Annotated in this window: 47 protein-coding genes and 13 pseudogenes; 41 read left to right on the top strand and 19 right to left on the bottom strand. The window is 51.4% G+C overall.

Annotation, left to right across the window (positions count from 1 at the left end; genetic code table 11):
* Positions 1–371 precede the first annotated feature (371 nt).
* Positions 372–947, top strand: a complete 576-nt coding sequence (locus tag WFK85_RS20850; RefSeq protein WP_284963605.1) for a hypothetical protein — start codon at positions 372–374, stop codon at positions 945–947.
* Positions 948–1,067: 120 nt separating this feature from the next.
* Here the strand turns inward: WFK85_RS20850 and WFK85_RS20845 are convergent.
* Positions 1,068–1,472 (bottom strand): annotated as a pseudogene (locus tag WFK85_RS20845) (restriction endonuclease); the annotation flags it as partial.
* A gap of 911 nt (positions 1,473–2,383) precedes the next feature.
* On the opposite strand from WFK85_RS20845, the gene WFK85_RS20840 reads away from it, so the two are divergent.
* Both WFK85_RS20840 and WFK85_RS20835 read left to right on the top strand, forming a co-directional pair.
* A complete protein-coding gene (locus tag WFK85_RS20840) occupies positions 2,384–2,902 on the top strand; it encodes a helix-turn-helix domain-containing protein (RefSeq protein WP_336709106.1) in 519 nt (172 codons plus the stop codon).
* A 51-nt stretch (positions 2,903–2,953) separates the two neighbouring features.
* A complete protein-coding gene (locus WFK85_RS20835) occupies positions 2,954–10,231 on the top strand; it encodes an Ig-like domain-containing protein (protein ID WP_336709107.1) in 7,278 nt (2,425 codons plus the stop codon).
* Positions 10,232–10,784: 553 nt separating this feature from the next.
* On the opposite strand, the gene WFK85_RS20830 is transcribed toward WFK85_RS20835, so the two are convergent.
* Positions 10,785–11,905 (bottom strand): IS3 family transposase gene (locus tag WFK85_RS20830; RefSeq protein WP_336709109.1). Its coding sequence is split into 2 segments (ribosomal slippage): positions 10,785–11,647 and positions 11,647–11,905, totalling 1,122 coding nucleotides; the frame shifts between segments, so codons are not numbered across the junction.
* Between the two features lie 137 nt (positions 11,906–12,042).
* On the opposite strand from WFK85_RS20830, the pseudogene istA reads away from it, so the two are divergent.
* Positions 12,043–13,579: pseudogene (gene istA / locus WFK85_RS20825) on the top strand (IS21 family transposase).
* 21 nt (positions 13,580–13,600) lie between these two features.
* Positions 13,601–14,349, top strand: a pseudogene (istB, locus tag WFK85_RS20820) (IS21-like element helper ATPase IstB).
* Positions 14,350–14,546: 197 nt separating this feature from the next.
* Here istB and WFK85_RS20815 read toward each other — a convergent pair.
* On the bottom strand, positions 14,547–15,467 hold the full coding sequence (locus WFK85_RS20815) for a LysR substrate-binding domain-containing protein (protein ID WP_336709111.1): 921 nt from the start codon (positions 15,465–15,467) through the stop codon (positions 14,547–14,549).
* A 162-nt stretch (positions 15,468–15,629) separates the two neighbouring features.
* Here WFK85_RS20815 and WFK85_RS20810 point away from each other — a divergent pair, with 162 nt between their 5' ends.
* The 3 genes from WFK85_RS20810 to WFK85_RS20800 are packed head-to-tail and all read left to right on the top strand — an operon-like array spanning position 15,630 to position 17,363.
* On the top strand, positions 15,630–16,154 hold the full coding sequence (locus WFK85_RS20810; RefSeq protein ID WP_336709112.1) for a sugar ABC transporter: 525 nt from the start codon (positions 15,630–15,632) through the stop codon (positions 16,152–16,154).
* A gap of 26 nt (positions 16,155–16,180) precedes the next feature.
* Entirely contained in the window at positions 16,181–16,507 is a 327-nt protein-coding gene (locus WFK85_RS20805) for a hypothetical protein (protein ID WP_336709113.1), read from the top strand.
* Between the two features lie 13 nt (positions 16,508–16,520).
* Positions 16,521–17,363, top strand: coding sequence for an MBL fold metallo-hydrolase (locus WFK85_RS20800; RefSeq protein ID WP_336709115.1), 843 nt, complete (start codon positions 16,521–16,523; stop codon positions 17,361–17,363).
* 8 nt (positions 17,364–17,371) lie between these two features.
* On the opposite strand, the gene WFK85_RS20795 is transcribed toward WFK85_RS20800, so the two are convergent.
* The gene (locus tag WFK85_RS20795) at positions 17,372–17,926 is read right to left on the bottom strand and encodes a recombinase family protein (RefSeq protein ID WP_442892338.1); all 555 of its coding nucleotides are present in this window, start codon (positions 17,924–17,926) and stop codon (positions 17,372–17,374) included.
* 18 nt (positions 17,927–17,944) lie between these two features.
* On the opposite strand from WFK85_RS20795, the pseudogene WFK85_RS20790 reads away from it, so the two are divergent.
* Positions 17,945–20,839, top strand: a pseudogene (locus WFK85_RS20790) (Tn3 family transposase); the annotation flags it as partial.
* Positions 20,840–21,068: 229 nt separating this feature from the next.
* A complete protein-coding gene (locus tag WFK85_RS20785) occupies positions 21,069–21,557 on the top strand; it encodes a hypothetical protein (RefSeq protein ID WP_336709117.1) in 489 nt (162 codons plus the stop codon).
* 948 nt (positions 21,558–22,505) lie between these two features.
* On the opposite strand, the gene WFK85_RS20780 is transcribed toward WFK85_RS20785, so the two are convergent.
* The 4 genes from WFK85_RS20780 to WFK85_RS20765 all read right to left on the bottom strand — a co-directional run bounded on the left by WFK85_RS20780 (position 22,506) and on the right by WFK85_RS20765 (position 24,698).
* Positions 22,506–22,763, bottom strand: coding sequence for a hypothetical protein (locus tag WFK85_RS20780; RefSeq protein WP_336709119.1), 258 nt, complete (start codon positions 22,761–22,763; stop codon positions 22,506–22,508).
* A gap of 59 nt (positions 22,764–22,822) precedes the next feature.
* Positions 22,823–23,125, bottom strand: a complete 303-nt coding sequence (locus WFK85_RS20775) for a hypothetical protein (protein ID WP_336709120.1) — start codon at positions 23,123–23,125, stop codon at positions 22,823–22,825.
* A gap of 134 nt (positions 23,126–23,259) precedes the next feature.
* Positions 23,260–24,066 carry a hypothetical protein gene (locus WFK85_RS20770; protein ID WP_336821304.1) on the bottom strand — a complete coding sequence of 269 codons (807 nt, stop codon included), beginning with the start codon at positions 24,064–24,066 and terminating at the stop codon, positions 23,260–23,262.
* Entirely contained in the window at positions 24,063–24,698 is a 636-nt protein-coding gene (locus WFK85_RS20765) for a hypothetical protein (protein WP_336709123.1), read from the bottom strand. Before WFK85_RS20765 ends, WFK85_RS20770 begins: the two co-directional genes overlap by 4 nt.
* Positions 24,699–25,247: 549 nt before the next feature.
* Here WFK85_RS20765 and WFK85_RS20760 point away from each other — a divergent pair.
* The 4 genes and pseudogenes from WFK85_RS20760 to WFK85_RS20745 form a co-directional block, all read left to right on the top strand.
* The gene (locus tag WFK85_RS20760) at positions 25,248–25,598 is read left to right on the top strand and encodes a hypothetical protein (RefSeq protein WP_336709125.1); all 351 of its coding nucleotides are present in this window, start codon (positions 25,248–25,250) and stop codon (positions 25,596–25,598) included.
* A gap of 385 nt (positions 25,599–25,983) precedes the next feature.
* A complete protein-coding gene (locus tag WFK85_RS20755; RefSeq protein ID WP_336709127.1) occupies positions 25,984–26,466 on the top strand; it encodes a hypothetical protein in 483 nt (160 codons plus the stop codon).
* Positions 26,467–26,797: 331 nt separating this feature from the next.
* Positions 26,798–27,577 carry a site-specific integrase gene (locus WFK85_RS20750; RefSeq protein WP_336709129.1) on the top strand — a complete coding sequence of 260 codons (780 nt, stop codon included), beginning with the start codon at positions 26,798–26,800 and terminating at the stop codon, positions 27,575–27,577.
* 43 nt (positions 27,578–27,620) lie between these two features.
* Positions 27,621–27,968: pseudogene (locus WFK85_RS20745) on the top strand (site-specific integrase); the annotation flags it as partial.
* A gap of 294 nt (positions 27,969–28,262) precedes the next feature.
* On the opposite strand, the gene WFK85_RS20740 reads toward WFK85_RS20745, so the two are convergent.
* Positions 28,263–29,252, bottom strand: a complete 990-nt coding sequence (locus tag WFK85_RS20740; protein WP_336709193.1) for a RepB family plasmid replication initiator protein — start codon at positions 29,250–29,252, stop codon at positions 28,263–28,265.
* 605 nt (positions 29,253–29,857) lie between these two features.
* Between WFK85_RS20740 and WFK85_RS20735 the strand changes: the two are divergent.
* Positions 29,858–30,047: pseudogene (locus WFK85_RS20735) on the top strand (DUF2913 family protein); the annotation flags it as partial.
* Here WFK85_RS20735 and WFK85_RS20730 read toward each other — a convergent pair.
* Positions 30,044–30,973 (bottom strand): Rpn family recombination-promoting nuclease/putative transposase, encoded by a 930-nt coding sequence (locus WFK85_RS20730; RefSeq protein ID WP_336709130.1) that lies wholly within the window; start codon positions 30,971–30,973, stop codon positions 30,044–30,046. The pseudogene WFK85_RS20735 and the gene WFK85_RS20730 overlap by 4 nt on opposite strands.
* 406 nt (positions 30,974–31,379) lie before the next feature.
* Between WFK85_RS20730 and WFK85_RS20725 the strand changes: the two genes are divergently transcribed.
* Together WFK85_RS20725 and WFK85_RS20720 are read left to right on the top strand one after the other, a co-directional pair.
* Positions 31,380–32,585 (top strand): AAA family ATPase, encoded by a 1,206-nt coding sequence (locus WFK85_RS20725; RefSeq protein ID WP_336709131.1) that lies wholly within the window; start codon positions 31,380–31,382, stop codon positions 32,583–32,585.
* The gene (locus WFK85_RS20720) at positions 32,585–33,559 is read left to right on the top strand and encodes a ParB family protein (protein ID WP_336709133.1); all 975 of its coding nucleotides are present in this window, start codon (positions 32,585–32,587) and stop codon (positions 33,557–33,559) included. Before WFK85_RS20725 ends, WFK85_RS20720 begins: the two co-directional genes overlap by 1 nt.
* 81 nt (positions 33,560–33,640) lie before the next feature.
* Here WFK85_RS20720 and WFK85_RS20715 read toward each other — a convergent pair whose 3' ends face one another.
* From WFK85_RS20715 to WFK85_RS20705, 3 genes are all read right to left on the bottom strand, one after another.
* Positions 33,641–34,915: a Y-family DNA polymerase gene (locus tag WFK85_RS20715; RefSeq protein ID WP_336709134.1), complete on the bottom strand. Its 1,275-nt coding sequence runs from the start codon at positions 34,913–34,915 to the stop codon at positions 33,641–33,643.
* Positions 34,915–35,337 carry a translesion error-prone DNA polymerase V autoproteolytic subunit gene (gene umuD / locus WFK85_RS20710; RefSeq protein ID WP_336709136.1) on the bottom strand — a complete coding sequence of 141 codons (423 nt, stop codon included), beginning with the start codon at positions 35,335–35,337 and terminating at the stop codon, positions 34,915–34,917. Before umuD ends, WFK85_RS20715 begins: the two co-directional genes overlap by 1 nt.
* 179 nt (positions 35,338–35,516) lie before the next feature.
* On the bottom strand, positions 35,517–36,059 hold the full coding sequence (locus WFK85_RS20705; RefSeq protein WP_336709138.1) for an SOS response-associated peptidase family protein: 543 nt from the start codon (positions 36,057–36,059) through the stop codon (positions 35,517–35,519).
* Positions 36,060–36,417: 358 nt separating this feature from the next.
* On the opposite strand from WFK85_RS20705, the gene WFK85_RS20700 reads away from it, so the two are divergent.
* The 8 genes and pseudogenes from WFK85_RS20700 to WFK85_RS20665 all read left to right on the top strand — a co-directional run bounded on the left by WFK85_RS20700 (position 36,418) and on the right by WFK85_RS20665 (position 40,527).
* Positions 36,418–37,095, top strand: coding sequence for a DNA methylase (locus WFK85_RS20700; protein WP_336709139.1), 678 nt, complete (start codon positions 36,418–36,420; stop codon positions 37,093–37,095).
* Positions 37,095–37,316, top strand: a complete 222-nt coding sequence (locus tag WFK85_RS20695) for a hypothetical protein (RefSeq protein WP_023972437.1) — start codon at positions 37,095–37,097, stop codon at positions 37,314–37,316. Before WFK85_RS20700 ends, WFK85_RS20695 begins: the two co-directional genes overlap by 1 nt.
* Positions 37,317–37,326: 10 nt before the next feature.
* The gene (locus tag WFK85_RS20690; RefSeq protein WP_336709140.1) at positions 37,327–37,746 is read left to right on the top strand and encodes a DUF1380 family protein; all 420 of its coding nucleotides are present in this window, start codon (positions 37,327–37,329) and stop codon (positions 37,744–37,746) included.
* A gap of 53 nt (positions 37,747–37,799) precedes the next feature.
* Positions 37,800–38,582 carry a hypothetical protein gene (locus tag WFK85_RS20685; RefSeq protein ID WP_336709141.1) on the top strand — a complete coding sequence of 261 codons (783 nt, stop codon included), beginning with the start codon at positions 37,800–37,802 and terminating at the stop codon, positions 38,580–38,582.
* A 404-nt stretch (positions 38,583–38,986) separates the two neighbouring features.
* Complete coding sequence (locus WFK85_RS20680; RefSeq protein ID WP_336709142.1) at positions 38,987–39,493, top strand: antirestriction protein ArdA; 507 nt, start codon at positions 38,987–38,989, stop codon at positions 39,491–39,493.
* A 42-nt stretch (positions 39,494–39,535) separates the two neighbouring features.
* The gene (locus WFK85_RS20675) at positions 39,536–39,727 is read left to right on the top strand and encodes a hypothetical protein (RefSeq protein ID WP_336709144.1); all 192 of its coding nucleotides are present in this window, start codon (positions 39,536–39,538) and stop codon (positions 39,725–39,727) included.
* Positions 39,728–39,919: 192 nt separating this feature from the next.
* Positions 39,920–40,174, top strand: a complete 255-nt coding sequence (locus WFK85_RS20670; protein ID WP_336709146.1) for a DNA polymerase III subunit theta — start codon at positions 39,920–39,922, stop codon at positions 40,172–40,174.
* A 34-nt stretch (positions 40,175–40,208) separates the two neighbouring features.
* Positions 40,209–40,527 (top strand): annotated as a pseudogene (locus tag WFK85_RS20665) (hypothetical protein).
* Positions 40,528–40,679: 152 nt separating this feature from the next.
* On the opposite strand, the pseudogene WFK85_RS20660 reads toward WFK85_RS20665, so the two are convergent.
* Positions 40,680–40,902, bottom strand: a pseudogene (locus tag WFK85_RS20660) (hypothetical protein); the annotation flags it as partial.
* 283 nt (positions 40,903–41,185) lie between these two features.
* Here WFK85_RS20660 and WFK85_RS20655 point away from each other — a divergent pair.
* From WFK85_RS20655 to WFK85_RS20630, 6 genes and pseudogenes are all read left to right on the top strand, one after another.
* Entirely contained in the window at positions 41,186–41,416 is a 231-nt protein-coding gene (locus tag WFK85_RS20655) for a DUF905 domain-containing protein (RefSeq protein WP_336709148.1), read from the top strand.
* A gap of 67 nt (positions 41,417–41,483) precedes the next feature.
* Positions 41,484–43,493 (top strand): ParB/RepB/Spo0J family partition protein, encoded by a 2,010-nt coding sequence (locus WFK85_RS20650; RefSeq protein WP_336709149.1) that lies wholly within the window; start codon positions 41,484–41,486, stop codon positions 43,491–43,493.
* 42 nt (positions 43,494–43,535) lie between these two features.
* Positions 43,536–43,967, top strand: coding sequence for a conjugation system SOS inhibitor PsiB (gene psiB / locus WFK85_RS20645; RefSeq protein WP_336709150.1), 432 nt, complete (start codon positions 43,536–43,538; stop codon positions 43,965–43,967).
* Positions 43,964–44,692, top strand: coding sequence for a plasmid SOS inhibition protein A (locus WFK85_RS20640; protein ID WP_336709151.1), 729 nt, complete (start codon positions 43,964–43,966; stop codon positions 44,690–44,692). The genes psiB and WFK85_RS20640 overlap by 4 nt, the downstream gene beginning before the upstream one ends.
* Positions 44,689–45,012, top strand: a complete 324-nt coding sequence (locus tag WFK85_RS20635; protein ID WP_336709152.1) for a theronine dehydrogenase — start codon at positions 44,689–44,691, stop codon at positions 45,010–45,012. Before WFK85_RS20640 ends, WFK85_RS20635 begins: the two co-directional genes overlap by 4 nt.
* Positions 45,013–45,073: 61 nt before the next feature.
* Positions 45,074–45,447: pseudogene (locus WFK85_RS20630) on the top strand (hypothetical protein).
* Positions 45,448–45,531: 84 nt separating this feature from the next.
* Here WFK85_RS20630 and WFK85_RS20625 read toward each other — a convergent pair.
* Positions 45,532–46,227: pseudogene (locus WFK85_RS20625) on the bottom strand (IS1 family transposase).
* 104 nt (positions 46,228–46,331) lie between these two features.
* On the opposite strand from WFK85_RS20625, the pseudogene WFK85_RS23670 reads away from it, so the two are divergent.
* Both WFK85_RS23670 and WFK85_RS20620 read left to right on the top strand, forming a co-directional pair.
* Positions 46,332–47,561 (top strand): annotated as a pseudogene (locus tag WFK85_RS23670) (autotransporter-associated beta strand repeat-containing protein); the annotation flags it as partial.
* A gap of 222 nt (positions 47,562–47,783) precedes the next feature.
* Entirely contained in the window at positions 47,784–49,433 is a 1,650-nt protein-coding gene (locus tag WFK85_RS20620; protein WP_336709153.1) for an autotransporter outer membrane beta-barrel domain-containing protein, read from the top strand.
* A 130-nt stretch (positions 49,434–49,563) separates the two neighbouring features.
* Here the strand turns inward: WFK85_RS20620 and WFK85_RS20615 are convergent.
* The 3 genes and pseudogenes from WFK85_RS20615 to WFK85_RS20605 form a co-directional block, all read right to left on the bottom strand.
* A pseudogene (locus WFK85_RS20615) lies at positions 49,564–49,704 on the bottom strand (IS1 family transposase); the annotation flags it as partial.
* A 15-nt stretch (positions 49,705–49,719) separates the two neighbouring features.
* Positions 49,720–50,414, bottom strand: a protein-coding gene (locus WFK85_RS20610; protein ID WP_336709154.1) for an IS1 family transposase whose coding sequence is annotated in 2 segments (ribosomal slippage) — positions 49,720–50,171 and positions 50,171–50,414 — 696 coding nt in all. Because the reading frame shifts where the segments join, the coding sequence is not laid out codon by codon here.
* A 217-nt stretch (positions 50,415–50,631) separates the two neighbouring features.
* Positions 50,632–51,731 (bottom strand): IS3 family transposase gene (locus WFK85_RS20605; RefSeq protein WP_336709156.1). Its coding sequence is split into 2 segments (ribosomal slippage): positions 50,632–51,470 and positions 51,470–51,731, totalling 1,101 coding nucleotides; the frame shifts between segments, so codons are not numbered across the junction.
* Between the two features lie 84 nt (positions 51,732–51,815).
* On the opposite strand from WFK85_RS20605, the pseudogene WFK85_RS20600 reads away from it, so the two are divergent.
* Both WFK85_RS20600 and WFK85_RS20595 read left to right on the top strand, forming a co-directional pair.
* A pseudogene (locus WFK85_RS20600) lies at positions 51,816–52,208 on the top strand (N-6 DNA methylase); the annotation flags it as partial.
* Positions 52,209–52,834: 626 nt separating this feature from the next.
* The gene (locus tag WFK85_RS20595; protein ID WP_336709157.1) at positions 52,835–53,365 is read left to right on the top strand and encodes an antirestriction protein; all 531 of its coding nucleotides are present in this window, start codon (positions 52,835–52,837) and stop codon (positions 53,363–53,365) included.
* A 46-nt stretch (positions 53,366–53,411) separates the two neighbouring features.
* On the opposite strand, the gene WFK85_RS20590 is transcribed toward WFK85_RS20595, so the two are convergent.
* A complete protein-coding gene (locus tag WFK85_RS20590; RefSeq protein ID WP_336709159.1) occupies positions 53,412–53,888 on the bottom strand; it encodes a transglycosylase SLT domain-containing protein in 477 nt (158 codons plus the stop codon).
* A gap of 431 nt (positions 53,889–54,319) precedes the next feature.
* Here WFK85_RS20590 and traM point away from each other — a divergent pair, with 431 nt between their 5' ends.
* From traM to traE, 6 genes are all read left to right on the top strand, one after another.
* A complete protein-coding gene (traM, locus tag WFK85_RS20585) occupies positions 54,320–54,712 on the top strand; it encodes a conjugal transfer relaxosome DNA-binding protein TraM (RefSeq protein ID WP_336709160.1) in 393 nt (130 codons plus the stop codon).
* 188 nt (positions 54,713–54,900) lie between these two features.
* Positions 54,901–55,599 (top strand): PAS fold family protein, encoded by a 699-nt coding sequence (locus WFK85_RS20580; RefSeq protein ID WP_336709161.1) that lies wholly within the window; start codon positions 54,901–54,903, stop codon positions 55,597–55,599.
* Between the two features lie 77 nt (positions 55,600–55,676).
* Positions 55,677–55,901, top strand: coding sequence for a TraY domain-containing protein (locus WFK85_RS20575; protein ID WP_008324165.1), 225 nt, complete (start codon positions 55,677–55,679; stop codon positions 55,899–55,901).
* A gap of 56 nt (positions 55,902–55,957) precedes the next feature.
* Positions 55,958–56,308: a type IV conjugative transfer system pilin TraA gene (gene traA, locus WFK85_RS20570; protein ID WP_058610053.1), complete on the top strand. Its 351-nt coding sequence runs from the start codon at positions 55,958–55,960 to the stop codon at positions 56,306–56,308.
* A 150-nt stretch (positions 56,309–56,458) separates the two neighbouring features.
* Positions 56,459–56,764, top strand: coding sequence for a type IV conjugative transfer system protein TraL (traL, locus tag WFK85_RS20565; protein WP_045911931.1), 306 nt, complete (start codon positions 56,459–56,461; stop codon positions 56,762–56,764).
* 14 nt (positions 56,765–56,778) lie between these two features.
* Complete coding sequence (traE, locus tag WFK85_RS20560; RefSeq protein ID WP_011201806.1) at positions 56,779–57,345, top strand: type IV conjugative transfer system protein TraE; 567 nt, start codon at positions 56,779–56,781, stop codon at positions 57,343–57,345.
* Positions 57,346–57,396: the final 51 nt, after the last annotated feature.

Here is a 57,396-nt window from a genome sequence, read left to right as displayed (position 1 = left end):
CGGCTCCGCTATTTTGCTCCATCTTATTACGGTTGACGTATACGTCAAATTAGCATACTATTTTTCCATCAAGGCTCAGATTTCTTCGGACCTGAGCGCCAAAGTTAGTACCGGAAAAGCCATCCTATGGGTGGCTTTTCTCTTTCTGCATTCTGCATTCTGCAAAAATATTGTCTGGTTTGACTTAACAAGACGATTTTGCCATCATAGCGGCAGGTGGTGATGGTCACCTGGCGCCTGTCTCGCAAAGCAATAGCCCATCAGTTTTAGGTTCTACCCACACAATACCTGGCTCGCCCACATTTGTGACGCGCGGAGTCCGGTTAGCAGGCTATCGGTTTCCAAAAGCGTCTAAAATTTGGAGAACGGCCATGTCACATTATTCTTGTCTCAAAATCATCAGCACTAAAGCCAAAAAGATGGCGCGTGCCAGTTCTGTACTCACGCACAGTCAGGCATTAGAAATCATCGCTAGGCAGTCAAAATTTTCAAACTATCATGAACTTAACAGGGTAGCAAAATACGCACCGCTGGAACCTCGTTTGTTGATGGCTGCATTTGGTGATTCTGATTTCGCGGATGTAATCCATAACTACTACGATACTTATACTGATGGTCCTTATGCTGCATTTGAAATGGCAGTAGAGCACGAACTTTCAGGCGAGATCGCCTCCACAAATGCAGAGGGCTTCACTGTGGAAGACCTGACTGTGACAGAAACGCATTATGATGAAAATAAAGGAATTTTAAACTTGAAGGTCTCTTTCCTCTATCAAGGGGATCAGTTGCCAGATCATGCCTACTCAGGTTCTGAATTTGAAGTCGATGCCAACATAGGTTTGTTATGGCGTGATGAAAAATGGATCTTCATTGATGAGGATTTTGAAATTACCAATGTAGTATCTGATACTGAACAGGCTGAATACTACGACGCTGAAGATATCTAAAAGTAAGTGGTAAGCTTGTTTACGGCACAGGCTTACCTCATCATTGCTTCATATCTTAAGGGGTGATGTTAGTCGAGTGAAATCTCACGATAGAAATCGTTACGCTGAGCATCAAACCCCTTATTTAATGATATTCGGATAAATTTCGTCGATCTTAACGTATAAACTTCCGGTTTCAGCCGCTCGGCGAATTTTTTCTTCCATTAGCATCCTGAAACTAATGTTATTTTTCAGCATTAGAACAAGGTCATAGCCGCTAACGCAGATAACCCGCTTTCCCTTCCCCCATGCTTCCAGACCGTCCCGTGTAAAACCTGCCCAACTGATGAACACGCCACGTGCCCAGGCAACTTTCTGTTCCAGCTTACCCTGAAAGACGTGAAGATCGGCATTACCGGTTTTGGCGCTGTGCCATTTTGCTTCGACCAGATACGTCTCGTTATTCAGCATAAAGCTGCCATCTATCTGTTCGCCCTTTAGCCTGAATGCTCCTTTAGGGGAGAGCCAGAAGGCTGCGAATAGTTCATGGGGTCTGATGCTCAGTCGAACGAAAACTCACGTTAGGCGAGAATGGTCGTCTGAAAACTCGACTAATGGACAGTGGTGTCCGTTAAATGCCATTTGCCTATTAAAAATACACCGTTTTAGGCACGTTTTTCACTGTCCATAATGTTATGATTTATCGGACAAAAAGACCTTAACGTGTGAAACTGTTCCGTTGAGCGTCAAACCCCTTATTTGTTCGTACGTAAAAATAAGGGGTGCCTGCGTAGAACCCCATAAAGTTGAATAAACCAACATAGCCAAATATCTAAAGAAGCTCAAAGTCCTCGTTCGTGCTAATACCTAATTTTACAGTATTAAAGTCAGTCAAGGGTAGTCTCTTTCATCATCTTTCTCCACTACTACGATGAACCTGTTTTTATATTTAAATTAATCTGGGGTTTCTGTGGCGGTATCTTCTTGGGGTTAAAATTGAAGAAGCTATTTCTATATTTTTCTTTAGATCTAAAAATATTAAACGTCTGTTTTTTGAGTTGTTTGCTTTACATTAAAGATGTGTTGATTATCATTTAATATAAAAAGAAAAATATAGAGCGCTAGCAGTAAATTTTAAAATAATATTACCTATGCATTATCTTTAAATACTCCCTGCTGGCTTTTTGGTTTTGTCATTATGGATATAGCATTACTACCTGAAAGCCCTGCATAAATAGATCGTTCAAACCGATCATTACAGCCATTTTTGATAGGTTGTGACTATATCTTTTTGTATATTGATCGCTTTTGACGATCTCTTCGTTTTGTGTATAATGCAATCCCGTTAGAATTGATACCGTAAGGTGATTGTAATGCTGCGTGAGTCTTTCTGCTTTCACGCACATAATATTCAATTAATTCATATCGTTAAGTGATGCTGCATCAGGAGAGTTGCAATGGCTGAAGGGACCTGCTGGCCAACCACAGACTATTTGTTCGAGTTAGGAGTAAAAGAACTAACTGCCCGACTGGGTAGAGATGATTTTTACTTTATCAACCTTCATGAGCTTTTACTTTATCCATTTGTTATTGAAATGCCTGTTTCAAATGAAAGGGAAAACATAGTAATATGTAGCAATAATCTTATCCCTTTAGCCAACCACCTCTATAATAACCACAGTTGTATCTCTGCGGTATTTCAATCAAATATAAGCATTGAATGTATTGCCCGTGAGCTTAAAGTTTTTAATCCCTGTAAAAGACGCCTAAGTACATATTCATCACAGCCAGTACTGAGTAAAAATGAGTTCAAAATCCTTCAGCTCATGGCGAATGGTATGGATGTCAAAACTATTGCTTTAGAGAAGGGACTAAAAGCATCTACGGTGTATACATACAGGAAAAGACTTTACGATAAACTTAATTTTTGCCGTGCAGGCCAGCCCTCTTTTAAAAAAACGCAATTCAAATATTAATGGAGTAAATCGGCTTTCAATTGCCGTATCTTGCTATGGAGTTTTTCCGTGATGAACAGATATACCCCCTCTCGTGAACTTTCTTTGCATCTTAAAATATTGGCCTGGATAAATATCGGAGTTCAGATAGCTTTCCCACTGGCCGGGGCCTTTACCCCCGCTGTCGCCAGCGCGGGCAGTGATGGCCGTTTTCTGCAGTCTCAGGCGCAGACAGACTGGCAGACCCGGGTGTACATCCTGGGGGAAGGGGAGAGCGTTTCGTCAGTGGCCAAAAAGTACAATATGCCACTGGACTCACTGCGCACCCTGAACCAGTTCCGTACTTTCGCGCGTGGCTTTGACCACCTGCAGGCAGGTGACGAGCTGGATGTTCCTGTGGCCCCACTCCCGGAAGTGCGCTGGGACGATGTCCCGGCCGCATCCGTATCAGGTCATAATAGTGAAGACATGCAGGCGAACAAAGTTGCAGGCTACGCCTCACAAGCTGGTAGTTTTCTCTCCGGTAGCGCAAAAAGTGACGCGGCTGCGTCCATGGCCCGGGGTATGGCGGGCGGTGCGGCTGGCGCCGAAATCCAGCAATGGCTGAGCCGCTTCGGAACTGCCCGCGTACAGCTGGATGCGGATAAAAACTTCTCCCTCAAAAACTCGCAGCTTGACCTGCTTGTCCCTTTGTACGAACAAAAGGACAGGCTTGTCTTCACCCAGGGCAGTATTCACCGGACCGATGACCGCACCCAGTCTAATCTGGGGTTAGGGTACCGCTGGTTCGCCGGTGACTGGATGCTGGGTGCTAACAGCTTTCTTGATTACGACCTGTCCCGGGGGCATGCCCGGCTGGGACTGGGCGGAGAGTACTGGCGTGACTTCCTGAAGCTGGGTGTCAACAGCTACCACCGCCTGACGGGCTGGAAAAACGCGCCTGACCTTGAGGACTACGAGGCTCGTCCGGCTAACGGCTGGGATGTCCGGGCGCAGTACTGGCTGCCGTCCCTGCCGCAGCTGGGTGGTAAGCTGACTTATGAGCAGTACTACGGTGATGAGGTGGCTCTGTTTGGCAGGGACAACCGTCAGCGAAATCCGCACGCCGTCACGGCAGGCGTGAATTACACGCCGGTGCCGCTGCTGACGTTCAGTGCAGAGCAGAGGCAGGGGCAGTCAGGCAAAAGCGATACCCGTTTCAGCGTCGATATGAACTACCAGCTGGGCATGCCATGGCAGCACCAGATTAATCCTGACGTGGTGGCCGCCATGCGCAGTCTTGCCGGCAGCCGGTATGACCTGGTGGAGCGCAACAACAACATCGTGCTGGAGTACCGCAAGAAAGAAGTTATCCGCCTTAAGACGGCAGACCTGGTGACGGGCTATGCCGGTGAGCAGAAATCTCTGGGGGTATCCGTCAACAGCAAGTACGGGCTGGAGCGCATTGACTGGTCGGCTTCGCAGCTCATTGCCGCCGGAGGTATAATAGCTCAGAACGGGAGTGACTGGATGGTGGTGATGCCGGTTTACCGTTCAGGCGTCGAGGCATCTAACACCTACACCGTCAGCGGTGTTGCCGTAGATAAAAAAGGGAACGTATCCGGACGTGCGGATACCCAGATTACCGTTACACAGGCGGCGATTGATACTACTACAAGTTCACTAACCCCGACTGCAGCGACACTGCCAGCAGATGGTACCTCAACGCAGGAATTTGTCCTGAAGGTAAATGATAAAGAAGGGCACCCGGTCGATATTGCTGAAAATGAAATCAGTCTGGATAAAACATCCAGGCTTCGCGGGAGCAGCAGCGCCACCGTTTCATCGTTTACCCGACGCGCGGCCGGAGAATATGTGATGACAGTCACCTCCGGGACGATGCCTGAAGCATTCACGGTTACACCCTCAGCCCGTAATACGAAATTTGCGTCTGCAGATGTCCAGTTGACAGCAGACAATGCCACGGCAATGGTAAGCGATCTGGATGTGGTTGAAGACAATGCCCTTGCTGATGGTAAGTCACAAAACAGATTTCGCGTGACCGTTGTCGATGCGCAGAGTAATCCTGTCCCCGGTCAGTCAGTCAGCCTTCAGGCAGATAACAGTGCCAGTGTTGCAGAGTCAGCCATCACAGAAGCAGATGGTACAGTCATTGTTCCCGTTAGTTCATCGCTTGCAGGCGAAAAAACCGTTACAGCCAGTATCAACAATAAGGCAAGTAAGACGCTGAAGCTCTCTTTCCGTCCTGACCAGAACACGGCGCGGATTGAGCAAAAAGATTTTAGCATTCTTCCTGAGGTCTCCCTGGCTGACGGAAAGACAGAAAAAACCGTCTCAGCCCGGGTGACTGATGCGAAGGGCAATACCGTACCGGACGTCCTGGTGACATTCAGTGCAGATAATGGCGCAGTGCTCGCTGAGGAGAAAGCCAAATCGGATAACCGGGGTATGGTCACCACCACGATGACCAGTACTGTTGCAGGTATTGCGCACGTGGCTGCCAGCGTGAACAGCCAGTCAGTCTCAAAGGAGACTACCTTTACCGGCAATAATGCAACGGCCATTGTGACCTCTGTTGATACAGCTGCTGCGTCCGGTGTGGCTGACGGTGTAACGGCTGTGACATTCAGAGCACTCATTAAGGACCAGAATGGAAACCCACTTTCCGGTATTCCTGTTGACTGGAAATCCAGTAAGGACAGCAGCATCGTCGTCTTTAATAATGCGCAAACCGTCACGTCAGAAAAGGGGATTGCTGAAGTACGGGTTACCAGTACGCGGGTGTACAGTGACGTGGTAGTGACTGCGTCCACGAATGCATCGTCAAAGGATGCTTCTCCGTTTACCTTCGTGGCTGACAGGCAGAACCCGGTCATCAAGGCATTCAACACTAACAAGCAGACGCTGACGGCCAATGGTAAAGATTCAGCAGAACTGACAGTCAGCATTACTGACACCAATGGTAACCCGCTCTCTGGTGTGGAAGTGGCGCTCACTAACAACAATAATGCCGGAATTACAGCCTCCCACCCGGTGACGGGTGCAGATGGCCTGGTCTCCGCCTCCCTGACAACGACGCATGCAGGTGAGGTGACCGTATCCGCATCGCTTGGTAAGGGGGATATGAAGTCGCTTGTCCTCACGGCCGAATCTGATGAACAGACTGCGAATGTCAGCGTGACGGCAGGTACCACTTCCGCGACCGCAGGACAGGCGCAACCCGTTATTCTGACGGCCACTGTGGTAGACGGGAATAACAACCCGGTCTCTGGCACCAGTGTGGCGTGGCAGACCAGCCATAACCTGCTGAGTGACACCGTCAGTCAGACGAATGCAGAAGGCAAGGCCACGGTACAGCTTACCGGAACAGAGGCGGTCCTCACCACGGTCACTGCCGTACTGTATAACAGTAAAAAAGGTTCGGCTCAGGTGACTTTTGGTCCGGGAGAGCCAGAAAATGACCACAGCCAGCTTTCGGTGTCCCCTCAGTCCATTACGGCTGACGGTCAATCTAAAGCGCTGGCGTCTCTTATGCTTCGCGATAAATGGAATAACCCTGTACCCGGGAAAACAATCGACTGGAGCGCAGATACAACCTCGGGTATCCACTTTACGCCAGTGGAAAAGGGAGAGGGAGTTTATCAGGCTGCGGTCACCGGAACCGCTGAGGGTGTGTGGACTCTGAAGGCGGAAAGTGGAACGGTTAATCTGCAGACACCTCTGGCGCTGCTGGCAAGCCAGGACTCTGCGCAGATTGACAGTGTGACTGTACCCGGCCCGGATACGGCCAGAGCTGACGGGCAGGAAACCGTGACGATTCGGGCGCAGGTTAAGGATGAGAATGGCAATACAAAACTTAAAGGGGTTGCGGTGGGCTGGAGTACCACTCTCGGAACGCTTTCCTCAAGCCTGAGTAAGACAGATGAAAACGGCGTGGCTGAAATGACGCTGAGTAGTCGTGCAGCAGGCAGCGCCCGGGTTTCAGCTATGCTGGGTGGTGGCGCGCCGGTTCAGGCAAATAAAGCCGTCACCTTCACCGCTGGCGATATCAGTGCGGATAAATCCTCGCTCAGTATCTCTCCGTCCAGCATCATTGCAGCAAAAGAAAGTGCCACGCTCAGCGTCACTGCCCGTGATGCCGAAGGGAATCTGCTCCCGGGTCTGAAAGACAGGATAAATGCCGGTTTCACGCCTGACCTGAATATGACCGTATCCGCTTTCAGCGAGGTATCACCGGGCATCTACGCGGCAAGTGTATCGGGTAAAAAAGCAGGTACATCCCAGGTAAGTGCTGACGTCAGCGGTATCCGCATCAATCATACCGCCTCAATAACGCTCCAGGCTGATAATGATACTGCCAGAGTCAAAGGTCGTATCAGCGTCACACCGGCTTCTGCCACCGTAGGCGATGTTGTCACGTATGCAGCCGTGCTGACCGATATTAACGAAAATGCTCTGGGAGCAGGGCTCCCTGTCACCTGGAGCGCAAATGAGGGCAGCACACTCAGCGCACAGATGACCCGTACGGATGATTCCGGCACTGCACATGTCACGCTGAGCCGGAAGCTCGCAGGGACTGCCAAAGTGGAGGTTATTCTCCCTTCAGGTACCACGTCTGCGCCTGACGTGATATTCAGTGCCGGTGATGTGGATGAAAGTCGCTCAGAACTGACACTGGTACCTTCAGTGGTTGTGGCCGGAAAAGAGACCGCCACACTGACACTGACATTGCGTGACAGTAATGGCAACCTGCTTACAGGGAAGAGCGTCAGTGGTCACAGCGATAATAATGATGTGACCGTTGGTGAAAACCAGGAAAACAGCAATGCGCCTGGCCACTATAAAATGACGGTGAGCAGCGACAAGGCAGGCTCTGCCACGCTGACTGTTAACGTGGGTGACAAAGCGCTGAATAAGAGCCGGATACTGACGGTGAAAGGCGATACAGACAGCTGGAAACTGACTGCGGTTACGCCGGACAAAACCAGCCTGACAGCCGGTGACGCCAGCGGGGTGACCTACAGTGCTGTAGTCACAGATGCTAAGGGGAACCCGCTGAATAATGTGGTGGTTTCCTGGCAGCTTCGTGGCGAGGCGGAAAGCTATGCACCAACGTCGCGTACTAATGAAAAAGGTATTGCGACCACCACAGTGAAAAGCCATACCGCAGGGCTTCTTCAGATGACCGCGTATCTTGATGCTGATAACCATATCCAGGCTAATAACGTCACCGTTGTCGCCGGGGATATAAAAAACGCCACCTTTAGTGCAGACAAAACCAGTATCGGCTCTGACGGTAAGGATACGGTCACGCTCACAACCGGCCTGGAAGACTACTGGGGTAACCCGGTCACGGGAAAAACGGTGATAATTGAAGGTGCAGACTCGCTGGCTGGCTTTAAGCTCAGTGAGGTTCAGGACCAGCAGAATGGACGCTATGTGGCAACAGGTACTGCAACAACCAAGGGGCAGGTCACACTCAGTGCACGTGTGGACGGTAACAAAGTTGGGAACTCCGCTACTGTCACGGTCGGAGCCATTACACCAGATTTACGATTTGATAATGCCGTTCAACCCGTGACATGGACAAGAAACTTTACCGCATCTCAGGTGGTTCGCGGTATGCCTGAGGGCGTGGAGCAAAAGTGGTCGAGTTCGGATACCAGTGTGGCAACTGTTGGCGCGAACGGAAAAGTGACGCTCCTTAAATCCGGCACTGCCAGAATTTCTGTTTATACCCCCGGGAATGAGCAATATGACCAGGCGATGGCCTCATACACAATGAATGTGTCTAAAGCAAACCCTGGGTTAAAGGCCGGAACAGGTGACCCTATAACTGCAGTATGGGCTGATGGTCAGGAAAGAAATATTACTGCCACCTATACGAACGGCGATGTACAGAATGAGCTCACCGCTACGTACGTAACTAAAGACACATCAGTTGTTAGCGTAAACAATACTGGTAAGCTTACGCCAGTAAAACCGGGGACAACGACTGTTACGGTCAGTACGCCAGAAACAGAACAGTTTATTGCTGCATCGGCAGATGTCACATATGTTCTGAATAAAGGACAATATATATTTAACTTCAAAAATTCAGAGCAATATGAATTTTTAGGTCAAGGAGTGATTAATATACAACCTCCGGAAACACCAACTCCTTCAGAGATTACTAATGGGATTACTTACAGATCTTCGAACGTCGAAGTTGCAGAGATAAAAGATGGAAAGCTTAGTTTGAAGAAAATAGGCAGTGTAGTTGTTTCGGCTAACTTACTTCCGAATGAGTACTATGAAATAACGTCTGAAACATCATTTTATAGCGTTAATGTTTACGACAACCCTTCAGTCAGTAATGTGGTCATCAAAGGTGAAGCTACAGTAGGCAAACCAATATCGGCATCATACGCTTTTGATACTGGTTATCTTTCATCACAGATAGTGGATAAATCAAAGTATTTATGGGGAAAAGAAGGCGAAACATCGGCCAAAGTAAGGGATAAAGGAATCACAATAGTGAAAAGCGGTGATGTACCTACATATGTGCCAACCGCCGAACAAGTTGGGAATAAAATAGAACTTTCAATATTGCCTGTAAATGCAGCAGGAGCTGAAGGAGCTATTGTCACAAAGATTATGGACACAGCGATAGTTGCAGACAAGGTCTTTATGAGCGTAGTAATGGATAATAAAGCCAAGGTCGGTGAAAAAATTACGATGAAGGTTAAGGTTTCGAGCGATGAAGATGGTAAAAGTCCTGTTTCAGGAATATCTATAGAGTCAAAAGTATCTTCCGCTACGAATAGGAAAGGTGGTACAGAGTCTCCATCAGCTCGGATAGATGGTAAAGCTAGTGACATCAAGGAAAGTGATGTGAATGGAGAGGTAACGTTTGAAATTAGTGATGGCAGCGGGAAGGGACTAGAAACCACAATATTGATTACACCTAGCAAAGGGGATGCAATAACCCGTAAAGCCACGTTTACTGTCATCACTAGTCCAGATTCGCAATATGCAAAATACTGGGGTCATATGGAGGATATTTCGAATGGCGTTAAGCGACCAAAACTTAAAGGTGAAGATTCAGGCGCACCACAAGAAAATACTGAAAATGGTGAGGTATGGGCGGTACATAAGAATATGAGCGAAAGAAACTGTAGCCTGCCGACAAAAGATGCACTGCTAGAAATTTATGGGGCGAGCGGTGGGGTGGCAAAAAGAATAGGTTGGCCTGTAGGAAAACTTTATCGGAGCTCTAGCACCGGAACCTATGTCATCTATTATGTAGATATGTTAGCAGGAGGATATAAATCTAGTACTGCTGAGTACTACGCTTCATGTAAACAATAAAAATAAATATAGTTACCTAAAGAGGGATTAATACTCCCTCTTTATCTTTTCCACGGGAAGTGTAGTGGTCAACTAAAGCTGAATCGCCACGGGTTTAACGTAAGCGATCAGCTCGTGCCGCCTTGACGGCTATTTATTGGTGAGATCTACGTTCCATGGCAGCAGTTCACGTATGGGAAATTGAAACCATTTCTGCTCCGGATTCAACTGGCTGAAATTTAACCACTATCCGGTTTGTATGTCGCCGGGTTAGCCTGCTCTCTGTACTGCTGTCATTATTTGAGCTTTTTCCGGTTGTTTTGCATGCTTCTTGCAACCGGCTGGCGGATCTTCCCTGCATCAGGCCAGGATATTGCAAAATGGCATCGAAATCGATCAAAGTTTGGCATTCGAATCGATCATGATTTGGCATGCATCTCCGATCGTGGTTTGGCATCACAATCGATCACGATTTGGCACGCATCCGATCACTGATTGGCATCATGTCGATCACTCCGGGAATTAACTCTTTCCAGCACAGTCTTTGACCTGCCCCCAGGATTAGATACAACTCTCAGTTAGTAATGTCGGTTGGTTTGCTCTCAAATTCTCCGTTACGCCATCCCGCTGCAAATTCTGCAGGTGTCTGATAGTTCAACGAAGAATGTGGCCTACATTCGTTATAATCCTGCCGCCAGATATTAATGAGTTCCCTCGCATGAATAATATCGCTGAACCAGTGTTCGTTCAGGCATTCATCACGAAAGCGACCATTAAAACTTTCGATAAATCCGTTCTGTGTCGGTTTTCCAGGCTGAATAAGTCGCAGCTCCACACCACGCTCAACGGCCCACTGATCCAGTGCCCGACAGGTAAACTCAGGCCCCTGATCTGTCCTTATTGTTGCCGGATAACCCCGAAACAGCGCAATACTGTCCAGAATACGGGTTACCTGAACACCTGAAATGCCGAACGCGACCGTGACTGTCAGGCATTCCTTCGTGAAATCATCCACACAAGTCAGACACTTGATCCGGCGACCACTGGCCAGCGCATCCATAACAAAATCCATCGACCACGTCAGGTTGGGAGCGGCCGGGCGCAATAGTGGCAGACGCTCTGTTGCTAGCCCTTTACGGCGTCGTCTGCGTTTTACGCCCAGGCCATTCAGATGATAAAGGCGGTATACGCGCTTGTGATTAACATCCAGACCTTCGCGACGCAGCAGCTGCCATATGCGCCGGTAACCGAAGCGTCTGCGTTCCAGTGCCAGCTCAGTGATGCGTCCGGATAAATGCGCATCAGCAGCCGGACGCTGCGTCTCATAGCGGCAGGTCGACAGGGATAAACCTGCCAGCCTGCAGGCACGACGTTGCGACAGACCCGGCGCCTCACACATCAATACAACGGCTTCCCGCTTGTGGTCTGTCGTCAGTACTTTCGGCCCAGAGCCACCTGTAACGCCTCTTTATCCAGCATAGCTTCGGCAAGCAACTTCTTGAGCCGGGCGTTCTCTTCTTCAAGTGACTTAAGCCTTTTTACTTCAGGTACTTCCATGCCACCAAACTTCTTGCGCCAGGTATAGAAGGTGGCGTCGGAGATGGCATGCTTACGGCAGATCTCGCGGGCAGAAACCCCGGCTTCAGCCTCGCGGAGGATACTGATGATCTGTTCGTCGGAAAAACGCTTCTTCATGGGAATGTCCTCATGTGGCTTATGAAGACATTACTAACATCGCGGTGTATTAATCAATGGGGAGCAGGTCATCTTCATTGCTGTTTTTAGAGCCAATGGAGACATCGATGTCCAAAAAGAGAAAAGCCAGGAGTTCCATGGAAACCTGTTTTAAGATCCTTCAGCTCAAGTTAGACCAGAAGCTGACCAACCGTTGTATCGGGCTGACAATGAAAATCAGCTCCTCGACGGTTTTTTTGAAGTCCTCACCCGCTTTAAAGCTACCTCTCTGTCATGGCCCCTCCCCGCTGGGATGTCTCACGACGCCCTTGAAAAACTCATCTTCCCGGCTAAAGGCACATCCGCATCAGAGCTGATAATGCCTGACCTGCTTCACTTCGATACCGAGATGAGAAAGTCGGGTGTGACGCGGCAGCTGCTGTGGATGGAGTACAAAGCTCAGGCTGGTGAGCTGGCGATGGGGTACTCCCACTTCTGCCGCTGCTACCGGGAGTGGAAAAAACGCGCCGACTCTCCATGCGCCAGGAGCATCGCGCCGGCGAAAAACTTTTTATCGACTTCTGCGGCCCGACGGTCCCCGTCGTCAACCCGGATACCGGAGAGATACGCCGGGTGGCCATCTTCGTGGCCGTGATGGGCGCGTCCAATTACACCTACGTCGAAGTGTGCGAAGGCCAGGACATTATGTCCTGGCTGAACGCTAATAGCCGTTGCCTGACCTTCCTGGGGAGCATGCCGAAGCTGCTCATCCCCGATAACCTCAAAAGCGCGGTGAAAAAGGCCGATCGCTACGAGCCGGTCATCAACGACAGCTATCAGGCATTAGCGGAACACTACGGCACAGTCATCATCCCGGCCCGTCCCTATAAGCCGAAAGATAAACCGAAAGCGGAGAACGGCGTCCTCATCGTTGAAAGATGGCTGCTTGCCCGCATCCGCAATGAGACCTTCTACACACTCAGGTCGCTGAATACCCGCCTTCGTGAGCTGCTGACGGACATGAATAACCGGCCAATGAAAGGGTACGGCAACCAGAGCCGCGCAGAGCGCTTCCGTATGCTGGATGCGCCGGCACTCTCACCGCTGCCTCTGGCGACGTATGAGTACACCGAATACAAAGCGGTAAAGGTCGGCCCTGACTACCACGTTGAATATGCCCGTCACTGGTACTCGGTCCCGCATGAACTGGTCGGTCAGCGTCTGTCGCTGAAGGCGGGCCAGGCGGTGGTTCAGCTCTGGCACAAGGGGCAGTGCGTGGCATAGCATCCTCGCAGCTCGCATGAGTATGAGCACACCACCAATCCGCTCCACATGCCGGCTCAGCACCGTGGGCACGGGACCTGGACACCAGAACGTCTGATCGAGATGGGATGCAGTATCGGCCCGTTCACCGGCAGGGTTGTTGAGGCCATGCTGAAAGCGAAAGCCCATCCGGAGCTGGCCTACCGCGCGGTCCTCGGCCTGACTGCGCTGCAGAAAAAATACGGCAAAGAGCGGCTGGAAAAAGCCAGCTGTGTCGCCTGGCACTACAACGCGCCGGACAGACGCTTCATTGACAACCTGCTTCGATACCAGCGGGAGAACCAGGAACTGCCGCAGTCCGGCCAGGGCGAACGGCACTCAGCGGCGTCACTTGAGCATGAAAACCTGCATGGCCCGGGCTACTACCACTAACAGACAAAAGGAACAGACAGTATGAGCGATAACCTGTTAAACAAACTGACCCAACTGAAACTCCCGGCGATGGCCGGAAGCCTGATACGTCAGCGTGAAACTCCGCAGACCTACGATGAGCTGTCGTTCGAAGAACGGCTGACGATGTTGGTCGATGACGAGCTGTTGAACAGAGAAAACGGTCGCGTTGCACGGCTGAGAAAAAGCGCCAATCTGAAGTACCAGGCAGCCCCGGAGGGCTGCATTACCCGGTCTCCCGGGGGCTGCGCTCAGAACAGATGCGGGAACTGCTGAATGGTCACTATATCGTCCATAAGAAAAGCCTGCTGATCACCGGTCCGACGGGATGCGGAAAAAGCTGGATAGTCAATGCGCTGGGTGAGCAGGCGTGCCGGCAGAAACACAGCGTGCAGTACTGGCGTACGGGCCGGCTACTGGAGATGCTGGGACAGGGTCGTGTTGACGGCAGCTGGCTGAAGCACCTGAAGCACCTGAAACAGCTGCAGAAAACGCAGGTGCTCATCCTGGACGATATGGGTCTGGAGCCGCTGACCAACGCACAGTGTAACGACCTGCTGGAGATCATCCAAGACCGCTATGGCCAAAGCAGTACCATCGTGGTCAGTCAGTTCCCGGTAGACAAGTGGCACGGGCTGATGGAAAACCCGACAACTGCAGATGCGATCCTGGACAGGTTGGTGCATAACACGCACAGGGTGGTTCTACAGGGTGTAGTCGATGAGGAAAAACTCGCTGGTAGTGGGGTTTGATGGCCAATGGAACGAAAACGTACGATAAGAACATAACTATCTGATTTATATTTTTAAAATAATTAGGAATCTTTTGCTAAAAAAATAATCCTCTAGTTCGAGATGTTTGATGCTATTTTCTTCTTTTCTTTTGGGTACTTTTTAGAACCTGATGCTCAGTGGAGCAAAAATTCACTTTGATTCTTATCACGCTGACCCTAATTATTTTTATCGACCAAAGATTCTCGTTCGTTACCAACAATAACTTCGTCCTGTAACCAGCGTTCAAAAGCCTGAAGCGCCATATTATTGACTCCTGACCCTACTGGCTTTACAAGACAAAAGTTTTTACTCAAAGCGTCTGATGTCGGCCAAGGCGTGACAAGCGCTCCGCTATTGAGTTCTTTTTCGATGTACATACGCGGTACCAGCGCCACCCCCTGACCCGCCAGTGTTGCAGCGATTGCCATTTCATGGAGGTCATACCTTGGACCCAGAGACGGATTATCAAGAACAATCCCGCTTTCCTGGGCATAGCTATGCCATGCTTCGGGATTCTGCCGCCGGTGAATACGCGGCAACTCATTCAGTTGTTCAAAAATATCCCCACCTGTTAGCAACGCTGGATGACACACCGGGACCAGACGTTCTTTAAACAGAAAACATACGTGCATGCCTGCCCACGCGGGATCCTCAAAATGAAGCACAGCATCAAAACCACTCCCATTAAGGATGAATGGGTCGGTTCTGACAGCAATATTTAGCGTAATATCTGGATGCATAGCCCTGAAACCGCTTAAACGGGGAATAAGCCACCGGCAGGAAAACGTCGGCAGGGCGGCAATTTCGAGACTTTTACTTCCTTCAGGCATTCCACTTATGTACTGGGTATCCCTGTCGAGCCGCTCAAGTATCTCGCGTACATGATGTGCATAGCGTGCTCCGACAGGATTAAGTTTTACGCGGCTCCCGTTACGGTCAAACAACCTGCAGCTAAGCAGAGATTCAAGGCGGGCAATCTGCCTGCTTATCGCACCTTCCGTCAGTGACATCTCCTCTGCAGCCCGGGCAAAATTACCGTGTCTCGCGGCCACCTCAAAAGCCTGCAATGAGGCAGTGCTGGGGATTTTTTTACGCATATAAGTAGTTCCTGATCGTGTGGGACTTTTCATCAATCAGTGACTATGTGTCACTAAATGATGAAATATTATCGCTTCATAAACTAAAATTATGCATTTATCCTGATAAAAAATCACAGTAAGTTTCTATACGCTAACGCGCTCAATCATGCCGAGGCTCAAATGCTCTATACCGTAGAATGCTCCTATACCCACCCGGAAAGCGAGGATGAATGGAATGGGTTTTACAGCAAGGAAAAGCTGCCTGCTTTAGTTTCTGTTACCGGTTTTAGTACTTCTCAACGCTTCAAGGCGCTGACGCCCGGCTGCCCGGTCTACCTGGCGATTCATAACATCAGCAGTGCGGACATCATCGCCAGTAAAGAATACCGACAGAAAGGAGGGGGCAGTTTCGCACGCTGGCAGCCGCACATCACTGACTGGCACCGTAATTTGTATGAATGTGCAGAGGCTTTTCCGGCCGTATCTTCTGACCAAATACTGCTGCTCAGCACAGAACCATTAGGCTTTATCGAGACAGAGCTGGGATATCGGGTGCTTGAAATGCTGGCTTCAGGGTTGGAAAAACTTCCACCTCGCCGGGTCGCTTACGTTCTGCCGCGTGAAAATGCCGCACAGATCGCTGAAATATCCGGGGCATACTTTTATGAAGCTATAACAGCCCAGTTGCAGACACCACGTCTGTAGCCTCAGTCCCAGGGATCCATATCACCATGCCAAATATTACTTTTTATATTTCTGAAGATCAGTCTGACAGAATCACTGGTTTTCAAGACTTAACCCGCACTTGCTTTGCACTCTGTACAGAGATCCTCAATGCAGAACCGGATAACATACATATCATTTTTGTCAATGTCAGGCCGGGATGCGGACATCCCATTTATGTTGAACTCTTTTATCGTCTGACAGAATCGCGAACTCCTGAAGTGATGGATAAATTTATGCATGAACTCGACGCTGTCATCCGTCTTTCGACGGCGCTGACGGCGCGCATTCGCTGTTTTGGCTCCCCTGCGCTGCAAATATATGCACGCAACTAGTTCTGAGGTATTTATGAACCATACTTCCTTCATCTCCCGTCAGATTGGTGATTTTCTGGTTACTGCCTTGAGTGACGGCAACATGGCGGGCAGCCTGAATTTACTGTCGGGTATTGAAACATCTGATGCAGGGGAAATACAGCACAGCAACGGAATTAATGAGCCGGGCAATATCCATATCACTTGCTATCTCATTCGTGGCCGGGGGCGCATCATTCTGGTTGATGCCGGTACCGGAGGTCTTTACAACGCGGGAGGGATGCTTAAAAAAAATCTTCGGGCTGCAGGGATATCTCCTGCTGACGTAGACACACTTTTATTGACGCACTGTCACCCTGACCATATAGGCGGCCTGCTGGATGCTGAAGGAGACCCGGTATATAAAAACGCTGAACTTTACCTGCACCCACTCGAAGCTAAATACTGGGCGGATGATAGCAGGCTAAGAGAGGCAAACGAGCGAGGGTTGCGTAATATTTCTCTGGCCCGTCGCACTCTGGCTGCCTATGCACAGAAGCTCCGCTATACGGACGGCAGCGAAATAGCTGGAGGTATTAAACCTGTATGGCTACCGGGGCATACGCCGGGCCATACCGGGTTCCAAATCGACTCAGGTGATATGACACTGCTGATATGGGGAGATATTGTCCATTACCCATACATCCAGTCGGCACACCCAGATGTTTCCATCATATTCGACGATAACCCTGTTCAGGCTGAAGACACACGGAAAAAAACTCTGGAAAAAGTGGCCAAAGATAACCTGCTCATTGGAGGTATGCACCTTGGCAGACAAGGGTTTGCTTATGTCCATAGGGCAGGGAATGGTTATTGTATTAAATACTCTAAAGACTAAGTCCTTAACTATTGATGGGACTCATTTATGACCTTATAGACAGTCGAGCGGGCAATACTCATCTGTTGGGAAATTTCTGTTGCTCCCATTCCCTGTTCGTGCAGACTCAGTACCTGCTGTCTGTCTACCGTGCGCATGCGGCCAAATCTGATACCTTTTAGCCTGGCTTCCAGGCGCCCTTCATTGGTCCGTTCAAGAATACGATGGCGCTCAGCTTGGGCGACGGCGGAAAGGATGGTGACGACCATTTTTCCCATTTCGCCGTCGGTGCTTATACCGTCGTCAATGAATCGGACAGCTACGCCCACGGCGTCGAATTCTTTTATCAGATGGATCATATCGGCAGTATCACGGCCAAGGCGATCGAGTTTTTTTACCAGGATGACATCACCGTCCTCCACTTTCATGCGAAGCAGGTCTAGCCCATCCCGATCAGTAGAATTGCCCGATGTTTTATCGGTAAAGATACGATTGGCCTTCACTCCCGCTTCTTTGAGCGCTTTAATCTGAATGTCGAGAGATTGCTGGCTGGTTGAGACCCGAGCATAACCAAAAAGTCGCATAAGAAGTGTACCCAAAATTTCATTAACCAGCGGCGGGGAAGGCATAATCGGCTGGGAATAGCGCTTCAGCTTACCAGCGCCCGTTTTCTGGGCACCTTTCTGACGGATTTAACCCGGGTTCTGCCGGGTGTTCAGCAATTTGTTGCTGTGCAGCTTAATATCCGCCGTCCGGAAGTCCTCTCCCGCTACGCAGAACGGGATACCACCCTCAGAGAGCATACTGCGCTGATTAAGGAATATTATGGTTACCATGAATTTGGTGATTTTCCATGGTCTTTTCGCCTGAAGCGCCTGCTGTACACCCGGGCATGGCTCAGTAATGAGCGGCCCGGTCTGATGTTTGATTTTGCCACCGCGTGGCTGCTTCAGAATAAGGTTCTACTGCCTGGCGCAACCACACTTGTACGTCTCGTCAGTGAAATACGCGAACGGGCAAATCAGCGGCTGTGGAAAAAACTGGCTGCGCTGCCGGACAGCTGGCAGACCGCCCGCGTGACGGAGCTTCTGGACATTCCTGAGGGACAGCGAATTTCACCGCTGGAGCAACTGAAAAAGGGACCAGTCACCGTCAGCGGTCCGGCATTTACCGAAGCGCTGGAGCGATATACTCGGCTGCGAAACCTTAAGTTTTCCCGGCTGAAATTTACTAGCCTCCCCGCGATACAACTGCGTAATCTGGCGCGTTATGCTGGCATGGCGTCGGTAAAATATATAGCGCGGATGCCACAGCAGAGAAAGCTTGCCATACTCACTGCATTCGTTAAAGCGCAGGAAACAACAGCGCTTGATGAGGCCGTTGACGTGCTCGATATGCTGATCCTGGACATTACCCGCGAGGCGAAGAAAACCGGGCAGAAAAAACGACTCAGGACGCTGAAAGATCTTGATCGGGCTGCGTTGTTACTGGCGCGGGCATGTTCGTTATTGCTGGATGATAATGCAGATGATCCAGACCTGAGGCGGGTCATCTTCAACTGCGTACCCAAGAACAGACTGGCAGAATCCGTCAGCAAGGTTAATGAGCTTGCCCGCCCACAGAACAATAATTTCCATGACGAAATGGTGGAGCAGTACGGCCGGGTAAAGCGTTTTCTTCCGGCGGTATTGCGCGACCTGCATTTCCAGGCTGCGCCAGCCGGAGAGTATACGCTGGCCGCGATTCATTATCTGACCGAACTGAACGGATCGAAAAAACGCATCCTGGACGATGCGCCTGAACATATTATTACCGGTTCCTGGAAACGTCTGGTGTACGATGCGGAGGGCCGGATACAGCGAGCCGGATACTCACTTTGTCTGCTGGAACGCCTTCAGGATGCATTGCGACGCCGGGACATCTGGCTCGAAAACAGCGATCGCTGGGGAAATCCCCGCGAGAAGCTGTTGCTGGGGGAAGAATGGCAGGCTCAGCGAGTCCCTGTCTGCCGGGCGCTGGGACATCCCACCGATGGACATAAAGGCGTACAACAGCTGGCCGTTCAGCTGGATGAGACCTGGAAAGCAGTCGCATCCCGCTTTGAAGGAAATGCGGAGGTCCATATCTGCAATGACGGTAAATATCCTTCCCTGACCATCAGCAGCCTGGAGAAACTGGAGGAGCCACCGTCGTTGCATCGTCTCAACGGCCGGGTCAGACAACTGCTCCCGCCGGTAGATTTGACTGAACTGTTGCTTGAGATCGACGCCAGTACGGGATTTACACGGGAATTTACGCATGTCAGTGAATCAGGGGCACGGGCGCAGGATCTGCACTTCAGCCTGTGTGCGGTCCTGATGGCCGAAGCCTGCAACATCGGGCTGGAGCCGCTGATAAAGCACAACATACCGGCACTGACCCGCCACCGGCTCAGCTGGGTGAAACAGAATTATCTCCGTACAGAAACGCTGGTCAGCGCCAATGCCCGTCTGGTTGATTTTCAGTCCACGCTGGAGCTTGCCAGTCGCTGGGGCGGTGGCGAAGTGGCGTCAGCTGACGGCATGCGCTTTGTAACGCCGGTGAAAACCGTCAATTCCGGGCCTAACAGAAAATATTTTGGCTCCGGGCGTGGCATCACCTAGTACAACTTCGTTTCCGATCAGTACTCTGGATTCCACGGCGTCGTTGTACCCGGCACGTTGCGGGATTCTATTTTTGTGCTGGAAGGACTTCTGGAGCAGCAGACAGGGCTGAATCCGGTTGAGATCATGACAGACACTGCCGGTGCCAGCGACATTATTTTTGGCCTGTTCTGGCTGCTGGGATATCAGTTTTCCCCCCGTCTGGCTGATGCCGGGGAAGCCGTATTCTGGCGGCTAGATAAATCGGCAAATTACGGTGCACTGGATGAGCTGGCGCGGGGATGCGCAGATCTGTCGAAGGCAGAGAATGAGTGGGATGAGATGATGCGAACCGCCGGTTCGCTGAAGCTGGGCACTATCCATGCCTCAGAACTCATTCGCTCTCTGCTGAAAAGCTCGCGCCCGTCAGGGCTGGCGCAGGCGATCATGGAAGTGGGACGCGTCAACAAGACGCTGTACCTTCTTAATTATATTGATGATGAAGATTATCGCAGGCGGATCCTGACGCAGCTCAACCGGGGAGAAGGCCGCCATGCTGTGGCGCGAGCGATCTGCTACGGGCAGCGCGGTGAGATCAGAAAACGCTATCGTGAGGGGCAGGAAGATCAACTGGGTGCACTGGGCCTGGTTACTAACGCTGTGGTGCTGTGGAACACGCTTTATATGCAGGAAGCGCTGAGCTGGATGCGCAGTAATAGAGAAGAAACCGGGGATGAAGATATTGCCCGGTTATCCCCACTGGTGCACGGGCATATCAATATGCTGGGGCATTATACGTTCACACTACCGGAGGATATTCTGAAGGGAGAAATGAGAGCATTAAATTTCAATATAAACAGCGAATTATCTTCTTAGCGTACGTTTTCGTTCCATTGGCCCTCAAACCCCGAAGGGGGGTCAGACAGGTGAAACCTATAAAGAATGCAACCGGCGTAGCTGGGTCACGGCGCCCGTTACCTACGGCATTATCTTCAGCACCGGCTGGCGCCTTTATGCCCTGGCGGGCATGAACTGAACTTTACCCGCAACGTGCCGATACTTCGGGTTCACTTTGAGGAATTCCCCACAATAAAGGATAGCGAAAATGAAACACAGTATGCGCGCCGTGGTACTTCTTAGCCTGGCCCTGACGGGCTGCACCGCTGGCCAGAAATCTTCCCGGCCGCTGTATCTGGCGACAGCCATGCAGTCCCCGGTCTCGGGTGAAACACAAATAACGGTGCCGGCAGACAGTCTCGCCCCGCAACCGAACGCCCGAAATGTCATGCTGTATTCTCTCCGGCCGTTGCCCGGACATGCCTGGCGGGACACCCTGGATCGACAGTTCGCCGCCCCGGTAATGAGCATCAACGTCCTGCCGGGTCAGCAGGTACGCACGGTCGAGATAAGCGGCGACGTGAATTACTACGGGACGGAACGCTACGTGAACGGGGCTCTGGTCGGGGATGTAGTGAAGTCCTTCCCGGTGCCCGCACAGCGTATTCAGCTGACGCCGGGCAAACCCGTTGTGCTGAAGCTGCCGCGAGGCATTCGTTTTACCGTAAAACTGACCGCTGACCGGGATGGCCAGTGACAGAATCCGGCGGCGGCAGGTAATCATGTAATGAAGTGAGCAGGACCCGGTATTGAGCCGTTGATTCTGCCAGCCGGTTGATACCTTTTTGCAATGCGGAACGCCGGAACGACGCTCATAATCGCGCCCGGCCCCCGACAAGGACGTCTGACTCCCGGGGACACTGCAGGAAAGAATCCCGTTTATCTGCGGGCGGTCAGCTGCAGGGTGACGTGGAGCCCTGGTTGCAGGGGGGAGCCGTTTCTCTGCAGGTGTTTTGCTCCCAGAGGGATAGGCCTGGCTCGACATAGCATGCCAGTCGGCCATATAAGCATGAACCGGCGGCAAGCCTTCTGGCCAGGCACATACGTCAGCGGAAGGAGAGAGACCAGGTGCCGGCTTCCTGGATGGCCAGCCCGGGTAGCCGCTCCCAGGTGCAGTTTTTAGGCTCTCAACAATATCGTTCTGTACCCGAACGGTGGAACAGCTGCTGGTCACTGGAGTTATGGGCTTAATTTCCTGGCTGCAGGCAGCTAATAACCAGCGCTGGACGTTATGCCAGAATATTTTTCCGGTGCCGGGTATCTCCCTGACCTTTATTTTTTTCAGAATTTTTCTGGCCGCAAACTCTGATTTATTTCGGAACACCATCATGGCAGCGTGTTTGTCTTTTTTTTCAATAAAGATACTTAAATTATGAAAGTCGTTCATTCATCCCCCGATATATACAAGATATATTATCGGTATCTCCCGGGAAAATTTAGGTTAAATATACTTACTTAATGTAAGTAACCTTTACAGAATCAGAAGAAATTGCGGCAGAAAATATAAATAGACACCTTATCTTCAGATGTTATTCGAAAGTTCGGGGAGGTTGCGCCTGCTCATCCATAAAGCATAAGAGATGAATTTAATATACAGGCGCTTATCTTTATTATTCACTTTCTGCTGTTATCATGCCTTATTACGTCAGTTAGCCTCTGTTCTGAGATGGTATACCCCTTTAAACCAGGAGTTCAGGGAGACACTGTCATCGCAGCGCATGAAGATGCCGTTCTCCTTGTTTTTGACACTCAGCTGGCCGCGATTATCTCCGCAGGTTTTATCGAAGAACGCCGCAGCCTTTTCAAGGTTACCCGGGCCCTCCAGCGGCGGTGAGCTCAGGTCGTATGCCAGCCAGTCGGGGTAATTGTCTGCATTTACCCACACCAGACGCTCGACAACCATCAATGTTCCTGCCAGGAAAATCACAATCCATACCGTGTTAAAAATACCCCGTAAGCCCATTATTTTTGTGCCCTGTTACGTGCTGCCCGGGCGGTGTCTGATTCATCCTTCACCACCAGGCTCACTGCAAAAACTATGATAATAATGCACAAGATCAGCCCCCAGTATGGCGTTAAGTCCGAAACCCACTGGCTGTCTGCGATATCGCCCAGTGTGCGACTCGTTTTTTCCACTGGTGCCGCGACGGGCGCGACATCCTTACTCGCGACCATCACTCCACCACACTGCACAAGCATGAGCACGGGGAAACCGAGGATGCAAAGTTGTATAAAGCGTGTTAAAACATTGGCAATATTAATCATTCCCTCTTTTTATCACTCGTTTTTTTTGTCATTTGTTTAGATCACGGCAGGCCCGATCAGAACGAATTGCACAACCACAAACAAAACCAGAAGAATATTTTTAGATTGGATAAATATTATATCATTTTTTTTAGTTACCTCATAACTTTGAAAAGCTTTCCGATACTCGGGCCGTCAGTGAAAATAGTGCCATGTACTTTAATCATTTCCTGGAATTGTTTATCCACCTTCTCGTATATTTCGTTGGCTTGTATCAAGAACGGCAAATACAACTCACGCGTCATCGCACCTACTTCCAGTGGTGAGTCAGTGGACGGATATTGTTCGGAGAGTGCCTGCGTCTCTTTCAGAATCTGCAGTATTGATGCTGCCGCGTCACATGCATGCATATAGGCTGTGTCCAGCGCCTGAAAGCGATGCTCATATTCATGGCTTACGCACAGACCATAGGTGTTCAGGCGAAATCGTATCTGATCCATTTTGTCGCGTCTTATTTTGTGCCGCAGGACAGCCTGCTCAAGCGTTTTTATCAGTTCACCGGCCGATACTGTTGATCCGCTAAGACTTTCCCTGTCGACCTGATGCCGGATATAGAGCACAGGCAGGCAAACGTCATTCATTACACTGTTTTGTATGCCTAGCCAGATGTAATGCTCGTTGACCAGTTCAATGGCCAGTTTATAGCCCTCCTGGGTCGTCAGTTGGGGTAGCCAGCTGCGGGCCACGATGAAAGCGCATACCGCGGTGATGGCCATCGCGACATTGGCGACGGAAGCTATCCAGTCTGCGGCGCTGCCGCTATCGGCAACCTGATAAAACAGAACGACCAGCAGCACAGACAGGACGGCCACACCGCCACCGGCCGCACCGGCAGTCAGCCAGCCCAAAACCATCCGTGCGTGTTTCTGGTTGGTTTCCCACTGCCGGGCACAGAGCTTCACTGGCCGGCTTCCGTTGACGGCACCTTAACCAGGAAATCCCCGTTCCCGGCCGGCTCAAAACTGACCCTTTTTGTGTAATGCCACGCCAGCATTTTTTCATGTGCCGTCAGGTCAGAGTAAAGACGGCCATTTAGCGCCGGAAGTGAAGCCTGGTATTGCCTATCCAGTTGTTCTGTTTCTTCCTCTAAAGCCCGTTCTTCTTCGTCCGACAGACCTAAATCACGAGCCGGGAACAGCTCGTCGTCCGTCGTGAACATGGTGTCCTGTAACCGATAATTTTCCCTGCAGAGCTCGTCATACAAGGCTTTGCGACAGAGAGCGCTGGGAAAACGCTGCCATGTCTGCGAATGTGTCTGAGCCAGTGCATCGAAATTCTCGCCTGTGATGGCTTCCTGTGGCCAGCCGGCGGTAACCTCATTCCAGACAGCCTCCGCCAGCCCCTTCCAGACGGTACTCTTTACCGCCATTGGTGATGCCAGAATATCGTCGTCAGCAATGTTCCGGATACCTTTCTGGATAGCCAGGCGCAGCACTTCCACTTCTTTTACCGGTTGTTGTGTCAGGGTGACACAGCGGACGTACAGCTCGTCCAGCTCAGCCGCTGTCTGGTCATCTATATGTTTCGTAGGCATAGCACTCTTCCTTTGTACGTTTCACTAAAAATAATTAAATTAGCTTTCTCAGCTTATAAACTTATTTCTAAGTTTATAAGCTGAGAAAGTACCAGAAATAATTTAGTGTGCAAGGAGAACTAAGCTTTTCAGGTCACATTGTTGATGTCTTCAGGTACAGATCCGAAAATTACCAGTTTCGGATCTCCCGGAACCCCCTCCCCGCTCCACGGCCCGGCACCACTACATGTGGTGTCCCGTTCGGCTGCCTTTGCCACCAGATGTTGTATTTTTGCCACTGCCGGTGACCCTCCGCCCCCGCCAGAAATGGCGGTTGCGGTGCCCGGTCTCCCGTGCCACACTTCCGAAATTCGTGAATACGCAGAAAGTCGGATCAACCGGAAGCAGGGAAAGGGTAATTTACTGGAATGGCTATATGCTGGCTAATTATCAGTGGTGTGATTTTTACAGCACGGAAATACAAGGGCGATCAGCATTCCGACGGTGACGGGATGGAATGGTTACGTGACGTTATCATTAAAATGAGAATTATTTGCTCTGGAGAGAAATATGTTTACGGCATTCAATGACAGAAATGATTTCAGTTATGCCTTCGAAAAAATCCGCAACGCGATTTCCTCACCAGGAGAAAATAATTTTCATGCGGCCACTGACCTCGGCCTCAAGATTCTGCAGAAAAAGTACGAACTGTTCCGTCAGGAACTGGATGCGTCCGGTGAACTGGGTGACTGGGAATACGATCTTGATACCTACAATCACTGCATTACGGTACTCCAGCGTTATTTCTCCGGCAATTCATCAGGACTGATTGAACGTGATGCCCGGATTTACAGCCATTACCTGCAGGCTGAACACAAAGGGTTCGTGAAGCTGGCTGAGGAACTTGCTGCCGACCGCTGAAGCCTACAGAGGCGGGATTTCTCAACAATTTAAGGAAGCAAAAGTATGGGAAGGTTTGATACGGTCAGATTCCGGTACCGGATGCCGGACGGAGTAACCGGGACGGACTTTCAGACCGACGACCTGGACTGCGAGTGTGAATTTTACGAGATCTCCGCCGAGGGGCGTCTACTCCACTGGCCGGAGAACGCCGATGAACTGGCCGAGACCGGGTTTGACGGGTGCATCACTGTCTGCGCCCGTCAGTGCTATCACGTGTAATTACCCACGGACAGCTGGAATGGATAGAGGTGTGCTCGCAGGACAATAAGCGGTATCCCTTTGAACCCGCGAATGCTCTCCCGGAGCTGGGCTGAAGATATTTACCATAAAAGGACCATATAAGGTGGATCTACAAAAATTTGATGAAGCCAATAATGCCTGGCTGCTGACCCTGCCTGAGAGCCGCACAGGTGATCGATATCAGCCAGCATGCAGAGTGGTCGTCATCAGAACCCTGAAGGAAACCTACTCTCCTGCCAGTGGCAGTCTTGACGTGAAAAGAAAACTGGCTGGCCGCACATGCACTCTTTCCCTGTACTGGAACGGGGGAGGCTGGCATCAGGAGCCTGAATACAAAGCGGAGTTGACTGTTAATATATGGGATGGCACGACCGAACTCGACCTGACGAATTCGGATTTCATGCTTGACTACAATTTGCGGGGACGAGGACTTGGCTCCTGGATCATGATACAGCTGATTTCCTGGGCAAAGACGCTTCGAAAATATGCTTCGTCGGGATCGCTTCTGGAACGGTATCGGATTCAGGTTCGAACCAGGCGGAAGACTATCCATCCCCTTAACCGTAGGCGAGCTTCAGTACCCTAAAGGTCTTCATTGTCCCCTTATCGCTGTGCCTTTGCACAAGGGAGTTGATGAGCTACACCGTCTGTGTGAGAGCCAGAAGCTGGAAATTGATAGACTGAAATCCAGTCAGTCATATCAGGCAAAACAAATCCGGTATCTGACTGAACGTCAGTGGGACGTATTACTGATAAAATTCATATGCTTCATTATTTTCTCTCCCATTTTTATTCCCTGCTGGCTCTACAGCAAACTGAAACAAAGCCGTGAGACAACCCATGAAAAATGATCTGCCCGGAAGACTGAAGGCTCAGCATCTCAGTAAACAAAACCTGTCTACTGAGGACAACAAACAATGATGCCGGCAATATCAGGTCAGGGCGTTTCTTTTTCGGCCGCGCAGCTGCCGGTGGCCATAGACTACCCGGCCGCACTGGCCCTGCGACAGATGGCTCTTGTTCAGGATGAACTGCCAAAATATTTGCTGGCGCCGGAAGTGAGCGCCCTGCTCCACTATGTCCCCGATCTCCACCGCAAGATGCTGCTGGCAACCCTCTGGAACACCGGCGCACGCATTAACGAGGTGCTGGCGCTGACCCGGAGTGATTTTTCTCTGGCGCCGCCCTACCCGTTCGTGCAGCTGGCCACACTCAAGCAGCGGGCGGAGAAAGCGGCCCGAACGGCCGGCCGTGCGCCCGCCGGCAGTCAGGCACATCGACTGGTTCCGCTTTCCGATGCGAACTACGTCAGCCAGCTGGAGATGATGGTGGCTACGCTGAAAATACCTCTTGAACGACGTAACAAGCGGACCGGCAGAACGGAGAAGGCGCGTATCTGGGAGATCACAGACCGAACCGTCCGCACCTGGCTCAGCGAAGCGGTTGAAGCGGCAGCGGCTGACGGGGTGACGTTCTCCGTGCCGGTGACACCGCACACGTTCCGTCATTCCTACGCCATGCACATGCTGTACGCCGGTATACCACTGAAGGTGCTGCAGAGTTTAATGGGACATAAGAGCATCAGCTCGACGGAGGTGTATACGAAGGTGTTTGCGCTCGATGTGGCGGCACGGCACCGGGTGCAGTTCCAGATGTCTGAGAGTGATGCGGTCGCGATGCTGAAAGGAAATGGATAGGTGCTATAACGAATTCAGTTTCTTCGCTTTTTGCTCGGCCCCGTTTGTCCTAGCCACGCGGCCCCACCGACTTGAGCCGCTGTGGGCCGTCACCGATGAAACCATGCGCAAGTGGCTGAAGCAGGCGGTGAAGCGGGCCGGAGAAGACAGTGTATATTTTCCCATTTCGGTCACGCCGCATATGTTCCGCCACAGCTATACCATGCACACGCTCTATCACCGGCAGTCTAGGACAGTCATTCAGGCTCTGGCCGGGCATAAGGAGCCGCGTTCGATGGAGGTTTATATGTGGGTGCCTGCGCTGGACCCAGCGGCCACGCTGGCCGAGACGTTTAGCGGGGACGGGCGTGATGCAGTTGAGATTTTACAGACACTGCCACCGCTGAAATGACATTACTGCTTTCCACAATTTACATAAGCTATGGAGAGCAGAATGCCCACTGCATAAACTGCAGTAAGCAACATAAGCTACAGTGAGTATTTTCTTCCTGAAAACGCCTGCCGTTGCGAGCCAATAATAATTCTCAGACCGGGTATAAGAGCTTTCAGACAAGCGGTACAAACGTACTGACAGGAGACGCCTCGCCAGAGCTTATATAAACTATAGTGAGCAGGTTACTCTCCGGAGCCATTAATATAAGCTGTGGTGTGTAGCAACAATAAAATTACTCATTACAGCTTATATTCAGGATGTTTTGAACAACTTCTCCAGATCATCAAGCGTGATCCCCAGTTTTTCTAGGACAGCCAGTTTTTCAGCCATTTCCGGACTGACATCCCGCTTCGCCGCTGGCAGCAGCGGGTTTTCTGCACTTTCATCGTTAGGTGCCTTCAGCTTGGGACGTCGGTAGTGGATACAGAAAAGCTTTGTCCGGCCGCGCTGAATCTCGGTGTAATCCAGGTATCCTATGTCACGCAGCTGCTCAATGGCACGCCTTACCGTTTGGTTCTGAGAAAAGACCGGAGATTTCAGATTCAGACGGGCCCGGAGGCGCGACAGCGAGATAGGAGCCGGATCCCGCGGAAGACTCTCAATAAAGGTGTAGAGTGCCTGAGCTGATTCCCTGCGCTTCAGGGCATTGATAGCCTTGAGTTGCAGAAGTACTTTGCGGTCAAACTGATAAAGTTCAAATAAACGCGGATCTGCCTGTAACTGAACAACGTCTTTCTCCGTATCGTAGTAGGCAGACTGGACCAGGTGCGTGATGTACTCTTTGGTGTGCTTTTCGGTAGTGCGGGAAAAGGAAATCACGGTACCCGCAATGCGTTTAAGCGATGGACTAATGCGCTCCCGAAGTTTGCGGGACAACTGGCTTGAAGGGATACCACACAGTTTAGCGAACTCGACGAACGGAAGTTCCACTTTATCCCCAATAACCTTATGCCGGGCAAAGGAATGGACGATCCCGACCCAGGTCTTGAAATCGTTATCCATATCAAGCCGTGGGCCGGTGATCTCGACCTTATCAAAGCCTTCAGCTCTGGCAAGAGAAAGCCGCGTCAACTCTTCAGTAGCATCCGTACGGGAAAGCGTATTCTTTTTACTGTTTTTCAGAGATTTGAGCGTGGGAACGAAAACACCAAGCCGCATCAGTGCCACAGGCTGGACCGTATTACTTCCATTGGGCGTGAGGTTAACTATTTCGCCGGAGGATTTATCCACCTCTTCAAACAGTTTTTTTATGTCCAGATTGTCCTTGTCCAGATAGCCTCCGGGCGGTGGGAAAGTAAAGAATAAGAATGCTGATTGCTAACCTGTAATAGCCGTAAGGCCTGGTACAAGCAGCTTCATGTTATACACAACCCAAGGTATGTTTCTGGGCCTCATACTTACTGTAGTTTATGTAGTTGACTCATCACAGTATATCCTTTACATGATACAGCTTATTGTATACCAGTTACAGCTTATGATTATCCTTCTATAGCTTATGTGATCATCCCCCAAGAACAGAGCTGACAGGGTCTGCAGCGATCCGGGGATCTTCTTTGGATCTTAAAGGGATCGTTTTAAGGATCTTATTACTGGATCGAAGAACTGTATATGTGGATAACCCACTGAAGTAAAATCGTTAAGATATGCAATTTCAGTGTTAAAACACTGGCGCGTACCAGTTCATTTTAGCAATGATGATATTGCGGTTCCTCGCCCGTTCGCTCGCGTTGCTCGGTCACAAGGCTGCGGCGAGCACTACTTATATTCTGGCTGCACCGTGACGCTGAAAAGATGAGCTGGCCAGCAGGAGTGATATTTCCTTATGTCCCTAACGCGGGACAAAAACGAAAGATATGCACTGGAATCACCGTCTACTTAGAGAGAGGGAGGGGGCCGACCGGAATGCTTTGGCATTTAGTACAGGTGACGAAACTGTTTAATCGCTGTTGCTGGTAGGCAGAGCCTGAGTCTGGTGCCTCCCCGCCCTACCAGTATTCGCTGATGGCCAGACAGGGAGTGCCAGGAAAGGGTGATTAGTGGCGGATCTGCGCCAGGTCGTCTTCAGTCAGACCGGTCATTTTCATGACGGTAGTACGGTCAATGCCGTTCTGCAGCATGGTACGGGCAACTTCAAGTTTGCCTTTTTCAATACCACGTTGTTCACCCAGCTGGATGCCCTGCTGGATGCCCTTTTCAATACCCTTCTGTTCGAGTTGTTGTGCGATGGTCATGAGTGCGTCTCCGTGTTGCGGCACACGCTGTGCCAGTTCGCGTACAAAGGCTTCGGCGTCCGATGTTTCGCCTGCCTGCACTATATAGTGTACCAGCGATATTACCTGTGATGAAGACAGATATCCGGCCAGCAGGATGGGCGCCAGCCGGTCAACCAGTTCTGCCAGGTCCCGCTGGTGAATATGCTTTTGCAGTAAAGTTAGGGCAGCCATGCTGCGATGGCTGGCGATTTCATCATCCGGAATAACCGTAACGTCTGCCAGCGGGAAGGCGCTGCTGTAGAGTTTGCCTGCCAGCGACGGATCGTCAAACTCATCCAGCCACCGGGTGGAGTACGGATACGGGCTGCGTTTACCCGTATAGAACAGCACCGGTATCACCAGTGGCAGTTTTTTATATCCTGCCTCCAGGTGTCGCTGCATGGCGGCTACCGCATAGCGTATAAGGCGGAAAGCCATATGTTTGTCCGGCGTTGACTGGTGTTCGACCAGAACATGAATATATCCGTCGCCGGCTGTAGTTTTCAGGCTGTAGAGGACATCGCTGAAATACTGGCGGAGATCATCCTCAACGAACGAGCCGGATTCCAGTTTCAGCGTGCTGAGATCGCAGACTGCGCGCAGCTCTGCGGGCAGGTGGATTTCCATAAAGTCACGGGCAATATCCGGTTGCGTCAGAAACTGCCTGAACGTGGCATCATGGGGAGTGGGTGTGCTGTTTTTCTTCTTCATCAGCCCTGGCTCTGAAAAATGACCCGTATATGTTATCACAGCTCGGAAAAAGCTAATATTGACGGAGAACGGAATTGCCATTCCTTCAGGGGATCGTTCCGGGGTGGTTCGGTCCCCCTTCTTTACCATACTGATCTTTAAGCATGACCGGGTTTAAAAAGATAGACCCCAATGTGACAGGCTGACGCGCCCGTCGAGCTTGTCCAACCCTTCTCCTGCTCAGATGCAAGCTCTGAACAGACTCACGGTTTGCGCTGTGGGTCAACAAAATGATTGTGGACGTAGTGCCCTCTTCTCCATTTAATCTTCGGCGCCTCCTGTGAGAGTAAAATCAAAATATTATGAATTATTTCTTGCAACATGATTCTTTTTGTTCAAAATGACAAAAAACGTCATGAGGTGATAAATGGAAAATATTGAGCAGTTACGGAAAGTCGCCACACGTGCAGGTAAACTTCTGACATCCTTGAGCGAAAGTATTCGCCAGCAAAAAGAGGAATTGAAGCTCACCGAGTTCTATCAGGAATACAGCAAAGCCGCCTTATATAAGCTGCCTAAGCTCAGCAAAGGGAGTGTTGAGTATGCTGTGGCCGAAATGGAAGCCAGTGGCTACATTTTTAAAAAGAAACCTTCCGGCAATACGATGAAGTACGCGATGACGATTCAGAACGTCATCGATCTGTATTTCCATCGTAAAGTACCCAAGTACCGAGATCGCTTCGATAAAGCCTTCGCTATTTTTGTATGTAACCTTAAAGGTGGCGGTTCCAAGACAGTTTCTACCGCTTCATTATCCCATGCCTTTCGGGCTCATCCTCAGCTTCTGTTCGAAGATCTGCGTATTCTGGCCATCGATTTCGATCCGCAGGCATCTCTGACAATGTTCCTGAGCCATGAGAATTCAGTGGGCTTGGTTGAAAATACGGCTGCTCAGGCCATGCTCCAGAACGTGTCTCGTGAAGAATTACTGTCCGATTTCATCGTGCCGTCAATTATCCCGGGCGTTGATGTTATTCCTGCTTCCATTGACGATGCATTCCTTGCTGAAGGCTGGAAGGGATTGTGTGAGGAACATCTGCCCGGGCAAAATATTCATGCAGTGCTTAAAGAGAACATTATCGACAAGCTCCGGTATGACTACGACTTTATCTTCCTTGATAGTGGTCCTCACCTCGATGCGTTCCTGAAAAACTGCATCGGAGCGGCAGACTTGATGTTGACTCCTCTTCCACCGGCAACGGTTGATTTTCATTCTTCCCTGAAGTTTGTAGCCAGCCTTCCTGCGCTTATTGATTCGATCGAACAGGATGGGCACACCTGCAATCTCACCGGAAATGTCGGTTTTATGTCTAAAATCCTGAACAAGCCTGATCATAAAATTTGCCATAGTCAGGCCAAAGAGGTATTCGGTGCCGATATGCTCGACATGGTTCTGCCGAGGCTGGATGGCTTCGAGCGCTGCGGGGAGACTTTTGACACAGTTATTTCCGCAAATCCAGCTACCTATGATGGAAGCACCGAGGCGCTTAAAAGCGCAAAATCAGCAGCGGAAGACTTTGCGAAGGCCGTATTTGATCGCATTGAGTTCATTCGTACTAACGGAGGTATGTGATGTCGAATGAGAAAAGAAAAACCATTGGCAGACAGTTAAATACCCAGGCGTCAATGGTCGAGATGACTGACACCCAAAGGAGTCAGGTATTTACCCTAAAAACCGGCAGGAAGATAACGTTCAGGTTTGTTCGGGTATCTGCATCGGACGTTGAAAGTAAGACATTCGTAAACCAGGAAACCAACGGAAGAGATCAACTTGCTCTGACTAGGGAGTCCCTGAAATCTATTATCCAGACGATTAAGTTTCAGCAGTTCTTCCCCTGTATTGGCATTCAGCAAGGTGAAAGGATTGAGATACTGGATGGTTCAAGACGGCGAGCCTCAGCGATTTATATCCGTACAGGCCTTGATGTAATGGTTACCGATGAACTTTTATCAGCTGATGAAGCTCGCCAGCTGGCTAAAGATATCCAGACAGCTAAAGAGCATAACCTTCGGGAGATTGGCTTAAGATTGATGGCTTTGAAAGAGTCTGGATTCAATCAAAAGGAAATTGCTGAACTGGAGGGATTATCCCAGGCTAAGGTCACCAGGGCACTGCAGGCGGCAGCAGTACCGCAAGAATTGATTTCTCTGTTCCCGGTTCAGTCTGAGCTGTCGTTTAGTGACTATAAAATCCTGTTAGAGGTTAATGAAAAACTCAGTGAAAAGGGCTTAACGTCTGAAGGGCTCATTCAGTCTGTCTTAGGTCAGCATGATGCAATTTTGAGTAATTACGAGCGACCAGAAGACGAACAGAAATCCAGTATACTGAAATTGATTTCTCAGGCATCTCAGGCATTGATAGCTCCGCCTCCTAAGGAAAAGTCAGTAATTTCCGCACTCTGGACCTTTGAAGAAAAGGATAAGTTCGCGCGCAAGCGTGTGAAAGGGCGTACGCTGACTTATGAGTTTAGCCGTATGTCAAAAGTGGTTCAGGATGAACTGGATAAAGCTATCAACGAGGTCCTTGATAGAAATTTGAGTCAATAGTTTCGCCACGGCGATTTCATATCTAACTTATTGAACTTAAGTAATTTATGATGAGAATTTCAAGGTGAAATCGCCACAATTTCAAGTCAATTTCGCGGCAGGAATATCTGCCCAGCGTGTCGTATAAGCTGGTGAAAGTAGTTCCCTTTTCATCTGCCACTCGGGGGCAATCCCCCGACCGGCGAACCATATTTTCCCCTTGCCCGAATGGTTAATACCGTCCATGACTTTCATCAGCTGATTACTGTTGCTTCGGGGCTGAGTATCATCGAACAGGTTCAGCTGCGAAACCCCGTCAGGAGTGAAATCATTGAGCATGCAACCCGCTTTTGCATATCGATGGCCATTCACCCAGATCCGATCCAATGCTTTCACCGCTGCGGCTATGATGTCCCTGGTATCCTGTGTGGGAGTCATCAGCTTCTCACTGGCCACATTCCCGTAATACGGTTCGTTGACCGCGAACGGTGACGTCTTCACAAATACAGCAATGTTCCTGCAGAACTGTCGCTCGCCGCGCAGTTTTTCAGCTGCACGCTCAGCATACTGACAGACTGCCTGGCGCATGGCTTCATACGTCGTGACACGCTCTCCAAAGGACCGGCTGCAGACAATCTGCTGTTTTGGCGGCGGCGCTTCTTCAATCGAAATACAGCTTTCTCCGTTAAGTTCCCGGACGGTTCTCTCCAGCACAACGCTGAAATTTTTCCTGATAAATACAGGGTTCGCGCGCGCCAGCTGCAGTGCCGTAGTGATGCCCATCGTATTAAGCTTTTTTGAGATCCTGCGACCTACTCCCCAGATTTCTTCCACCGGCTGTAGTGAGAGCAGTTTCTCCGTTCGCTTTGGATTGCCTGAAGTCAGAGCAAGTACGCTACCAAACTGCCGCCATTCCTTAGACGCCCATTGTGCGCTTTTAGCCAGCGTTTTGGTCGGCCCCATCCCGACGCCGATTGTCAGACCCGTACCGGAGCGCACGTGCTCGCGCAGCTGCCGGCCGAAGTCCTCATAATCGATGCAGCTGTCTATACCGCGGATATCCAGAAACATCTCGTCAATGCTGTACTGCTCCACGCGCGGTGCCAGCTCCTCGAGATGAGACATAACCCTGTTCGACAGCGATGCATAAAGCTCGTAATTGCTCGAGAACGTGATGACCGGTTCCGGGAATTGTGCCGTCCTCAGCTGGAACCAGGGGACGCCCATTTTAATACCCAGCCGTTTCGCTTCAGCACTGCGCGCGATAACGCAGCCATCGTTGTTGCTGAGCACCACAACGGGCCTGTTACGCAGGTCCGGACGGAACACTTTTTCACAGCTCGCATAGAACGAATTCACATCAGCGAGCGCAAACATTAGTTAGTACCCCGCGTCTTATGTATGAATGCTATCACCACGCCGAATATCTGTAGTTCCTCCGGGTAGAGGGGGGGGTAGGCGGGATTCATCGGCAGCAGGGCGATTCGGGGTTTAAGCTGCAGGCGTTTAACGGTGAACTCGCCATCTGTTTCTGCGATGACAATATCTCCCTGCATGGGTTTTTCGGCTTTATCGACAACCATCAGGTCGCCGGAGTGCAGGCCCATGTCTTTCATCGAATCGCCAATGGCCCGGACAAAGTAGGTCGCGCTGGGGCGACGGATACAGTAGGCGTTCAGATCCAGTTCGTCTTCGGTATAGTCCGCTGCCGGTGAAGGAAAACCTGCCGGACAGCGCTCTGTGAAAAGTGGTGCGGTGAACAGTGCTGGCTCAGATGCGGGAGAGACAAAAAGGATCATGGCATACCTCTTAAAATACCTGTTTTTATATACAGTATTATTTAAGATATTTCCCGTCCTGCAAGGAGAATTTTACCGGCTCCTGCCAGGTCATTGTTCTGGCGGATAAAACAGGCTCGGGGTTATCCACAGAAACGGTGCATAACCCTGTGAGTGGATGTCCGGGATATCACCGTCTGCTAAGATAGCGGCTCTATCAGTTCCCGGCCCTGGTTCCCGGGATTGCCAACTGCCCGGCTGACAGCGTGCCATGTGAAATCTTCGGCGGAAAGACTGCCCTCACGGGCAATGTCTTCCGCCTCTTTGCCGGTTGTGTTTTCGCTGAGCCATTTACGTGCGGCAGCCGGTGAGTACACGAGCGGTCGCCGAATGAAAAACGGCTGTTTCACGCCGTTTTGCTGTTTCCACTCGAACCAGCCGTCGGCAAAAACAATGGCCCGTCCGTGCTCCCAGAGTGGCCTGAACATCCGGCTGTTGGCCGCAGTTTCACTCCGGGCGTTGATAAGAGCGGGCTTGTTCCACCACTCCGGGGCATAACCCCAGTGAACAGGATCAAGATGCAGTTGCGAGTGGCGCTCACTCAGCAGCAATACTCGCGTTCCGGGCGCTACGTTGTAGCGGCCGACGGGCTCAGGATCATACGGAATATCCCGTTCTGCTTCTTCTCCGAGAAAGGCCAGGTACTCCTCGCGGGAGTTGTACTGCGTAAACCGACCGCACATATCGTTTCTCCGGTGAAGATTTCACATGCGAAATCTGTGTTTTCATCAGTTCAGAACATAGGCCGTTTTTCAGGTTCCTGCCATCGTGTGGCCGCCGTGCCGCTACTGTAGCCGGGCCGCTTCGAATGCAAGGGTTCGCTCTGCCGGTGTCCTCACCCGGTCGCAGTTTATTTCAAAGGCATTACCCGCTGTCTTCCCGTCGTTTTCCGGCTCAATTTTCGCCGTCAAACCGTCCAGCCAGCGTGGGCTTTATCACTGCGCTGCGGCTTGCGGCACCGCCCCTGCATTCTCCGCTTTTCGCCCGGCTGTCGTATCGGCACGGCGTAACTGGCGCCGCATTTGAGAAAGGAGAACTACCATGTCCCGATTTATCCAGGGTAATTGCGTCCATATCATGTCCGGCTTTCCGGATAATGCTGTCGATTTCATTCTCACCGACCCGCCATATCTCGTCGGTTTTCGTGACCGTCAGGGGCGTACCATCGCCGGCGATAAAACCGATGAATGGCTGCAACCCGCCTGCCATGAGATGTATCGCGTGCTGAAAAAAGACGCTCTGATGGTGAGCTTCTACGGCTGGAACCGCGTCGATCGCTTTATGGCTGCATGGAAAAATGCGGGATTCAGCGCTGTCGGCCACCTGGTGTTTACCAAAACCTACACATCGAAGGCCGCATACGTGGGCTATCGCCACGAATGCGCCTACATCCTTGCAAAAGGCCGTCCACGTCTGCCACAAAACCCGCTGCTGGACGTGCTGGGCTGGAAATACAGCGGCAACCGGCACCACCCGACCGAAAAACCCGTAACCAGCCTGCAACCGCTGATTGAGTCCTTCACGCATCCCGGCGCGATTGTGCTCGACCCCTTTGCCGGCAGTGGCTCTACCTGCGTGGCCGCGTTCCAGGCTGGCCGTCGCTACATCGGTATTGAACTGCTGGAGCAGTATCACCGGGCCGGACAGCAGCGTCTGGCCGCCGTCCGGCGCGCCATGCAGTACCCGGCCGCTAACGACGAGTTCCCGGAGGCTGCGTAATGAACTATGCCGGACACGAAAAACTCCGCGCAGAAGTGGCGGAAGTCGCCAACAGCATGTGTGACCTGCGGGCGACGCTGAACGGGATGGAGCACCGCTATCGCTTTGACTCTGATGTGCTGGCCGAACGCCTGACCCGTCAGACCCTTTTTCGCATCAATGCCCTGTTTATGGCGGCATACAACGAAATTCTTGAGCTGGATGCCTGCTTTAAGGACTAAGGAGAAAAACATGTACGGAACCTGTGAAATCCTCTGCCGGTTGTTGCGTGAGCAGTATCCCGCAGAAACCCCGCTGAACCTGATTATCTGGTCCCCGGCGGATATTGAAGCGCTGGCCGACGGAATGGAATATGCCGTTTCGGAACAGGACACAAGGGCGGTACTGGCGCGTATGGACGCCATACCGGAGGAACAACGGCTTGAGTCTGGCGTGTCTGCCAGTGCGGTGATGGATTTGATTGAGCAGGTGAAACAGGCCGTTCCGGCGGTAATGGTGCCGGCTGACCTGCTTGAAACCCTGCTGATAACCGCTGAGCAGGCGTTGTGGCACAGGGAATGGTCCGCGCGGGATGAGAACCATCCGGTGCCGGAAAGCGTGACCTGTCGCCTGACTGATACGGCGAAAGTTCGCGCCTTACTGAAAAACTGACATCCCCACGCCGCCCGGGCGGCGTGTACTGAACCCGTTCAGAGTAACCCATTATGCAGGAAATCACCACGTTAACCGCCCTTATCATGCGCCGTGCGCGCGATTTGATCGCTGATTATGGATGGCCTGACCATACCGATGTTGATCAGCGTGATCCGGTAAATAAACCGGGATGGATAAGCATTTATGTCCGTCTGGATGCGGCAAATATTGTTCATCTGCTGCCTTTGCTTTTTACCGGTGACGTACCCGCAGAGCTGCAAAGTGCCATGACAAAAATAGCCGGGACGCCAGCGCAGATTATTTTATCCGGCAGCCGCTATGCCGACGCGCCGCAGCTTCCGGAGGACGGAACACAGATTGCGTTCCCCTGGGCCGGGGAATGGCTGACGGAGCCGGAGATTCAGGCTGTAACGGATTGCCTGTTCCGCGCCGTGCGGGATATCTCCCGGCAGGTCCGGGAAGATGCGCGCCGGATTCAGGCGGCGCTGACCACGTGCGGGAATACGCTGTTTTACCGTCAGACCCGAAATTTCCGTCTGGTTGTTAAGGAAAACGATATGCCCTGCTGGCTGGACGACGATGATGACAATTTGCCGGTGGTGCTCGATGCCATCCTGAACAAAGGGGCACGCTACAGCAGCGTCGAGTTCTTTGTTATCAGCGACAAAGTGGAACAAATCCTGGCATGTGGCCAGATGTGCGATGTGTTGCGTATTCCGGGCGAGCCTCCGCGCCGGTGGATGGATTTAACCCTGTTACATGAGGTCATGGCAGAAGCGCGTGCAGAAATCAGTCTTGTCCGCAATGCCCTGTCAGCAATACGGCCTGTGTAGCGAACAGCAGGGGGCGGCGGCCCCCTGAATCTGGCACGAAGGATAAGGATGTCGCCGGCTCCGCTTTTACGGCTCTTCCTCCACGTTGTTCCGGCTTCGCGGTGAGTAACTTCCCGTGCGGCCTGCGGCAAACGCCGTGCCTCTACTATAGCCGGGCCGCGGCTGATGCAAGGGAAGCGTAAACGCCGTCACCTTCACCCGGTCGCAGTTTATTTCATACGTTATCCGCCGTCTTCCCGTCGTTTTCCGGCTCAGTTTTCGCCGTCAAACCGTCCAGCCTGCTCCTGCTTTTTTACTGCGCTGCGGCTTCGGTGACGCCCTTGCATCCTCCGCTTTTCGCCCGGCTGTCGTGTCGGCACGGCGTAAGCCGGAACTCAGACGACATCGACTAGGGAGGATTTTTTATGAGCACTACGACCACCACACCCGCTGTTTACGTGGGCACGTATCACAAATACAACTGCGGCAGCATTTTCGGCAAATGGTTTGCTCTGACGGAATTTGACGGCAGGGAGGATTTTTACGAGGCCTGTCAGGCGCTGCATGCCGATGAATGGGATGCCGAGTTTATGTTCCAGGACTGGGAAGGTATCCCGTCGCAGTTCGTCTCTGAATGCTCCATTGACTGGGATTTTATCGCCGCTTACAAACGCGCCGAAGAAGAGGGCAGGGAAGCCGCTTTTATCGCTTGGGCGGAGTATACCGGCGAATGTGACTATGACGCGTTTGATGATGCGTACCGCGGCGAGGCGGAAAGCGAGGAAGACTATGCGCGGGAGATGGTGGAGGACAACGGCCTGTTAAATGAGGTGCCGGAGCCGCTGCGCAGCTATTTCGATTTTGAAGCCTGGGCGCGTGACTTGTTCAGCAGCGGCTATGTGTTCCATGACGGCTATGTCTTCAGCAACTGATTAATGTCCGGCGGGGAAACCCGCCGGTTAAGAATAAAATGTATGAAACTTGCACCGGAAACCCGCGAGATCCTGCGACAGTACAAAGCCCTGATTAATGCCCGCCGCCGTGATGCCGGTCAGCGGGAACTGACCACCGCGCAGTTGATGGATGAAATCTGCGAATACATGACCTGTCAGTGTGCCGTGTACATCGGCGGTCATTTCATCTTACAGGGTGGAAAAGGCCAGTAAGTATGATGGCAGGCGTCCGGGCCGGAGGGCGCCTGTCAGCCCGCGCGAAAACCCGGGCAGGCTGCGCCTGCCGGAGAGAAACTTCGCCGCGCCTTCGGCGCCGCGCTCTCTCCTCTCCATTGTCAGTCGCTGAAGCCCTGGAATGCACGTATTATCAGGGATATCTTCCTGTAAAGCAGAACGGTGATGCATATGTCTAAGTGGAATATCGCCTCTTTCTCAAAAGAAGATCAGGATAAGGTTTCAGTCGATAAAGCCGCCGCTGCCGTTGCCTGGCAGGAAAGGATGAACAGGCCTGTGGTGCCAGAGCTTGTTGAACGGGAACAGCCTGAACATCTTCGCCAGTATTTCCGTGAACTGCTTGAAGTTCATCGGCAGAACAGTCAGCAGCTGCCGCGCGCAAATGCGCCCGAATATAATAAACCCGGAGATGAGCAGCAGAAGTGATTCTTATAGTCAGTGTGTCCAGGGAGGAAGTTCTATGCGTATGTCTCTGATGTTTGCAGCCGTGACTCTTTTAACCGGTATTAACCTGTTGTTTATTCCCTTTCAGCCTGTACCGGCTCTGTGGGGGGGGAATCCTGGCCGTTGCTTTTATCCTGTTTAATGTCGCGGCGGATAAACTGCGTCAATGGAGTGGCGTTGCATGGATTATCGTTGCCGGCATCATCATCACGTTGATGCTGAAGGGGAAGGAGCCGGGGGACGAATTAAGAGTGCTGATCACCGTTTTTGCTTTTCTTGCTTCGGCCTGGTACAGCATTGTGCAGTACAGAAAAGAAAAGCATTTTCGCTCCTGATGTTCCCGGCTGGCATCACGCCGGATAATTGTCAGCCATCTCGTGACTGCTCCCCGCCCTGTTGGCGAGGTTTCCCACTAAGCCGCATGTAATCCATTCTTATCCTCCCGTTCTCTGTTTTCTGCCCGTTCCCGTTTTCACTGCGGGCGTCCGGGCGGGCTGTCGTGAACGGAGCCGGTAAACCGTCTCCGCCCTGCGGGCTTCCATCCCATGACGCAACACCAGGGCTTGCAGCCTCCGTTCCGGAGGCGCCGCCTCTGTCGCGCCGTCACCTGCGCTCCCTGCACCCCGGCGAAAATCAACGGCCGCCGGGCTGTAAGGGGCAACGCCGTTTCGCTCCCGCGCGTTCCGTCGTTGTGGCGGGTTCCTGCTCATTCCTTGCCTGGTTTTTTCCCCCTTTTGAGTCCTTTCGCCGGGGCTGAGACAAGCACAGCCGCTGTCAGCTGTCCAGGGTAAATGGCACGCGGTAAACCGCGCCCCGGACATCCGCCATCGCCCGCGCTGGTTTACGCCCCTGCGGCGAACGGCTCTCAAACGGGTGAAGGTAACAACCAGCGGGGGCGTTCAGCAGGTCCCCGCAAAACGTCAAAACCGCGGCCCCGGCAACTCAACGGGTGAGGGTTTTTAAAAGCAAAACAGGTTCAGAAGGAGGAGCAACATGAGCGAGGCGCTGGCGGTTTTACCCGACGACACCTTTACCCGCGAACAGGCTGAGGTCGTTGCGGCGCAGTACATCAACGTGGCAATTGAGGACGATCAGGGTACACATTTTCGCCTGGTTGTCCGTCAGAACGGTGAAATGGTCTGGCGCACGTGGAACTTTGAGCCGGGCGGCACGTACTGGCTCAACCGTTATATCGCGGACTACGGTATCCGCAAGCCGCAGTAAGAAGGTGCCCTGCCGGAGTGGGCAACTCCGCAGGGCCGGACAATCATCAATCAGTGAGGTATTAACTATGTCAGTAACCGATGTTAAAGCAAAAGCACCCAAAAAAGCGAGCAGCAAAAAAATCACGAAGGCGCAGGAAGAAGCCCTGAAAGCCGCCCTTGAGGCCGCTGTCATCGAGTATGTTCCGCTGTCCAGTCTCGCTAAATCCCCGCTGAACGTGCGCACTATCCCGTATTCCGTGGACAGCGTTCGCGGTCTGGCTGACTCCATCGAGGCGCTCGGACTGCTGCAGAACCTGATTGTTCACACCCTCGCGGACGGACAATCCGGCGTGGCCGCAGGTGGCCGCCGACTGACTGCCCTGAATCTGCTGGCGCAGGAAGACCGTCTTGCGGCCGATCATACCGTCATGGTGAAACGCGTCTCAGACGACATTGCTGCCCTTGCCTCCATTGCTGAGAACGAGCAGCGTGCTGCCATGCATCCGGCAGAGCAGATCGCGGGTTTCCGCACCTTAGCAGAGCAGGGTAAAAGCCCCGCACAGATTGGCGATGCGCTCGGCTTCGGCTCCCGCCACGTGCAGCGCATGCTGAAGCTGGCAAACCTTGCCCCGACCCTGATGGACTGGCTAGCGCAGGATGAACTGACCGTTGAGCAGTGTCAGGCGCTGTGCCTCGAGGGCGATCAAACCCGTCAGGTCGACGTGTACGAGAGCGTAAAGGCCAGCTGGCCAAACGCCCCAGCGCACCTCATTAAGCGCGCCATTACCGATACTGAGATGCGCACCGACAACGCTAAATTCCGGTTTATCGGGCGCGAAACTTACGAGGCAGCAGGGGGATATCTGCGTGAAGACCTGTTTAGCCAGGACGAGGGCGACGGTACGGCTGACAGCGTGCTGGTCGAGCGTCTGGTGCAGGAGAAGCTGGCACGTATCGCGCAGGACATTCAGCAGCGAGAGGGCTGGGCATGGAGTCGCGGACGCGCAGCCCGCATCTGGTATCACGGCGATGACGGAAAAGAGTTCGTCCAGCCCGACGAACCCGAACCGGTGTACACCCCCGAACAGCAGCAGCGCCTTGACGAACTGCATGAGAAGTGGAACAGCTACGATTCCCGCTGCGACGAAACGGACGCGCTGGAAGCCGAAATTGATGCAATTAAACAGACCGCAGAAGCCAGCGCGTGGACTGACGACATGAAGTCAGGCGCGGGGGTGATGGTCAGCCTGTACGAAGGGCAGGTGTGCGTGCAGCGCGGTGTGCGCCTGAAAGCGGATATGCCGGAAGAAACCGAAACCAGCAGCGTTACGGTGCCGTTCACCTCGCGCCAGCCTGACGCCGCAGAGGGGATCAGCGTTCCGCTGCTCACGAAAATGACCTCCGAGCGTACGCTGGCAGTCCAGGCGGCGCTGATGCAGCAGCCCGAAAAGGCGGTGGCGATGATGGTCTGGCGCATGTGTACCTGCGTCTTCTCGGGCTGTCTGACCACGGCGCACCCGTTCCGTATCAGCCTCACCGTGTCTCACGGCAGCCTGACGGAGAACGCCCCGTCCGGTAAGGATGGCGCAGCGTTTAACATCCTGATGACCGAACAGGCAAGGCTGAAAGCCCTGCTGCCGGAAGGGTGGGAGAAGGACTTCACCACCTTCTTTGCCCTTGACGGCGGGGTTTTGATGTCGCTGATGGTATTCTGCACGGCCTGTTCCGTTGACGGGGTACAGACCCGCGATATGGGGCACACCTCGCGCAGTACCCTCGATACGGTCGAGGCGGCAATCGACTTCCACCTGCGCGACTGGTGGCAGCCGACGAAGGACAACTACTTCGGCAGCCTGAAACATCCTCAGATTGTCGCCTCCCTGAAAGAAGCGGGGCTGACGGGCGCGGCGGGTGACGCGGAGAAGATGAAGAAGGGCGATGCAGCAGCGCATGCGGAGCACTTTATGCAGCACACCTGCTGGGTTCCGGCATGGCTGAAAGGACCGGAGCCAGCGGCTGAATCCGGTGCTGACGACGCGGCTTCAGATACCGACAGCACTGGCAACGATACCACCAACACGGCACACGCCGCCTGATAACGGAGAGCCGCCCTGCGGGGCGGCAATAAGGAGATACCCATGCGCACTATTCTGACCCCCGATGTACTGAAAACGATGTCCTGTGATGAGTTTGAGGACTGGCGGGACAGCGGCGAAGACTTCCGCCGCGAACTGACCCACGCCGTCATGCGTGACCTGTCCTGCCCTGAAAACTGGGACATAAACGGCGAGTACCGCAGCGAGTTCGGCGGCTTCTTCCCCGTGCAGGTGCGCTTTCCCCCCTCGCACGGCAACTACCATATTGCCGTGTGCAGTCCAGGTGCCATCAGTCCGGCGTGGATGGTGGTGTTCGTGCCCGCCAGCGGTCGCCCGTTCTCCGTCATTCGTACCCTGAGCGGCTACCAGCCGGAGCTTGTCAGCCACACCGTCAGCCTGACGGCGCGTCTCGATGCGGACGGATACAGTCAGGCCAGCATCATCAGCATTCTGGCAGCGGAGGGCGCGGCATGATCCCCTCATATCTCTCTCTGGTCCCCTTCAGCCCTGAGCGACGCGCCGCGATGGAGGCCATCGCTGAGGTTGAACGCCGGCGGTCGCGCGGCGCGGTTTCCACGATGTACCCGTATGCCAGCGCCTTTTTCCGGCGGCTCACGGGCAGCACGCGCATCTCACTCAGGGAAATCCATCATTTTGCGCCGGTGCTGACGGCGCGGGAGCTGCGGAGCAGCAGGGACAGCTGGCTCAGTGCCATCGATGCGCTGATTGAAAGTCGCGGGACGCGTTGCTGGCTGCCGCTTCCTGTCGGTGCGGGTCAGCGCCTCTTTCCGGAGGTGGCCTTTCAGCAGACCGAGCGGGTTCGCTGTCAGGACGCCCTGCGGGATGAAAAATACACCCGCCAGCGTCGCAAAGAACGGTGTCAGCGTGAGCGGGCGTACCAGGCGCTGGCGGGGCAGGCGGAGATTGAGCTGGCATTCCATACGCCGGAAACGGTCAGCAGCTGGAGCGCGCGCTGGTCGGGGACTGAACTGCGCCAGTACGACCTGGAGGAAATGTTCTGGCGCTGGAGCGAGCGTTTCCCGTCACTGGCGCCAATGGAGCGCTGGCTGATGGAGAGCCAGCCTTTCTGGACGGTGATGGCTGAAACGGGTGCGCTGGCACAGGAAAGCCCGGAACCGGTCAGGGAACTGGAGCGCTGGATGGTACCTAACAAGCTGACAGCACGGAGCCGGGTATGAAGTGGCGTTACTCACTGCGCTGGAAGCGTCCCGGTCCCTGTCCCGGTGAGCCTGAGCTGGCGTCAGAAGTGGTGGAGGCAGGGAAGCCAGCCCCTGAGTCCGTGATGTCACTGTGGGTGGCAGGAGCCGGATATGCTGTCTGCGTTGATTTTCTGTATGAACGGCCGAGCAGGCGCTGGAGCGATGAGCGAAAGGCGGCAACCCGTCGACGGAATCTGGCGCGTCGTGTTAACAGGATCGCGCCCCTGTTTGCTGATGAACTCATCGGGCGGGAACTGACGGCGCGACCGGATTATTTTCGGGGAAAGTCGCCTCACTGAGGCTGATATCATATCCTGCCAGAATACGGTCGGCAGGGTGCTTAAAAGGGATAATTTAGAGATGAGATACTGGATACTGGTCGCGCTGTTAAATGGCCTGTTTACGCTGGTCATACATTACGCGGCGCCGGAGATGTTCGGAAGCACGGCGTATTATGCCGGGTGGCAATCTGTGCCCTGATTGCGCTGGTTATCACCTGGCGCGATCCGCCTGGTATGCTGGACAACGTGCTCTTGTTTCTCTTTAAGTGGGGAATTGTGGCTTCAGGTCTGGCGTTTTTTATCTGGGGTATCGGATACAAGCTGGAATTCTGGGGAGATCATAACCCCGATGAAATTTTCAGCAGTGCATTCGACACCATTTTGCCGAATCTGGCGGTGCTGAGCGGTGTTCTGATTCTGGTCAGTGGCTGGGAGTTCTGGAGGCGAAGGTAACAAATAATACTCCAGCGTGAGGGCAGGAGAGTAAAAAGAGCGGTGCCATCTGCGTTCTTGATAATAATTGGGTAGTGCTTCCAATCAGTAGAACATGTACTTTTCAATGAAGGAGCCGATGACTTTTTCGTGGATTTCCACGGAACGCGAGAAGCAGATTGTTTTACGTGCCAGCCTCTTAATGCGGGTGCGGAGGGTCAGGTTGTTACGTTCTATACGTTGCGTGAAGATTTTGCCGGTCAGGTGTTTCTCCTTCGGCACTTCTCTGGCGCAGCTGCCCCAGTCATCGCTGGTCACCATGCCGATACTGAACGGAGTCAACAGGGCTAACAGTTCCCGACAGGTCTCATCATTCCGTGGTCCGAACGTGTAAGCCAATACACCGCCAGTTTTAGTATTGTAAGCGTACCAGAGCCAGTGTTGTTGTGCTTTGCTTCCAACGAAGCTCCACTGCTCATCCAGCTCACAGATAAGGGCAACATCGGCGTGGGCGACAGGCGCAGATGTTATTCGCTGGGGCGAGAGCTTTTTAATGCCCTTATGACGGTATTGATACCGATCTTCAGTGTTCTGGCAGTATCGCGGATACCTGCGCCGTTATGTGCCATTTCAACTATCTGCGTCTTAACGCCGGGTTTTCTTGCTTCATAGGAGTAAGTGAGCTGGAAAAACGCGCTTACATGAGCGACAACGGAAGCGCTCATGCTGGGAACAACTACGACCATGTCGATAAACTTCATCGGAATGACAGCGCGGACAATGAACAGTAATGGTAGCCACGGAAACCTCAAATACCCGTAGATTACCAGAAAATTCTATCGATTGAAGTCATTACCTAAGATGGGTTAGAATTATTTAGATTGATTTAATGGATTAACTTGAGTATGAGTATGACAAAATTTAATATTTCAATTTCTTTAATAGTATATGGTACTAGTTTATCCGTTTTTGCTGGAGCGCCAACGATATATGACTCTGGATCAAGATCGTATGCCAGTTATCTCACTTATAGTGAAAAATATGGAACCTCATCAAGTTTTGTTGTGTCCAATCCTGGGACAACCGTTTCTGCTGTATACAGCCCTGAATCACCTACTAGCGGCTCAATAAGTATCGGGAACGGTGCAGCAACCGGCGATACTGAGGCCTATATGCTTATCCAAAATGGGGCGAATGTATCAGCTGAACAGAATATATTTATCGGTAGCAGTAACGTATTAAATTCCTATATCACCGTAACCGGTTCGGGTTCATCCTTATCAGCACCCCAAATACGCGTTGGTAATGCTGATGGAGGAAAGGAAAATACCTTAAATATTACTGATGGTGGTTCGGTAACAGGGTTTGATGTTTATGCTTCATATCGCGCAGATGGAACAATTAATGTCCAAGGTGAGGGATCCACATTAACCGTCAAGCCAGGAAAAGATGCTACGAATACTCCTTTTGGATTGTTAACAGTTGGCACTAATGGGTATACGGGAACACTTAATGTTTCAGATAACGCGACAGTTAACGTTGTCGATGGGGCGATGTTGAGTCTAGGAGGGACGGGGCTAAGCAGTGGTGGAACTGGCACTTTAAACATTACTAATGGTGGTGTTGTCAATGCAGGACTTGTTGCCGCAGGTAATAGTATTGATAGCTCGGATACTTCGATAATAGTTATAGGAAATGGTTCCCAATTAAATGCCACCACTCTTTATCTTGGTGCTGATGATGGTTCATCTAAAGTTACTGTTGGAGATGGTGGTAAAATTTCCTTATCGGAAAAGCTAGTTCTTGGGATGAGTTCATCGGGACGTTCAGACATTACTTTAAATAAAGGTGGTACACTTTCTGTCGGTGGAACTAACGGAATCTCATATGGTAGTAGTAACAACCCAGCTCGATTTACTATGAATGGAGGGACGTTACAAGCTAACGAATCTAGCTTAACGAGTAACGTTGATATGATCCTTGGTGAAGAGAGTACTTCTTATTTTGATACTAATAGTCTGGGAATCTCACTCTCAGGTGGATTGAGTGGTTCAGGCTCGTTGGTCAAGACCGGTTTAGGAATACTCTACTTATCAGGGAGTAATACCTATAGTGGTGACACTCGAGTTGCAGAGGGGAGTTTGTACGGTGGCGTAGAGAATGCTATATCTTCCAGCAGTAGTCTATACCTGGCTGCCAATGCTATTTTTGATCTAGGTGGATATGATCAGAAAGTAAACTCTCTTTCTGGTGAGGGTAGTGTCATTTTAGGTGATAAGCAACTTACCGAAGATAATAAAATAAATTCATCCTCGAACTTTTCTGGCTCTATTTCTGGATCGGGCAACTTAGTAAAAATGGGTGAAGGTAAACTTACTTTAGCTGGTCTGAATACTTACACCGGAGCCACTACGGTCTCAGCAGGCACCCTTAAAACTGGCGTGGAAGACGCGTTTGCTAATACCTCCGGCGTGACCGTCTCTGACGGCGCAACGCTTAACCTCGGCGGCAACAGCCAGCATATCAATGCAGGTATGGGCACCCTGACCAACAACGGCACCGTACTGATTAATGACGCCGGCGCTGACGTACTGGCAAAAGTAGTGACCCTGTACGGCGACATGATAAACAGCGGTCTGGTGGTGATTAATAATGGCCCGACTAACGCCGGCCAGACGCTGGCGGTAAACGGTGATTGGACCGGCAACGGCGGCACGGTCTCTCTCGGCACTGTACTGGACGGCGACGACAGCCTGACCGATAAGCTGGCCATCAGCGGGAACGCTTCCGGTACCACTTATGTCAGTGTTGCCAGGGAAGGCGGGACCGGCGCACAGACCCTGGAAGGTATCGAACTCATTACCACCGGCAGTTCCACGGCGGATGCCTTTGTGCAGCGCGGGCGTGTCGTCGCCGGCAGCTATGAGTATCACCTGCAGCAGGGCAGCGCCTCCGGCGCGAATATGAATAACTGGTACCTGACCAGTCAGAGTGACAACGGTGGTAACGGTGGTAACGGGCACACCTATCGCCCTGAACGCGGGAGCTACGCCTCCAACCTGCAGGCCGCGGCCACGATGTTCAGCATGCGCCTGAAGGACCGTCAGGGCGGCAGCGTCTACACGGACCCGGTTACCGGCGAGCGCCATGAGAGCAGCCTGTGGGTACGTTCGGTAGGCGGTCATACGGAAGGTCGTATGTCAGACGGGCAGTCAAAGTACTCGGCTAACCGTATGGTGTTCCAGCTGGGCGGGGATGTCCTCAACGGCAGTCTGGGTGCCGATGATGCCTGGCACCTGGGCCTGATGGGGGGCTACGGAAAACAGTACAGCAACACGCACAACAACCTGTCCGGCTATAACTCAAAAGGCTCTGTATGGGGTTACAGCACCGGCCTCTATGGTACCTGGTATCAGAATGCGAAGGACAAAACCGGCCTGTATGCCGACAGCTGGCTGGCCTGGAACTGGTTCGATAACTCGGTTAAGGGCGACGAGCTGTCTTATGAGAAGTACAAATCAAAAGGCCTGACGGCCTCTCTGGAAACAGGTTATGTCTTCCATACCGGTTCGTATGTAACGTCAGGCGGGATGGAAAACAACGTCTATGTGACGCCACAGGCACAGGTACTGTGGTCCGGCGTGAAGGCTGATAACCACACGGAAGCGAACGGCACGACGGTGGAAGGTCGCGGCAGTGATAACGTCCAGACCCGACTGGGTGTGCGCCTGTCCATGACCGGACAAAGCCGCCAGGACAAAGGCTCTGTCCGTCAGTTCGAACCGTTCGTGGAAGCGAACTGGGTGTACACGGAAAAAGACTATGGCGTCAAGATGGGCGACAGCAGCGCATACCTGCAGGGAAGCCGGAATGTGGCGGAACTGAAAACTGGCGTAGAGGGCCGCGTGAGTGAAAATCTGAGCGTCTGGGGCAGCGTGGCGCAACAGCTGGGAGGGAACAGCTATCAGGATACACAGGGTATGCTGGGCGTAAAATACGCCTTCTGATAATAAGAAAAGCAGTGGAATACAAAGCGCCTCTCTCGGGGCGCTGACTGAATTATTCATACTATAATCCACGGCATTTATAGAGTAGCTAAATCTGCTCAGGATTAGCTTGAGACGGTAGTGCTTCCAATCAGTAGAACATGTACTTTTCAATGAAGGAGCCGATGACTTTTTCGTGGATTTCCACGGAACGCGAGAAGCAGATTGTTTTACGTGCCAGCCTCTTAACGCGGGTGCGGAGGGTCAGGTTGTTACGTTCTATACGTTGCGTGGGTAGTGCTTCCAATTAGTAGAACATGTACCTTTCGATGAATGAGCCGATAACTTTTTCGTGGACTTCGATGGAGCGTGAGAAGCAAATCGTTTTGCGAGCCAGACGCTTGATGCGTGTACGCAGAGTCAGATTGTTACGCTCAATACGTTGCGTAACAATTTTGCCGGTAAGATGCCTCTCTTTCGGAACTTCTCTGGCATAACTGCCCCAGTCGTCGCTCGTAATCATTCCGATTTTGAAGGGGCTCAATAGCGCCAGTAAATCCCTGCATGTCTCGTCGTTACGGGGGCCAAAGGTATAAGCGAGTACCCCGCCCGTTTTGGTATTGTATGCATACCATAGCCAGTGCTGAAGCGCTTTACTGCCAACAAAACCCCACTGTTCATCGAGTTCGCAGATAAGAGCTACGTCGTCGTGAGCGACTGGCGAAGAGGTTATCCTGCGGGGTGCGAGCTTTTTAAAGCCCGAATGACGGTATTGATGCCGACCTTCAGCGTTCTGGCGGTATCGCGCACACCGGAGCCGTTATGAGCCATATCGACAATCTGCTCTTTGATACCGGGTTTTCGGGCCTCATAGCGATAGGAAAGCTGGAATACACGGCGACAACACTGGCAGCGGAATCGCTCACGCTGAGTGGGGGTGAGTCCATGCCGGTAAACTTCATCGGAATCACAGCGGGGACAATGGACTGTTACGGTAGCCATGAATACGCCTCAAATAACGGAAGGATATAATAAAATCCAACCATTCAGAGGCATTACCCGATATCCAAACTGACCCCTTCATGGAGCTTGAGCTTGGCGACGACCGCAACGGACAGTATTTCACGCCGTATCACTGTAAGCACACCCGTTTTAGTTCCACGCACTTTTTGAGATTTCCGGGTTTTTGACCCCTTCCCAATATCGATGCCAGGTTAAATCAGAGGTCCGGACCTTTTTGCAGACTTCGGATAAATTCCTCCGGTGTCAGGTTGTTTAATGATGAATGAGGTCGTTGCTGGTTATATTCCTGTCGCCAGCACTCGATCTTCTCCTGAGCATCTTCCAGTGACAGGAACCAGTGCACGTTCAGACATTCATCACGCAGGCTACCGTTAAATGACTCAACCAGGGCGTTATCAGTGGGCTTCCCGGGGCGGGAGAAGTCCATCGTTACCCTGTTTTCATATGCCCAGCGATCCAGCGTTTTCGAGATAAATTCGCTGCCGTTGTCCGTCTGTAGCCGCTGTGGTACACGCTGCTGTGTTTGCCTGATCCGTTCCATCACGGCAACCACATCGTCACCGCGAAGTCCCTGGCCTACATCAATCGCCACGCATTCACGACTAAAATTATCGACTACAGTCAGGGCCCGGATCCGGCGTCCGTTGAAGAGATTATCAGCAACGAAATCCATGCTCCAGCACTGATCCACAGCGGTCACGGTCGGGCGAATACGTCTGTGCCTGGCTGTCACGTGCCGCCGCGGGCGTTTTGACCGCAGGTTCAGCCCTTCCAGGCAGTAAATCCGATGGGTTTTCTTATGATTTATTAACCAGCCTTCCCGTCGTAAAAGAATATGAATGCGCTGGCAACCGTAGCGAACTCGTGCTGCTGCAATCTCTATTATCCTCTGAGTCAGGGCCCTGTCATCGCGGCAGCTACGGTAGTTGTACACCGTGCGACTCTGCATCATCAGACGGCAGGCACGGCGCAGACCAATTCGGTAGGCGTCCAGCAGATAAGTCACAGCTTCCCGTTTCTGGACGGGCCTCAGAACTTTTTTCGAATGACATCCTGGAGCATTTCCTTTTCCAGACTGAGGTCTGCCACCAGATGACGGAGCCGCTGATTTTCATTCTCAAGTTGCCGTAGACGGCGCAATTCTGTCACGCCCATCCCGCCAAACTTTTTCTTCCAGTTGTAAAAAGTGGCTTCAAAAATACCCATCTTTCTGCACACTTCCTCCACCCGGGTGCCGGTTTCGGCCTGTTTCAGCGCAAAAGCGATCTGTTCTTCGGTATAGCGGGTCTTTTTCATGACGGAATGGCCTCTTTGTTTGATGAAAGAAAGACCGGATACTTCAGTTTAGACTGGTACTGTTTTCAGGGAAGAGATCATCACGTCCAGTCACTGCTGGCGAGGCTGCTGATGCCGGACGTCGACGAAACGATACGCCGTGAGGGATTCGTGACCGTCAGCGATCCAGCAAGCGGTGCGGCGGGAATGATTGTGGCGTATGCGGAATATCTGCTGGAGGCGGGCTATAGCCCGTCTGAACATATGTTCGGAAGCTGTATCGATATTGATCCTGTTGCGGCCGATATGGCGTTTATTCAGCTTTCCCTGCTTGGTATTCCTGCCGAGGTGGTCACGGGCAATACGCTGACGATGCAGTTAAACAGGGTGCGGTATACGCCTGTGTACTACATCAACAACTTTGGTAAGCGGCTGGACGATCAGCGCCGTATCAGTGCCATGCGCGAATTTTTGCGCTGTATAAATGACGCTGCATAGCTATCCAGAAGGGCAGGGGAGTGTCCTGCCTTTGGTGGCATCAAAGGCCGCGCGCCTGCGGCGCAGAATAAGCTGGCTGCGCTGACGCGCTGCCTGCGTTATTCCGGCGCGAGGTTGTCTGAAGTTCCTGTCTTTTGGTTAGCTGATTACTATTCTTCATTCTCCTGCTGGCGATGGTCTTTATTATTCTGCCGCTGATATGGATATTATCCTTTCTTTTCCGGGCGTCGTCCCTGAAGGGACACGGCTGTCGTGAACGGAGCCGGTAAACCGTCTCCGCCCTTCGGGCGTCCATCCTGACGCAAATTAAAATTCACGCTTGCTGCATCCAGAATGGATGCGCCGCTTTCACCGTGGCGGTAATAAATTACCTCCACTCTGAAGCCCGTAACGGTAATTCGTCTTACGCCGATTTTCCGTTACGGGATGTGTGCATTCTCCTGGTGTGGCTATCGCCCGATTTCATCAGTTCGCGGAGGGCTGCTTTTAGCATCAGCCAGTAAGGAAATAAAGGGGTATATAAACGCTGCGCGCGCCTTTATTTCCTTACTGTCAGCTGCTCATTGCCCTTCGCCGCTCAGTGATGAAGTCGAACGATGTAATAACCCAATGAGGAGAAAACCAGAATGCACACATTAAATGTCAAAACAGCCACTCGTGAATCAGCCGAACAATTTAAAATCGATGAACGCCAGCGCTACTCTGTTACAGATGGTGATGAACGTCTGGATTTTATTCCTGCGCTCTTTTTTACGCCTTCTGCTGATAACATGATTGCCAGCTGGTTACGTCAGCATTCAGATTATGATGGCGGTTTCTGGAATTACTGGATTATTCCGCAGGGCACCGGAGGAAACGTGGCTCCGAACTGTGTCAGATTCACCACGACGCAAACCGGATATATCGCACCGGAAGGTGAACAGCGCTATAACATGGTTATTCCCGGTAATTACTTTGAAGCAGAGGTCAGTGCCGATGCTGCCGGAATTATTGCGACCCTGATGATCATGAACTGGTTGTCCTGGCAGGTTGCAGATATGGGGCCTGAATATTCGAAAGTCTGTAAACACCTCGTCGCTCGTCAGGATGCACTGAAAGACTACATCAGTATCATAAAACACCCTGAAGCAGATTTAATTTATCGGGATATTGATTGACGACATAAATACTTGATGAATAAAAAGACCTCCTGTTGAGGTCTTTTTACTGTTTTGCAAGAGTCTGCGCTGCATTTTTATTATTCTTTATCGCCCTATATGTTGCCTCAATTTTTCTGGCATAGACATATCTTCTCTGCGCCTGTTCTTCTGTTTTCCTGAAACCTGCATTATAAGCGCCCACGGCCTGCCAGCTGACTCCCCACTTTTTGAATGCAATTGCAAGATAGTAAGCCCCGGTGTAGATATTCATACACGGATCGGAAAGAAGGTGCTCCGGTTTTATTCCATAACGAGCCAGTTCGTTAAAGTGCTGGGAGTCCACCTGCATAAGTCCGGAGCCAAAACCCGAAACAGGATTGTAGCCTTTTACGTCTGTGCGGAAGTTCGATTCATTCCAGGAGATTGCCCGAAGCAGATCCGGATCTATATGATAATCCCTTCCTGCAAGATCAAAACAATCAGCAGCGTTCAACATTCCAGAAAAAGCCAACGTTAAAAACGTAAGAGCAATCCGTTTCATTTTTTCCCTCCGGGCACCATGCCGGAAATACGTTAACCCATCCCATGCCCAGACTCAACTAATATGCACTCCTCACCACCAAAAGCACCACACCCCACGCAAAATTAAAATTTTGCTGATTGGCTCTTTAAATCATGCAGTTAGATAAAAAGTAATGTGAAATAATTTATTTTAATGTTTGTAAACGACTCGGTAGTAAGTTCTATTCGAGTTGGTAAAAACTCTAATCAGAGTCATTTGTGACTATTTTTAATAAATCCATTGAGTTATGACTACGGCGAGTCTATATTCGAGTCGTGAATTTTTACAGTGTGTGTCGGCATGCAAGTCGTTTGTTTTCTGGCTGAGAGTCTGTGCCGAGTCGTGCATTTTTAGCTTTTCAAAATATTATGATGCACAGACGTTTTGGGAATATAAATAAGGAGAAAATTATGGCCAGAGTTCAGGTCTATGTAAGCGATGAAGTGTCAGAGAAAATAAGAGTAATCGCTGAAAAACGTCGCGCTGAAGGAGCGAGAGATAAAGATGTAAGTTTTTCGAGCATTGCATCAATGCTGGTCGAACTTGGTCTTCGGGTCTATGAAGCGCAAATGGAAAGAAAAGAGTCTTCCTTTAATCAGGTGCTCTATAATAAAACTATCCTTGAAAATGTAATGAAAACTCAATTTATTGTCAGCAAGCTCCTGGCGATGGAGTCGCTGAGTCCGCATCTCGCAGGAAATGAAAAATTTGATTTCAGGGATATGGTTACGTGTATACGTGAAGATGTGCAACAGATTGTTGAAAAATTCTTCCCACAGGAGGAAGAGTCTCAAGATAATTAGCTGAAAATGTTTGATAAATAGGATTTAGATCTGCTGTTTTTGAGTGACTTTGTCGTCAGTAATTGATATATTTTATGCAGACATAAGTAAAATTTGATGCCCGCCATTCAATTTGGTGGGTCGCCGGTACACCGGGCTACTACCCCGAGTGTACCGACTATACACAGAAACCTTCAGAGGAGGCTTCAATGCACCCGCGCGATCCTAGAGATCTCTCCCAATCAAGTCAATCATTAGATGATGTTCTAAGTCATTTTAATGGCCTTTATAATTCCTCATCACTACCTTTTTGTATTCGCGATCAATCCAGAAAAGTAATTTATAAAAATGATGCTTTTTCCGACCTCTTTCATCCACTTTCGAAATCATTTTCAGGTATAAGCTTCGATTCTGACGAGGTTGAACTCGAACTAACATCTATTGAATTAGAGGCATTTGTTATGGGACCTGAAACAGCACTATGTCGTACCTTTAACTTTAACGGTGAGTTTTATCAATTGAGAGTCGAAATACGTTTAATTGATGGGGATCTTTATGCTATATGGCTTATAAATTATTTTCCAGATTACCAGGCATTATTCAAGGTAAACACTAAGGTACTGAATGACAGCTTTGATGTGGACATTTTTCTTTCTGAAATGACAACGAAAAAAATGATTACTTTATGTTTTTCTGTTCTCGGATTTCAGCTTCATACTATGTCGAGGTGCCTTGGAGTTTCTGAATCTGCGATTACTAATAGGCTTGCTAGTGTTAAAAAAGAAATTAGAAAGCATTTCCCTGATTATGATGACTTCAGATTCTTTTGTCTGAAGAATGGTGTTTATATAAGAATGACGTCAGTAGTACTCAAGGTACTTAATGTTAAATCTTTGTTAATAAAATAGTGTAGAAAACTCGGTATTGAATAAATTGTATTTCACGTGTCACTATCCTGACGCAGGAATATGTTGAGAGGGAAAACATGATTAGACGTCACAGGCTTCGTGGCCCAACGGTAACTATGTCGATCTACCTTGACCCACAAACCGATCTTCTTATTTTGAAGGCGAAGGACAGAAGTGGTCGTTCTAAATCAGCTGAAGCGCTGATTCGGTTACGTGACCACCTGGAAAAATTCCCTGATTTCTATAACTCTGAAATGGCGGAGGTGATCCCAAACAATCTTGAACCCAAGTCACAAAACTAGTTTTTAGGATTTTTATTTCAACAAATCTATCCGGTGTAATTAAAGGATTAATGAATATGACTGATGTGTCTGTTATTAACGCTGTACCCGCTACCCCTGCAAAGAAAAAATTCAGCAAAGTCGCGTTACTCAAAGCGCTGAAGTTTGCCCTGCCTGTCGCAGCCCTTGCTGCGTTTTTCCCTGAAACGGTTCTGGCCTCTACTGCGGGTAAAGATCTGATGTCCAGCGGCGATGCAACCGTTAAAGGTACATTTGGTAAAGATTCCAGCGTGGTTAAGTGGGTTATTCTTGCCGAAGTCCTGGTAGGGGCCGTGATGTATATGACGACCAAGAACCTCAAGTTCCTGGCGGGCTTTGCGATCCTGTCCGTATTCGTCACGGTAGGTATGTCTGTCGCAGGATACTGATATCCAGCGACAGCCGTTCAGAGCCACTTCCGACTATTAAATTCCGGTTTAATTCTGAATGCCCTTCACGAGCATTCACGGGAGGGCTTTGCCTGTAATCCGGCTGGCAGGTATTTCCATACTGCCAGCTGTACCAGAGACGGAACATATATGGCAGATGAATCTCTCAAAAAATATCGCTTTCCCGAAACCCTGACGAATCAGAGCCGCTGGTTTGGCCTTCCTGTGGATGAACTTATTCCGGCCATTATCTGCCTGGGGTGGGGATTCTGGACCCAGCATTATATTCCCGGAATTATCGCTGCCGTACTGGCCTATCTCGGAATTAAAAAGCTCAAGAAAGGGCGGGGCAGTTCATGGCTGCGGGACCTGGTCTACTGGTATATGCCGACCTCACTGCTGAGGGGGATTTTTCATGATGTACCCGACTCATGCTACCGCCAGTGGATTAAATAGACAGGAATAATCAGATGGAACACGGAGCACGATTAAGTACACAGCGGGTTATTGCCATCGGCTTTATTGCCATGGGGGGGGTTATTCTGGGAAGTATCACCACCAATGTTATTCAGGCCGTCAACAACTACCGCCTTCAGAATGAGCAGAAGTCTATCGTCACGCCAATGCTTTTCAACGCGCCGTTTGCCGTGTCGCAGAACCAGGCGGATGCCTCCTACCTGCAGCAGATGGCCCTGTCGCTTATCGCCCTTCGCCTGAATGTTACCCCGGAAACCGTTGATGCCTCTCATGAGCAGCTGCTGGCCTATGTCAAACCCGCGGCGCAGAACGAGCTGAAAATCCGGCTTGCTGAGGATGCGAAGCGCATTAAGGACAACAACGTTAACTCGTCTTTCTATATGACCAGCGTGAAGGTTTATCCGGCAAGCAGCCGCGTGGACGTGCGGGGCCAGCTGAAGACCTGGATAGGCGACTCGAAACCGTATCCCGAGCTGAAACAGTACGTTCTCAAGTTCGAGCGTGAGGACGGCATCAGCTGGCTCAGTCACTTCGGAGAAATCACCGATGAACAAAAATAGTCGCCGTGCGCTGCTGGCGTTGCTGATGCTCGCTTCCGGTCAGACGGTCGC

This window comes from Cedecea sp. VD22 (genome assembly GCF_037150195.1).
GTDB lineage: Bacteria > Pseudomonadota > Gammaproteobacteria > Enterobacterales > Enterobacteriaceae > Cedecea.
The sequence above is the reverse complement of the archived record's forward strand: the minus strand, read 5'-3'. Positions and strand labels throughout refer to the sequence as shown.

Bases quoted from the DNA above. Each gene is read 5' to 3' on its own strand.
- WFK85_RS20780 (WP_336709119.1), bottom strand. From the start codon at position 22,763: ATGGTTGTCGAGCGTCTGGTGTGGGTAAATGCAGACAATTACCCCGAC.
- WFK85_RS20620 (WP_336709153.1), top strand. From the start codon at position 47,784: ATGGGTGAAGGTAAACTTACTTTAGCTGGTCTGAATACTTACACCGGA.
- umuD (WP_336709136.1), bottom strand. From the start codon at position 35,337: ATGATCCTTTTTGTCTCTCCCGCATCTGAGCCAGCACTGTTCACCGCA.
- traL (WP_045911931.1), top strand. From the start codon at position 56,459: ATGGCAGATGAATCTCTCAAAAAATATCGCTTTCCCGAAACCCTGACG.
- WFK85_RS20655 (WP_336709148.1), top strand. From the start codon at position 41,186: ATGAGCGAGGCGCTGGCGGTTTTACCCGACGACACCTTTACCCGCGAA.
- WFK85_RS20685 (WP_336709141.1), top strand. From the start codon at position 37,800: ATGCAGGAAATCACCACGTTAACCGCCCTTATCATGCGCCGTGCGCGC.
- WFK85_RS20815 (WP_336709111.1), bottom strand. From the start codon at position 15,467: ATGCGTAAAAAAATCCCCAGCACTGCCTCATTGCAGGCTTTTGAGGTG.
- traA (WP_058610053.1), top strand. From the start codon at position 55,958: ATGACTGATGTGTCTGTTATTAACGCTGTACCCGCTACCCCTGCAAAG.
- WFK85_RS20800 (WP_336709115.1), top strand. From the start codon at position 16,521: ATGAACCATACTTCCTTCATCTCCCGTCAGATTGGTGATTTTCTGGTT.
- WFK85_RS20635 (WP_336709152.1), top strand. From the start codon at position 44,689: ATGAAGTGGCGTTACTCACTGCGCTGGAAGCGTCCCGGTCCCTGTCCC.
- WFK85_RS20810 (WP_336709112.1), top strand. From the start codon at position 15,630: ATGCTCTATACCGTAGAATGCTCCTATACCCACCCGGAAAGCGAGGAT.
- WFK85_RS20775 (WP_336709120.1), bottom strand. From the start codon at position 23,125: ATGATTAATATTGCCAATGTTTTAACACGCTTTATACAACTTTGCATC.
- WFK85_RS20580 (WP_336709161.1), top strand. From the start codon at position 54,901: ATGCACCCGCGCGATCCTAGAGATCTCTCCCAATCAAGTCAATCATTA.
- WFK85_RS20720 (WP_336709133.1), top strand. From the start codon at position 32,585: ATGTCGAATGAGAAAAGAAAAACCATTGGCAGACAGTTAAATACCCAG.
- WFK85_RS20840 (WP_336709106.1), top strand. From the start codon at position 2,384: ATGGCTGAAGGGACCTGCTGGCCAACCACAGACTATTTGTTCGAGTTA.
- WFK85_RS20675 (WP_336709144.1), top strand. From the start codon at position 39,536: ATGAAACTTGCACCGGAAACCCGCGAGATCCTGCGACAGTACAAAGCC.
- WFK85_RS20850 (WP_284963605.1), top strand. From the start codon at position 372: ATGTCACATTATTCTTGTCTCAAAATCATCAGCACTAAAGCCAAAAAG.
- WFK85_RS20680 (WP_336709142.1), top strand. From the start codon at position 38,987: ATGAGCACTACGACCACCACACCCGCTGTTTACGTGGGCACGTATCAC.
- WFK85_RS20690 (WP_336709140.1), top strand. From the start codon at position 37,327: ATGTACGGAACCTGTGAAATCCTCTGCCGGTTGTTGCGTGAGCAGTAT.
- WFK85_RS20835 (WP_336709107.1), top strand. From the start codon at position 2,954: ATGAACAGATATACCCCCTCTCGTGAACTTTCTTTGCATCTTAAAATA.
- WFK85_RS20785 (WP_336709117.1), top strand. From the start codon at position 21,069: ATGAAACACAGTATGCGCGCCGTGGTACTTCTTAGCCTGGCCCTGACG.
- psiB (WP_336709150.1), top strand. From the start codon at position 43,536: ATGCGCACTATTCTGACCCCCGATGTACTGAAAACGATGTCCTGTGAT.
- traE (WP_011201806.1), top strand. From the start codon at position 56,779: ATGGAACACGGAGCACGATTAAGTACACAGCGGGTTATTGCCATCGGC.
- WFK85_RS20715 (WP_336709134.1), bottom strand. From the start codon at position 34,915: ATGTTTGCGCTCGCTGATGTGAATTCGTTCTATGCGAGCTGTGAAAAA.
- traM (WP_336709160.1), top strand. From the start codon at position 54,320: ATGGCCAGAGTTCAGGTCTATGTAAGCGATGAAGTGTCAGAGAAAATA.
- WFK85_RS20670 (WP_336709146.1), top strand. From the start codon at position 39,920: ATGTCTAAGTGGAATATCGCCTCTTTCTCAAAAGAAGATCAGGATAAG.
- WFK85_RS20805 (WP_336709113.1), top strand. From the start codon at position 16,181: ATGCCAAATATTACTTTTTATATTTCTGAAGATCAGTCTGACAGAATC.
- WFK85_RS20705 (WP_336709138.1), bottom strand. From the start codon at position 36,059: ATGTGCGGTCGGTTTACGCAGTACAACTCCCGCGAGGAGTACCTGGCC.
- WFK85_RS20765 (WP_336709123.1), bottom strand. From the start codon at position 24,698: ATGCCTACGAAACATATAGATGACCAGACAGCGGCTGAGCTGGACGAG.
- WFK85_RS20725 (WP_336709131.1), top strand. From the start codon at position 31,380: ATGGAAAATATTGAGCAGTTACGGAAAGTCGCCACACGTGCAGGTAAA.
- WFK85_RS20595 (WP_336709157.1), top strand. From the start codon at position 52,835: ATGCACACATTAAATGTCAAAACAGCCACTCGTGAATCAGCCGAACAA.
- WFK85_RS20795 (WP_442892338.1), bottom strand. From the start codon at position 17,926: ATGCGACTTTTTGGTTATGCTCGGGTCTCAACCAGCCAGCAATCTCTC.
- WFK85_RS20640 (WP_336709151.1), top strand. From the start codon at position 43,964: ATGATCCCCTCATATCTCTCTCTGGTCCCCTTCAGCCCTGAGCGACGC.
- WFK85_RS20650 (WP_336709149.1), top strand. From the start codon at position 41,484: ATGTCAGTAACCGATGTTAAAGCAAAAGCACCCAAAAAAGCGAGCAGC.
- WFK85_RS20750 (WP_336709129.1), top strand. From the start codon at position 26,798: ATGATGCCGGCAATATCAGGTCAGGGCGTTTCTTTTTCGGCCGCGCAG.
- WFK85_RS20700 (WP_336709139.1), top strand. From the start codon at position 36,418: ATGTCCCGATTTATCCAGGGTAATTGCGTCCATATCATGTCCGGCTTT.
- WFK85_RS20590 (WP_336709159.1), bottom strand. From the start codon at position 53,888: ATGAAACGGATTGCTCTTACGTTTTTAACGTTGGCTTTTTCTGGAATG.
- WFK85_RS20575 (WP_008324165.1), top strand. From the start codon at position 55,677: ATGATTAGACGTCACAGGCTTCGTGGCCCAACGGTAACTATGTCGATC.
- WFK85_RS20695 (WP_023972437.1), top strand. From the start codon at position 37,095: ATGAACTATGCCGGACACGAAAAACTCCGCGCAGAAGTGGCGGAAGTC.
- WFK85_RS20730 (WP_336709130.1), bottom strand. From the start codon at position 30,973: ATGAAGAAGAAAAACAGCACACCCACTCCCCATGATGCCACGTTCAGG.
- WFK85_RS20760 (WP_336709125.1), top strand. From the start codon at position 25,248: ATGTTTACGGCATTCAATGACAGAAATGATTTCAGTTATGCCTTCGAA.